Below are 57,671 nucleotides of genomic sequence, written 5' to 3' on the forward strand. Positions count from 1 at the left end.
CTTGATCTGCCGCAGGGAGAGGGCCTCGGCGCCCGCGGTGGCCAGGGCGCCGGTGCCGTAGGGCGCATACCCCTCGGGGAGCAGCCGACTGCGCACCACCGAGTTGATCATCTGGTGCGCGCCGCCGGTGTACGCCATCAGCGCGGTCGCGTGCGCGGGCTTGAACTTCTCGGTGACGGCCGCGGTGGAGGCGCCCCCGTTGTCGGCCTTCCACTTGGCGATGCGTGGGGTGGGCGCGGTGTCGCCCTGCGCGAAGGCGTTGTACTTGCCCGCCGCGTTGCCCGCCGCGGCCTGGCCGGGCTCCATGAAGCCGCTCGCCGCGGGGTCGACCGCCCGCGGCTTGTTGGCCTCGGCGAGGTACATCAGCTCGTGCGGGAACTGGCCGTCGCGGCAGACGTTCTGCCGCAGCTCCTCCTCCGTGAAGGGCGCGATGTGCTGGTACATCAGTGCGGCGCCCTTGCCGGCCTTGGCCGCGGACTCGCCCGGCCCCTTGACCCCGGCCGCCCAGGAACCGCGCAGGATCTCGTAGAGCGAGTGGTCCCAGGACGGCAGCATCCAGCCCATCACGGCCATCCGGTAGTCGAAGACGTCCACCCCGGACACCTTGATCCACTGGAAGGTCTTGAGCATTCGGGTGGTGGTGCCGGACATGCCCGCGACGACCGGGATGCCGCGCGCGGCGTTCGCCTTGGGCCAGGACTCGTTCTGCTGGATCTCCCAGTAGGCGGTGCCCTCGTTCCAGGGCAGCTTGTCGTCCATGCCGGGTTTGCCCACGAAGTCCAGTTCACGTGTGCTGAGCGGGGCGCCGCGGTCCGCGTAGTCGCGGGGGGTCTTGCGGTGGGCTTCCTTGTCGGCCTCGCTGCGCTCCGTCCGCGGCCCCTGGCTGTTGATCATTTCGAGGGTGTCGCCGGCGAAGGTCTCCGGTTCCGACTGCCACAACAGGTTGCCGAGCGCGTACGGGTCCTTCTCGTAGTTGTAGCCCTTGCCCTTCAGGCTCGCCGTCGCGTACAGGGCCGTACGGGAGTAGCTGTTGAGGAAGGCGGAGTGTTTCTTCAGCTCCTCCTGGTCCATACCGAGGGTGGAGGCGAGCTGCGGCTTGGGCCCGATGATCCCGTTGAGGATGTCCTTGAGGGAGAGCTCCGCCCCCTTGTTGTAGTAGGCGGCGTTGTAGACGGCCGTGATCAGCTCGCGGACGTTGCCGTCGCGGGCGAAGAACTCGTTGATCTGGGCGGTGGTCAAGCCCTCGCCCACCTGTCCGGCGCTCGTCTTGTCGTCCTTGAAGAACGACTTGTTGGCGAGAGCCACGTCCTTGTGCTCCGTGCGGGCGTAGGCGATGAGCAGCTGCTTGAGCCGGGACACGGTCTTACGGGCCGCGGCGAGCGCCCTCGGATGCCCGAAGGAGTACGCGCCCAGCCGCTTCTCGAACTCCTCGGCCGCATCCTGCCAGCCTGTCTTCGCGTAGTACTGGGCGTGGTCGAAGGGCGCTTCGCCGCCGTGCATGCGCTGGACGGCGATCTCCCCGCCCGCGGTGTGCAGGGGAGCGGCCTCCGTCCGTTGCAGGGGGGCCTCGTCGGTGGGGGCGGCTTCGGTCCGCTGTACGGGCGTCTCCTCGGTGGGAGCGCCCGCCGTCCGCTGCACGGAAGCCGCCTCGGTGGGCGCGGGGCCTGCCAGCACACGGCGGGCGTTCTCCTCCGCCGCGCGTTCGAAGCGGTCGGAGGGGTCCGAGACGCTGAGCCCCGAGCCGTTGTCGGTACCCGCGACCGGTCCCTGGCGCTGCTGGATGACGTGCGTCAGTTCATGGGCCAGGGTGTGCCGGTCCGTACCGCCGGCGCCGAGGACGACATGGCTGCCGGAGGTGTAGGCGCGGGCTCCCACTTCGGCCGCCGAGCGCTGGGCGGTCGGCCCGGTGTGCAGCCGTACGTCGGAGAAGTCGGCGCCCAGCCGTGCCTCCATCTCCGTGCGGACCGCCCCGTCCAGCGGCTGCCCGGCGGCACGCAGCACGTCCGGCACGGACGAACGCTGCACGGGCGCGGAGTCCGCGGAGCCGTGGTGGCCGCAGGAGGGCCCGTGCGCGTGGCGCTGTACGGGAGTGGCGTCGTGGTGGCCGCAGGAAGGTCCGTGCGTGTGGCGCTGGGCCTGCCGCTGCTGTTCCAGCGCCTGGACGACGGCGGCGTTGCCGGCCGTGCGCTGCAACGCCAGCAACTGCCCGACGGACGGCGTGCCACCGGACCCGACCGGTCCGGCGAGTCCTGGCGGCCCGCCGAGTCCGACCGGCCCTACCAGTCCGACCGGCCCGACCAGTCCGACCAGTCCGACCGGTCCTACGGGCCCGGAGGACACGGTCGGTCCGGAGGACATGGCCGGACCGACGGCATCCGTCGAACGCGCGGCAGCGGGCGCAGTCCGGGCGGGACGAGCGGCGGTGTCCTGCTGGTCCTGTGAACGCATGCTCCGATCATCGGCCATCTCCCGTCAGTCGGTGGGGAGTTAACCAATCCGCGACAAGGCCGAAGCAATCGGTGGGGCGGGCGGGCGAGGGAGACAACGGGGGCGGGAGAGGCGGGAGAGGCGGGAGCAGGGGAACGCGGCGGTGTCCGGATCACGCGCGCGAGGAGGCCGGCTGTCCGGTCACGCACGCGAGGAGGCCGGCTGCCCGGTCACGCACGCGAGGAGGTCAGCTGTCCGGTCACGCGCGCGAGGACGTGAGATGCGCGAAGACGACGACGTTCCCCTGATAGCCGGTCGACTTCGTATAGCCCCCGCCGCACGTGATCACCCGCAGCTCCGGCCTGCTCGCCGCCCCGTACACCTTCTCGTCGGGAAAGTCGCGTGCCTGGTAGACCTCGACGGCGTCCACGGTGAACACCGCGACGCTTCCGTCGCGCCGGTCCACCTCGATGGCACTGCCCTTGCGCAGGGCGCCCAGGTCGTAGAAGACGGCGGGGCCGTCGGCGTTGTCGACATGGCCGGCGACGATCGCGGTGCCCGTCTCGCCGGGAGTGGTGCCGGCCTCGTACCAGCCGGCCAGGTTCTTCTTCTCGGCGGGCGGGACGTCGAGGCTGCCCGACGGGGTGAGTGCGAGGCCCGTCAGCGGGGCGTCCACATGGATCGCGGGGATGCGGACGCGGTCGGGCGGGGAGGGCGGCAGCGCCGGGGCGGACCGGCCCCGTACGTCCGGGCCGGCCGAGTGGGCCTGGGCCGCGGACGGCTGCGGCGGGGCGTGTGTCTCGGCGCCGCTGTGCAGCAGCCACGCGCCGCCGCCGAGAGCGATCACGGTGACGGCCGCTATGGCGGTGTTGCCGACCCTGCGCATCCCAGGACCCTTCTGCGTGACTCTTCGCGCGGACTCTTTCCGTAAATTTCCTGGTCAGGGGAACCCCGTTCCCCCTCCGGGCCGCGAGGGGCGTCGGACCCGGAGGGGGAGGGGACATGCGGTACCGGCGGACGGACAGCGGAGGGTGTCCGTCAGATCCCGTCGCCTCTCGCCCGGCGATGCAGGAGCCAGGTACCGCCCGCGGCGGCGACGGCGAGAGCCGCCACACCGGCCGCGGTCTGTACGGGGTCGGGGCCCAGTGCGCCGCCGACCCCCGTCTTCACACTTCCTCGCGGATGCACCGGCTGCCGGTCGGAGGTCAGCACGACCACCAGGTCCCCGGTGACGCGCCGCCCGCCCGCGGCGCACTCCGCGACGATCTCGTACGTTCCCGGCTGCGCGCTCGGCGGCACCCGGAACTGTCCGATCGCCTCGCCCTCGTGCGCGCTGGGCGCCAGCGGAAAGCGGCCGGCGCCCACCGCCCCGGCGTCGCCCGTCGCCGCTCCGCCGTTGCCGCACGCCGCCGTGTTCACCGAGACCTGCCCGCCCGGCACCGCGGTGGACGGATACACCTCCAGACTCCCGGCGCGGGTACCGGAACCGGCGCTGGCGCTGGCGCCGGCACTGACACGGGCACCGGCACCGGCATCGGCGCCGGCGCCCTGAGCGGGTGCGGCGAACCCGGCCGTGCTGATGACGGTGAGCGCGGTACCGGTCAGCACATGCGCGGCACGACGTGCGGTACGACGGGCGGTGCGTCGCATCGGTGCTCCTTCGAGCTCTTCGAGTCTCCCTGCCCTTCCGAGGTAAGTCGCAGCACGGCGAGCCCGCTTCCTGAGGGAGCGTCAGGAATGGGGTGAATGGGTGTCAGATGCACGCGCGGTCGGGTGGCCCGACGAGGGTTTCACCAGGTCACCGGCGTGCGGAGGGCCCGTCACGGAAAAGCGCGCACGGGGCGGGTGAACGGGTGACCGCCGCCGGTGGGTGGCCGCGCCGGTACAGTCCGACGGCTGCCGCGGGGCCGGGTGAGGTCCCCGCCGGGCCGCCGGGTGAGGTCGCCGCCGCAGGGCCGGGTGAGGTCACCGCCGCGGGGCCGGGTGAGGTCACCGCCGGGTGAGCCAGTCCCCGCTCTCGATCAGCTTGCCCCGGGCCCGCAGACGGTCGGCGACGGCGGGCGCGGCGACGTACACCCAGGCACGTACGACAGGGCCCGCACCCCGAAGGACCGCTCCCTCCCCATCTCCACGTCCATCTCCACGTCCATCTCCACGCCCATCGCCACCCCTTGCCACCGTCGTCACTGGTGGCACAGTCACCTCGCGCTCGACCCGCTCGTACAGGTTGCGCGGGTCGCCCGGCACGTACTCCTCGAGCCGGTCGAGCTCGGCGAGCAGTCGCGCGTAGGCCCGGGGGAGGGGCGTGACGAGTTCGCCGGCGACCGTCCCGCCCGGCTCCTCCACCGCGTAGGGATAGCCGGGTCCCTGGTAGAGCACCGCCCCGGCCAGCCGGGCCGGTTCCTCGCGGAGGGTGCGACCGCGCAGGTGGAGGTCGTGGTTGACCTCGCCGGGGCGGAGGGTGCCGTAGACGAAGAAGGGGAGTTCCGGGGCGCTCACGGAAACGATTCTCTCCCCTCACCGCCCCCTCACCGGTCCATCGCGCATGCGCTATGGACATGACATGTCATGGCCTCTTAAATGCCAGGACGACATCAGCGCCACCTCCACAGGCCACCCACAGGCCACCCCCACACGCGCCCCCACGGCGCCTTCTCGAGGAGACCGAAGACACTGATGAGTCGGATACGGCAGCACGTCCGAGGTTCCCGTCTCGCCACCGCCGGTATCGCCGCCACCACGGCCACGCTCCTGGCCGCCGTGCTCTCCCCGGTCGCCGACGCGGCGGACAGGCCGACCCGGGCGACGGCGCTCGACAACGCGGCGGCGGTACTCGCCGACTACGCGGCGACCCTCGGCCTCACCTCCGTGCAGGGCACCTCCGTCCGTGACGTGGTCGTCGACAAGGACGGCACGCAGCACGTCCGCTACGACCGTACGTACCGCCAACTTCCGGTACTTGGCGGTGACTTCGTCGTCCATCTGGCACCCGACGGCGCGTACCGCAGCGCGAACCGGGCGACGAGGGCGACGATCTCGCTGACGAGCATCACCCCGAAGGTGTCCGCCCCCAAGGCCGCGGACGTCGCCGTGAACGCCCTGCGCGCCGCCCACCTCGGCGAGACGCTGAAGCAGGTGAAGGCCAAGCCGCAGCTGGTCGTCGACGCGCTGCACGGCGCTCCGAAACTGGCCTGGCGGACCGATGTCGTCGCCCTGGACACGCTCGGCAACCCGGTCGCCCGCGCGGTGCTGACCGACGCGCGCACCGGCGCCCAGATCGACGCCTGGGACACCATCGAGACCGCCACGGGCGACGGCAAGTCCCTGTACGGCGGCACGGTCCCGCTGGAGACGACCCTCTCGGGATCGACGTACCAGCTCAAGGACCCGACCCGCGGCAACACGTACACCGGCGACGCGGCCAACAAGACCGACCTGTGCATCTTCGGCATCTGCATCAGCCGCGCCCCCGCGACCCTCTTCACGGACACCGACAACCACTGGGGCACCGGCGCCACGGCGGACCGCTCCACGGCCGCCGTCGACGCCCAGTACGGCACCGACGTGACCTGGGACTACTACAAGAACGTGCACGGCCGCAACGGCATCGGCAACGACGGCAAGGGCTCCTACAACCGCGTCCACTACGGCAACAGCTACAACAACGCCTTCTGGGACGACAGTTGCTTCTGCATGACCTACGGCGACGGTGACGGCACCCAGCTGGGCCCGCTGGTCGCCCTGGACGTGGCCGGCCACGAGATGTCCCACGGCGTGACCTCGAAGACGGCCAAGCTGACCTACTCGGGCGAGTCGGGCGGCCTGAACGAGGCGACCTCCGACATCTTCGGCAGCCTGGTCGAGTTCTACGCCGGGAACTCCTCCGACACCGGTGACTACCTCATCGGCGAGAAGATCGTCCGCTCCGGCTTCGGCCGGGACGCCCTGCGCTACATGGACAAGCCGAGCAAGGACGGCAACTCCGCCGACTACTGGAGCAGTTCGGTCGGCAACCTCGACGTCCACTACTCGTCCGGCGTCGCCAACCACTTCGCCTACCTCCTCGCGGAGGGCAGCGGCACGAAGACCGTCAACGGCGTCACCTACAACTCCCCGACGTACAACGGCTCGACGCTCACCGGCATCGGACGCGACAAGCTCGGCGCGATCTGGTACCGCGCCCTGACCGTCTACATGACGTCCTCGACGAACTACGCGGCGGCAAGAACAGCCACCCTGAACGCGGCCCGCGACCTCTACGGCACCGGCACCACGGAGTACAACGCGGTGGCAGCGGCCTGGACCGCGGTCAACGTGAACTGACCCGCTCCCAACGACACGACGCGGCCGCCCCGAACCCGAAACCTCGGGACCGGGGCGGCCGTCGCCGGTTCACGACCGCCCACCCCGGAGCGTCGTAACCGAACGCACCACTTCTGCACGGCCAAGGCTCCTCAGAAGGACCGGTAGATTCCCTCCGGATCGTCGTGCGCCCAGGCGCCGTACTCCTCGAAGCCCAGGTTGCCGATGCTCAGGTTCGCGTGAACGTCGTGGACCCCCGCGGGGACGATGCGGAACTCGCGACCGAACTCGGTCAGCTGCTCGTAGTCCTCATCGTCCGCACACTCCTCCCGCGTCAGCGTCGTGACCGCCAGCAACGCGTGACTTTCGGACTGCATGGACACGTGGTCGGCGAGGAAGACAACGGGCAGGTTCTCGTCGGCGCAGACCGCCGTCAGCACTTCGTCGACGGTCGCCCCTGCCCAGACCGGATCGTTGACGAACTGGACCCGAGCCTCGTGCTGTTCGCCTCCCCACGGCTCCATCAGCGCGGCCGACACGCGCTGCCACAACTGTTCGTCGTGGTAGTCGGTCCTGACGACCAGGGCATCGAACTCGTCACGGACGGTGACGGGGGGCAGTGCTCGCATGGACCTTTCCTCTCGGTGCCGACGGGTGAGCCGTGCGAGAACTGTTTCATGGACGCCGTGTATGTCCGTTCCTGCGTACAGGGCAATGCCCCCACACGGTCGCTCACCGTGCCGTGCCTGGCGCGCCGGCGTCGACAATGACCCCGTGGACGAAGAGACCGTGCGTGATCAGGCCGACCTGATTTGCCTCGTGCTTCAGCATCTTCACGCCCCGCTCGTCGGGGCGTCGTACGTGCGCGGGGTGCTGCCCGCCCCCGGTGGCGCGGATGCCGTGCGGGTCGCCGTCGGGCCCGTAAGTGCTGGGGACACAGGGGAGTTGACCCTCTACGAGATTCCGCTCCTCGTCGGTGAGGACTGTGTGACGGCGTATGACGTCATCGGGATGCTGCGCACGCTGTGCGGGGAGGGCGGTCCGCCGGCCGGGGGCGGCACGGTGATGGGGATGCCGCTCGTTCCCGTGGACCCGGCGGTCGTGCCGCGCGCCGACGAGACGGCCGTCGATCGGGGGCTGCGGTTGGTGCGGACCCTGGTCCGGGCCACGTGCTTCGACGAGGACCACTCGACGGACCCCCGCCTGCACGGCTTTCTCTTCCTGGACCAGGACCGGGTGCGGCTGTACTTCCGGGCCGACGGCCTCTCGGGGGTGACCGCCGCCGACGTCCGGACGACGGGGGCGCTCACGGCGCTGATCTCGGCGCTTCCCTCGCTGGTTCGGGGAGAGGTGGAGCAGATGGTGGCGGACGACGGGGATCCGCACTGCGCACGGGTGCTCGATGTTACTCACTGGTGAGGAACTCGCTTCCCCGTGGCTGGATCACCCGTTACGCTCCCCCAGCGCGCATCCGGCGCGAGCAGGGGGTACCGGGGGTAATGGGGGACATGGCCGAGATAGTTGCCGCGCCCGAGAAGGGCCCGAACGCATGGGCTCAAGCCATCGCGGCGCTGGTGGTGGTCGGGGCGCTCGGGGGCGGGCTGTACGTGATCCAGAAGAGCGACGCCGCGGCCGCCGACAAACCGGCGGTCTGCCGCCTCGACGACGAGGACAAGAAGGCCGCCGAGAAAGCGCACGCGGCGCAGCGCATCTCCGGGACGGAGCTGTGCGCCGCGCTGAACCGCGCGGACCTGCCGGCACTTCTCGGCACTCCGCAGGAGCACGCGCTGACGGCCTACGGCAGTGACGGCTCGGTCAAGATGGCGAGCGGCACGGAGATCCCCAGCCCCGAGGGGACCGTCCAACTGGACACGTACACCGTGAAGCTCTCGCGGTCCTACGACGACCTCCCGATCGCGGGGATGGAGGGCCTGCTGAACGAAGCGGAGTCGAAGACGGTCCTGGGCCACCCCGCGGTGCTCTACTCGAGCCAGACGATCGCCTTCAGCTTCGACCTCGGCGGCGGCAAGTCCGACACCGGCCCCGGTGGCATCGCCCGCGCTCTGGTCGTCGCCCCGGACAAAGGACGGCGGCGGCTCCTACGAACTCGCCATCTGGCGCCAGGACAACGTGCGACCGGACGACGCCGCCCTGCTGAGCATCGCTCAGAAGGTCCTGCCCGCGATCCCGGGCTGGGCGGCAGCCGGCTGACGACGGTCGCCGGCCGGCTCAAGGCGGCCGGCGGCCGGCTCAAGGCGGCCGGCGGCCGGTTACCCGGCGATCTCCACCCGCACCGCGCACACCTTGAACTCCGGCATGCGCGAGGTCGGGTCCAGTGCCGGGTTGGTCAGCGTGTTGGCGCGGCCCTCGCCCGGCCAGTGGAACGGCATGAAGACGGTGTCGGGGCGGATCCCGGTGGTGATCCGGGCCGGGGCCACCGCGCGTCCGCGTCGCGACACCACGGCCAGCGGGTCGCCCTCGGACGCTCCGAGCCGCGCCGCCAGCCGGGGGTGCAGCTCCACGAACGGGCCGGGCGCGGCGGCGTTCAGCTCGTCCACGCGGCGGGTCTGGGCGCCGGACTGGTACTGCGACACGACCCGCCCGGTGGTGAGCAGGACGGGGTAGTCGTCGTCCGGTTCCTCGGCGTTGGGCCGGTGCGAGACCGGCACGAAGCGCGCCCGTCCGTCCTCCGTGGCGAACCGGTCGAGAAAGAGCCGAGGCGTACCGGCCGCCGCCAGCCGGTGCCCCAGCCGGCCTCCCTCGCTTGTCGAGGCGCCCGCATCGCCCTCGGCCGCCGCACGATCCCCAGCCCCCGCCTCGCCGTCCGTCTCCGGCTCCTTCTCCGTCTCCTTCTCCGGCTCCGCCGGGCAGGGCCAGAAGACCCCGGCCCCGCTCTCCTCCATCAGGCGCGCGTAGGTGATGCCGGAGTAGTCCGCGACACCGCCCGCGCTGGCTCGGCGGAGTTCCTCGAAGACCTCTTCGGGGTCGGTCGGGAAGCCCTTCTCGACGCCGAGTCGAGCCGCCAGCTCGTGCAGGACCTCCAGGTCGCTCCGTACGCCCTCCGGGGCGGTGATCGCCTGGCGGCGCAGCAGGACCCGGCCCTCCAGGCTGGTCGTCGTCCCCGTCTCCTCCGCCCACTGGGTGACCGGCAGGACGACGTCCGCGAGGGCCGCCGTCTCGGACAGGACGACATCGCAGACGGCGAGGAACTCGAGGGACTTGATGCGCTCCTCGATGTGCGCGGCGTGCGGCGCCGAGACCACCGGGTTCGACCCCATCAGCAGCAGCGACCGGACGTCGGACCCCAGCGCGTCCAGCAGCTCGTACGCGCTGCGACCGGGGCCGGGCAGCGAGTCCGGGTCGACGCCCCACACCTCGGCGACGTGCCGTCGGGCCGCCGGGTCGTCCAGCTTGCGGTAACCGGGCAGCTGGTCGGCCTTCTGGCCGTGCTCGCGCCCGCCCTGCCCGTTGCCCTGCCCGGTCAGACAGCCGTAGCCGCTGAGCGGCCGCCCGGCCCGCCCCGTCGCGAGGCAGAGGTTGATCCACGCGCCGACCGTGTCGGTGCCCTTGGACTGCTGCTCGGGCCCGCGCGCGGTGAGCACCATCGCGGCCTCGGGTTCGCAGAACAGCCGTACGGTCTCCCGGAGTTGTGGAACGGACACCCCCGTGATCCGCTCCACGTACTCCGGCCAGTGCGCCATGGCGGCCGCCCGCGCGTCCTCCCAGCCGGTGGTCCGTTCCCGTACGTACTCCTCGTCGACCCGCCCCTCGGCGACGATCAGGTGCAGCAGACCCAGCGCCAGCGCGAGATCCGTTCCCGGCCGGGGCGCGAGGTGCAGGTCGGCCTGCTCGGCGGTCTTCGTGCGGCGCGGGTCGATCACGATCAGCGTGCCGCCGTTCTCGCGCAGCTCGTTGAAGAACCGCAGAGCGGGCGGCATGGTCTCCGCGAGGTTGGATCCGACCAGGATCACGCACCCCGTCCGCGGGATGTCCTCCAGCGGGAAGGGGAGTCCCCGGTCGAGCCCGAACGCCTTGATGCCGGCCGCCGCCGCGGACGACATGCAGAACCGGCCGTTGTAGTCGATCTGCGAGGTACCGAGCACGACCCGCGCGAACTTGCCGAGCGTGTACGCCTTCTCGTTCGTCAGTCCGCCCCCGCCGAACACGCCGAGCGCGTCGGCCCCGTGCTCGGAGCGCACCCTGCCGAGCTCCCCGGCGATCCGGTCCAGTGCCTCCTCCCAGGTGGCCGGCACGAGCGAATCGCCGGACCGCACCAACGGGGAGGTCAGCCGTACCCGGGAGGAGAGCACCGCGGGCGCCGTACGGCCCTTGCCGCACAGCGCGCCCCGGTTCACCGGGAAGTCCGGGCGCTCGACCACCTCGACGCCCCCCGTGGGCAGGGGCGACAGGGCCATCCCGCACTGCAGGGCGCAGTACGGGCAGTGGGTGGGCGTCGAAGTGGTCGGCATACGCTCCAGCGTGCTTCGGCCGTGTTACGCGCCGTGCGGTCTCCTGTTACGGCGGTGTGGTGGTGCCCTCCTCGCCGGACCGGACCCACCGTGAGGCGCCCGCCGGAGCGGGACCGCCGCCCGCGTCACGCCCCGCTGCCTCACCCACCGCCCCACCCGCCACCTCACCGCCCGCCGGCGAGGGCCCTCGTCACTCCCGGTTCCTTCGGTCCGAGGAACCTGGGGTCCGGCTCGAACACCGCGTCCAGGGCCGCCTTGCCGGCCGCGAGGATCTCCCGGGTGCCCCCGTAGTACCAGGTCACGTCGTGTTTGGCGGCGACCCCGACGCCGTACGAGTCCACCCCCGCCGCCTCGCACAGGGCGACGGCCCGCCGGATGTGGAAGTCCTGGCTGATCAGCACGGCCTTGTCGACGCCGAAGATCTTCTTGGCGCGGACGCAGGAGTCCCAGGTGTCGAAACCGGCGTAGTCGCTGACGATCCGCGCGCCGGGCACCCCGTGCCGGGTCAGATAGGTGCGCATGGCGTCGGGCTCGTCGTAGTCCTCGCGACTGTTGTCCCCCGTCACGAGCACGACCTCGATACGGCCCTCCCGGTACAGCTTCGCCGCCGCGTCCAGCCGGTGCGCGAGATACGGCGAGGGCTCGCCGTCCCACAGACCGGCGCCGAACACGACGGCGACCTCGGTGCGCGGCGCGTCGGCGGTCGTGCCGAGCCGGTCGGCCGTGGACACGTACAGCCAGGTGGCCGGCAGCAGCGCGAGCACGCACCCGGCCATCACGGCCTGCACCAGCCGTCGCCGGCCGGCACGGGTGCGCGGCAGCCGCGGTCGACGGATGTCCATACGGTGATCCCCCAGGTCAGGTCGAACGGGCGAGCGGGTCGCAAGCCCCTTCGGCCCGGGAAGACGCAGCCGGCGGTGATCCGGTTCGCTCCCGCGCCACGAGCCACATCTCACACCGCCCCCGGGCCCGGCGTGAACGACCGGAAAACACTCGTGACGGTCAGGCAACGGGGGTGCAACCTCGTGCCGTCAGGATCTGTTCATGAAGGCGTCGCCCGCTCAGTACGACGAGTCCGAAGTCCACGACGAGTCCGAAGTCCACCTCGACAGTACGGCGCACATCATGAACCGGATCAGCTCCCAGCTCGCCAGCCAGCTCAGCCTCGTCCAGCTCGACGGCCGCCGGCGTCCCGGCCCGCCCGCGCTGGTCGTCGTCGCCCACGGCAGCCGCGACCCGCGCGCGCTGAGCACCGTCCGTACGCTCCTGGACCGCGTCCGCGAGCAGCGCCCCGGTCTGCCGGTGCACCTCGGTCACATCGAGCTCAACGAGCCGCTGCTGACGGACACCCTCGCCGACCTCGACGCCCAGGGCACGACGGACGCCGTCCTGGTCCCGCTGCTCCTGGCCCGCGGCTACCACGTCAAGCGGGACATCCCCGAGATGGCCGCGAAGGCGCGGGTGCACACGCGCGTGGCCGCACCGCTCGGCCCGCACCCGTTCCTCGTGGAGACCCTGTACACGCGCCTGGTCGAGGCGGGCTGGCGCACGGACCTGACGCAGGAGGAACGCCGGACGAGTGCGGTCGTCCTCGCGGCGGCGGGCTCCCGAGACCCCGACTCGGCCGTCGACACCCGCCGTACGGCCCGTCTCCTGGCGCGCCGACTGGGCGTCCCGGTGGTCCCCGCGTACGCCTCCACGGCGACCCCGACCGTCCCCACGGCGCTGCGGGCCCTGGCGGCGCGAGGCCGTGACCGGGTGGCGGTCGCCTCCTACTTCACGGCCCCCGGCCGCTTCGCGACCGAGTGCGCGCAGGCGGCCCCCTGGATCGCGTCCGCCCCGCTGGGCACCCACCCGGCGATGGCGAGCCTGCTCCTGCACCGCTACGACCAGGCCTGGGCGACCCCGGCGAACACGGCCCCCGAACTGGCGTCGGCCTGAGACCCCCGGGCGCCCGGACCCGCCGACGCGCCGGACGGACCCGCCGACGCGCCGGACGGACCCGCCGACGTGCCGGACCCGACAGCCGGGCAGGCGCCCGGTACCACCCGATTGTCACCCCCGCCGCTTACTGTCGAGACATGGAAGGCACCGCACACCTCGACACCGCCTATGACCCGACGTCAGTCGCCCGCTGGGCCCCCGAGCCGGACAAACGCCCCGGCCGGACCGCCTTCCAACGAGACCGTGCCCGCGTCCTGCACTCCTCCGCGCTGAGAAGGCTCTCCGGCAAGACCCAGGTGGTCACCCCGGGCACCCGCACCGACGCCTGGGACGCCACCCCGCGCACCCGCCTCACCCACTCCCTGGAGTGCGCCCAGGTGGGCCGCGAGCTGGGCGCCGCCCTCGGCTGCGATCCCGACCTGGTCGAGGCGGCCTGTCTCTCCCACGACCTCGGGCACCCCCCGTTCGGGCACAACGGCGAACAGGCACTGAACGAGTTCGCGCGCGACTGCGGCGGCTTCGAGGGCAACGCCCAGTCGCTGAGGCTCCTCACCCGCATCGAACCCAAACGCTTCACCGCCGAGGGCTCCGTGGGCCTGAACCTCACCCGGGCCACCCTCGACGCCGCCACCAAGTACCCCTGGCCCCGGGACGCCCATCCCGTAGACCCGGCGTCCGGCAAGTTCGGTGTCTACGAGGACGACAGGCCCGTCTTCGACTGGGTCCGCGAAACGGCCCCCGGTACGCGTACGTGCTTCGAGGCGCAGGTCATGGACTGGGCCGACGACGTGGCGTACTCGGTGCACGACGTGGAGGACGGCCTGCACGCGGGGCACATCGACCCCAACTGCCTGCACGCCGAACCGGAGCGCCGGGAGATCTTCCGGGTCGCCGTCGGCCGCTACGTCCCCGCGGGCACCGATCCGGCCGAGCTCGCCGCCGCCCTCGACCGCCTCCAGGACCAGGACTGGTGGCCGCACGGCTACGACGGCACGGCGGCCGCCCAGGCCCGGCTGAAGGACGCCACCAGCCAGCTCATCGGCCGCTTCTGCCTGGCCGCCGAGGGCGCCACCCGCGCGCGATGGGGGTACCACCCAGGCCGTCCAGGCACTGGGGGAGGCACCGGGCGACTCACCCGCTACGGCGCCGAGCTCGTCGTACCCGAAGAGGCGCGCCTGGAGTGCGCGGTCCTCAAGGCGGTCGCCGACCGGTACGTCATGCAGCGCGCCGAACAGGAAGTCCTGCGCGCCGACCAGCGCATCGTCATCAGCGAGCTCGCCGAGGCGCTCACCGCCCGCGCCCCCGACGGCCTCGACCCCCAGTTCCGCGCCCTGTTCGACCAGGCGTCCGACGACCGCGCCCGCAAGCGGGTCGTCGTCGACCAGATCGCGTCCCTCACCGACGCCTCGGCCCGCTCGCTGCACAGCCGTCTGACGGAGCGGACGAGATCCTGACAAGTGCGGACCGGGTGCGCCCGAACGGGCCCGGAACGTGACCCGACGTGCCCTGATCGGGCACGTCCCCCTTCCCCCATCACGCTGCGTGCGGGACGCTCGCATGTGGCGGCACGCTCAGTGTTCTCTGGGGGACCACCCCCCAGAAACCCGGTAGGAGGCATCACGTGGTCGACGCGGATCAGACATTTGTCATCGTCGGAGGAGGCCTGGCCGGCGCCAAGGCGGCCGAGACGCTGAGGGCGGAGGGCTTCACCGGCCGCGTGATACTGATCTGCGACGAACGCGACCACCCCTACGAGCGGCCGCCGCTCTCCAAGGGCTTCCTGCTCGGCAAGGAGACGCGGGAGAGCGTCTTCGTGCACGAGCCCGCCTGGTACGCGCAGAACGACATCGAGCTGCACCTCGGCCAGACCGTCGACGCGATCGACCGCACCGCGAAGACGGTCCGCTTCGGTGACGACGGCACGCTCGTCCACTACGACAAGCTGCTCCTCGTCACCGGCGCGGAACCGCGCCGGCTGGACATCCCCGGCACCGACCTCGCGGGCGTGCACCATCTGCGCCGGCTCGCGCACGCCGAGCGCCTCAAGGGTGTCCTGGCCGCACTCGGCCGTGACAACGGCCACATCGTGATCGCGGGCGGCGGCTGGATCGGCCTGGAGATCGCGGCGGCAGCCCGCGAGTACGGGGCCGAGGTCACCGTCGTCGAACCGGAGCCCACCCCGCTGCACGGCGTCCTCGGCCCGGAGCTCGGCTCCGTCTTCGCCGACCTGCATCGCGAGCACGGCGTCCGCTTCCACTTCGGCGCCCGGCTCACCGAGATCGTCGGCCAGGACGGCATGGTCCTCGCCGTCCGCACCGACGACGGCGAGGAACACCCGGCGCACGACGTCCTCGCGGCGATCGGCGCGGCCCCCCGCACGAGCCTCGCGGAGGCGGCCGGCCTCACCCTCGCCGACCGCGCGCACGGCGGCGGGATCGCGGTCGACGCCCGGCTGCGCACCTCCGACCCCGACATCTACGCGGCCGGCGACGTCGCGTCCTTCCCGCACGGACTCTTCGACACCCGGCTGCGCGTCGAGCACTGGGCCAACGCCCTGAACGGCGGCCCGGCGGCCGCCCGCGCGATGCTCGGCCAGGACGTCACCTACGACCGCGTGCCCTACTTCTTCTCCGACCAGTACGACCTGGGCATGGAGTACAGCGGCTGGGCCCCGCCGGGGACGTACGACGAGGTGGTGATCCGCGGTGACGCGGGCAAGCGGGAGTTCGTCGCGTTCTGGCTCAAGGAGGGCCGCCTCCTCGCCGGGATGAACGTGAACGTGTGGGACGTCACAGAGCCGATCCAGAAGCTGATCCGCTCGCGCGAGCGGATCGACACGGAGGCCCTGGCGGACCCCCGGGTGCCGCTGGACGGCCTCGGCGCCTAGGCCGGGTTCCGGTCGTCCGCGGGGCCGTCGTCCGATGGCCGCGGGGCGTGTGCGGCCGCTCGCGCCCCGCGGGCGAGCCGCACATGTCACGGCCCCGCGCACCCCAAGGGCACCACGGCCCGCCGGAGATGTCGGCGCGCCCCCGTAGAATCACCTCGTGGCAGGACGGATCAACGACGAGGACGTGAAGGCGGTACGGGACGCGGTCCCGATCGACGCCGTGGTGTCCGAGTACCTCCAGCTGCGCAACGCGGGCGGCGGCAACCTCAAGGGCCTCTGCCCCTTCCACGACGAGAAGTCGCCGTCCTTCCAGGTCAGCCCGAGCAAGGGACTCTTCCACTGCTTCGGCTGCCAGGAGGGCGGCGACACCATCACGTTCGTGATGAAGGTCGACCACCTCACCTTCTCCGAGGTGGTCGAGCGGCTCGCCGCCCAGGCCGGCATCACCCTGCGCTACGAGGAGGGCGGCTACAACCCGGCCCACCAGCGCGGTGAACGCATCCGGCTGGTGGAGGCGCACAAGGTCGCCGCCGAGTGGTACGCGGAACAGCTCGCCACCGGATCCGAGGCCGACACCGGCCGGATCTTCCTCGCCGAGCGTGGCTTCGACCAGGCCGCGGCCGTGCACTTCGGCGTCGGCTACAGCCCCCAGGGCTGGGACCACCTCACCCGCTATCTGCGCGGCAAGGGCTTCACCGACAAGGAGCTGATCCTCTCCGGGCTCTCCCAGGAGGGGCGCCGCGGGCCCATCGACCGCTTCCGGGGCCGGCTGATGTGGCCCATCCGCGACATCGGCGGAGAGGTCGTCGGCTTCGGCGCGCGCAAGCTCTACGAGGCCGACAACGGACCCAAGTACCTCAACACGCCCGACACGGCGATCTACAAGAAGTCCCAGGTCCTCTACGGCATCGACCTCGCGAAGAAGGACATCGCCAAGTCCAGCCGCGCGGTCGTCGTCGAGGGGTACACCGACGTCATGGCCTGCCACCTGGCCGGTGTCACCACCGCCATCGCGACCTGCGGCACGGCCTTCGGCGGCGACCACATCAAGATCCTCCGCCGGCTCCTCATGGACAACGGCAGCGCCCGCGTCATCTTCACCTTCGACGGCGACGCCGCCGGGCAGAAGGCGGCCCTGCGCGCCTTCGAGGACGACCAGAAGTTCGCCGCCGAGACGTACATCGCCATCGCGCCGGACAACATGGACCCCTGTGACCTGCGCCTGGCGAAGGGCGACGAGGCGGTCGCCGACCTGGTCGAACCCCGCACGCCGCTCTTCGAGTTCGCGCTGCGCCAGATCGTCGTCCGCTACGACCTGGACACCCCCGCGGGCCGCGCCGCGGCCCTGGACGAGGCCGCGCCCATCGTCGCCCGCATCAAGAACAGCGGCGCCCAGCACGAGGTCGCCGTCCAGCTGGCCGGCATGCTCGGCATCCTGGACACCCAGTTCGTCGTCAAGAGGGTTGCCCAGCTGGCCCGTTGGGCCCGTGACCGGGGCGGCAAGGGCCCGGCGCCGGCCCGTGGCCCCCAGTCGTACGAGTCCGCCTCCCGGCCCGCCGCGGGCGGGCCCGCCCTCAATCTCCGCAACGCCGTCTACGCCACCGAACGCGAGCTGCTGAAGCTCGCCCTCCAGCGCCCCGAACTGGTCTCCCCGGCCTTCGACGCCTACGGGATCGACGAGTTCACCGCCGCGCCCTACGCCGCCGTACGCCAGGCGATCCAGGACGCGGGCGGCGCCGAGTTCGGCGTCAAGGACGGGCAGGAGTACCTCGTCCGGGTCCGGGAGGCCGCGCCCGACGACGCGGTCCGCGCGATGGTGACGGAGCTCGCGGTCGAGGCGATCATGCGCCGCACGGTCGACGAGAACTACGCGGGGGAGCAGTTGGTGACGGTCCGCCGCAGGGCCGTGACCCGCAGGCTCACCGATCTCCAGGGCACGCTGACCCGTCTCGGCCACACGGACCCGGCCCAGTCGGCCGCCGTCCAGAACGAGATGATGATCCTGACCAGGTACGACAGGGCGTTGCAGCACGAGGGCCCGTCCGCTCTCTGAGCCGCCGCCCGCGGCACGGTAATCACGCGGTCACGGACCGGACTCAAAAAGTCGTCGCACGCCCCTCGTGGCGGCTGTGTGTCGTACTCCACACTGGGGGCGGTGCCTGAGTCCTCGGAGCGCGGCCGATCCCGGACGGACGCGGCGTGGCCGCCGACTCCGCCCCCGAAGTACCGCTGCTGCTCACCTCAGCAGCGATCATCCTGGAGGTCGCCCCCGTGCAGACCCAGACCCTGACCCAGACCGTCAGCACTGCCGAGAGTACGGCCGGTACCACCGGTGCCGGCACGGCCGACGGCACGGAACCGGACGCCGAGACCGACGTCCTGGCCGCCGTCCCGCCGCAGAACCGTGCCGCGCACCACCCCGAGACCCACCCCGAGACCCACCCCGAGACCCACCCCGAGACCCATCCGGAGACGCATCCGGAGACGCAGGCCGAGACCGAGTCCGAGCCGCCCGCCGAGGCTCTGGAGGACGTTCCCGAGGACGCCCCCGAACCCGTCCCGCCACCCCGCACCCGCACCACCGACAGCGGCAGCCCCTCCTCGGACCTGTTCCGGCAGTACCTGCGGGAGATCGGCCGCATCCCGCTGCTCACCGCGGCCGAGGAGGTCGAGCTGGCCCGGTGCGTGGAGGCCGGCCTGTTCGCCGAGGAGAAGCTGAGCGGCGCGACCGACCTGGACAGTCAACTGGCCCTCGACCTCGACCGGCTGGTCGTCCTGGGCCGGATGGCCAAGCGGCGGCTGATCGAGGCCAACCTGCGGCTCGTGGTCTCCGTCGCCAAGCGGTACGTCGGGCGCGGGCTCACCATGCTCGACCTCGTCCAGGAGGGCAACCTCGGCCTGATCCGGGCGGTCGAGAAGTTCGACTACGCCCGCGGCTACAAGTTCTCCACGTACGCCACCTGGTGGATCCGCCAGGCCATGTCCCGTGCGCTGGCCGACCAGGCCCGCACCATCCGCGTCCCGGTCCATGTCGTCGAGCTCATCAACCGGGTCGTCCGCGTCCAGCGCCGGATGCTCCAGGAGCGCGGCTACGAGCCGACCGCGGAAGAGGTCGCCGCCCAGCTCGACCTCCTGCCGGAACGCGTCGGCGAGGTCCTGCGGCTGGCCCAGGAGCCGGTCTCGCTGCACGCCCCGGTGGGCGAGGAGGACGACGTGGCCCTCGGCGACCTCATCGAGGACGGCGACGCGGCCAGCCCCGTCGAGTCGGCGGCCTTCCTGCTGCTGCGCGAGCACCTGGAGGCCGTGCTCTCCACCCTCGGCGAACGCGAGCGGAAGGTCGTCCAGCTGCGCTACGGACTGGCGGACGGCCGGCCGCGCACGCTGGAGGAGATCGGCCGCATCTTCGGCGTGACACGTGAGCGGATCCGGCAGATCGAGTCCAAGACCCTCAACAAACTCCGCGACCACGCCTTCGCGGACCAGCTGAGGGGCTACCTCGACTGAGCGGGGCCGCTCGCCGGCACCCGGTGCGAGCGGCCCCCGCCGGTCCCGCAGACGCCCCGGAGACGCCCCTGGGACGCCTCCGGGACGGGACCGTCAGTCGACCTCGGCCAGTGCCTGCGCGAACTGTGCCTTGTACAGCCGTGCGTAGGCCCCGTCCGCCGCCAGCAGGTCGGTGTGCGCACCCTGCTCGACGATCGAGCCGTTCTCCATCACCAGGATCGTGTCGGCGTCCCGGATGGTCGACAGCCGGTGCGCGATGACGAACGACGTACGCCCGTGCGCCAGCTTCGCCATCGCCTTCTGGATCAGCACCTCGGTGCGGGTGTCGACGGAGCTGGTCGCCTCGTCGAGCACCAGGATCGTCGGATCGGACAGGAACGCCCGCGCGATGGTGATCAGCTGCTTCTCACCGGCGGAGACCCCGCTGCCCTCGTCGTCGATCACCGTGTCGTAGCCGTCGGGAAGGGTGCGGACGAACCGGTCGGCGTGCGCGGCCCGCGCCGCCTCCTCGATCTCGCCACGGGTGACCTCACCCGACGCCCCGTACGCGATGTTCTCCGCGATGGTGCCGCCGAACAGCCAGGTGTCCTGGAGCACCATGCCGATCCCGGCGCGCAGTTCGTCGCGGGACATCTTCGCTATGTCGACACCGTCGAGGGTGATGCGTCCGCCGGAGACGTCGTAGAACCGCATGAGCAGGTTCACCAGTGTCGTCTTGCCGGCGCCCGTCGGGCCGACGATGGCGACCGTGTGGCCGGGTTCCACCGTCAGCGACAGGTCCTCGATCAGCGGCTTCTCCGGGTCGTACCGGAAGGACACGCGCTCCAGCGCCACCCGCCCGCGCAGCTCCGCGGGCCGCTCGGCCGCCGCCGGGTCCGCCTCCTGCTCCTCCGCGTCCAGGAGTTCGAAGACCCGCTCGGCCGAGGCGACGCCGGACTGCACCAGGTTCGCCATCGACGCGAGCTGCGTCAGCGGCATCGAGAACTGGCGCGAGTACTGGATGAACGCCTGCACATCACCGATGGACAGGGAACCCGACGCGACGCGCAGCCCGCCGACCACCGCGACCAGCACGTAGTTGATGTTCGACACGAACATCATCAGCGGCTGCATGACCCCGCTGTTGAACTGCGCCTTGAACCCGGCCTCGTACAGCGCGTCGTTCTGCTCGGCGAACTGCTGTGCCGACTCCTCCTGGCGGCCGAACACCTTCACCAGCGTGTGACCGGTGTACATCTCCTCGATGTGGGCGTTGAGCTTGCCGGTGGTGCGCCACTGCTGCACGAAGTGCGGCTGCGACCGCTTGCCCACGCGGGTGGCGACGACGAACGACAGCGGCACGGTCACCAGCGCGACCAGCGCCAGGATCCACGACACCCAGAACATCATCGCCAGCACGCCGATGACGGTCAGCAGCGAGTTGATCAGCTGGCCCATCGACTGCTGGAGCGTCTGCCCGATGTTGTCGATGTCGTTGGTGGCGCGGGACAGCACCTCGCCGCGCTGACGCTTGTCGAAGTACGACAGCGGCAGCCGGGACAGCTTCGTCTGCACGTCCTCGCGCATCCGGAACATGGTGCGGTTGACGGACCTGTTGACCAGCCGCGTCGCCACCGCCATCAGCAGGCCGGCGACCAGGAACACCCCGAGCGCGAGCAGCAGGATCTCGCCGACCGAGTCGAAGTCGATGCCCTTGCCGGGGGTGAAGTCGGTGCTCCTGAGCATGTCGGCGACGCTGCCCTCGCCGCGTTCCCGCATCGAGTCGAGGACCTGTTCCTTGCTCGCCCCGGCCGGCATCTGCCGTCCGACGATGCCCGCGAAGACCAGGTCGGTGGCCTTGCCGAGGATCTTCGGCCCGACCACGCTGAGGCCGACGCTCAGCGTCACACAGGCCAGCATCGCGTAGAGGGTGAACCGCTCCGGCTTGAACTGGGCGAGCAGCCGCCTGCCGGACACCTTGAAGTCCAGCGAGTGGCTGTCGGGACCGGTGCCGGCCATCATGCGTCCCATGGGCCCGGCCATCAGGCGGCCTCCGCTTCCGTGAGCTGGGAGAGCACGATCTCCCGGTAGGTCTCGTTGGCCGCCATCAGCTCGCGGTGGGTACCCGTGCCGACGACCAGACCCTCGTCGAGGACGATGATCCGGTCGGCGTCGCGGATGGTGGCCACCCGCTGAGCGACGATCACCACGGTCGCCTCGGCGGTCTCCCGCCCGAGCGCCGCCCGCAGTGCCGCGTCGGTGGCGTAGTCGAGTGCGGAGAAGGAGTCGTCGAAGAGGTAGATCTCCGGCCGCTGCACGAGCGTCCGGGCGATCGCGAGCCGCTGCCGCTGACCGCCGGAGACATTCGTCCCGCCCTGCGCGATGGGGGAGTCGAGCCCGTTCTCCAGCCCCTCCACGAAGCCCTTGGCCTGCGCCACCTCCAGCGCGTGCCACAGCTCCTCGTCCGTCGCGTCCGGATTGCCGTAGCGCAGATTGGTCGCCACCGTGCCCGCGAACAGGTACGGCCTCTGCGGCACGAGTCCGACGGTCTTCGCCAGCAGCACCGGGTCGACCTCGGCGACGGCCACGCCGTCGACGAGCACCTCGCCCTCGGTGGCGTCGAACAGCCGGGGCACCAGCCCGAGCAGCGTGGACTTGCCGCTGCCGGTCGAGCCGATCACGGCCGTCGTCTCGCCCGGCCGCGCCACGAGCTCGATGGACTTCAGGACGGGCTCCTCGGCGCCGGGATAGCGGAATCCGGCCCCCCGGATCTCCAGGTGCCCGTGCCGGCGCAGCTCGGTGACGGGAGCCACCGGCGGCACCACGGACGACGAGGTGTCCAGCACCTCCTGGATGCGCTCGGCGCACACCTCCGCGCGCGGCACCATCATGAACATGAAGGTGGCCATCATCACGGACATGACGATCTGCATGAGGTAGGCGAGGAAGGCGGTCAGATCGCCGATCTGCATCCCCCCGCTGTCGATCCGATGGGCACCGAACCACACCACGGCGATCGACGACAGGTTCACCGTGGTCATGACCACCGGGAACATCAGCGCGAGCAGGTTGCCGCTCTTCAGCGAGACGTCGGTGAGGTCGGCGTTGGCCTTGCGGAACCGCTGCTGTTCGAACTCGTCCCGGACGAAGGCGCGGATCACCCGGTTGCCGGTGATCTGCTCACGCAGCACCCGGTTCACGGTGTCCAGCTTCACCTGCATCGACCGGAACAGCGGCCGCAGCCGGCGCACGATCAGCGTCACGCAGATGCCCAGCACCGGCACCACGGCGACGAGCACCGCGGACAGCGGCACGTCCAGGCCGAGCGCCAGCACGACCCCGCCCACGCACATGATGGGCGCCGACACCATCAGCGTGAACGTCATCAGGGCCAGCATCTGGATCTGCTGGACGTCGTTGGTCGTCCGGGTGATCAGCGAGGGGGCGCCGAACTGGCCGACCTCGCGGGCGGAGAAGGACTGCACCCGGTCGAAGACGGCCCCCCGCACGTCCCGGCCGAGCGCGGAAGCGGTTCTGGCGCCGTAGTACACGGCGCCGATGTTGCACACCACCTGCGCCAGCGAGATGCCGATCATCACGCCGCCGAAGGACAGGATGTATCCGGTGTCACCCTCGACGACGCCGTTGTCGATGATGTGCGCGTTCAGTGTGGGCAGGTAGAGGGTGGCGCAGGTCTGGAGGAACTGGAGCCCTACGAGCAGGGCGATGGGTTTCTTGTAGGGCCTGAGATAGGTCCGTAGTAGTCGTATGAGCACGCTACGTCTCTCGGAGTCGGCGGGAAGGGGCATTGGTTGCCCCTGGCCCCTATCGTTGAACGCTCCACCGGCGTTACCTCAACTGATTAAGCTGAGAGCAGTGCTTTTACGGCCGTCTGTGTGAGCCGGATGCGCACCTGTACACCCGATGCGCCTCACGCACTCGATGCTCCCCACGCACCCGATGCGCCCTGTACGCCGCGTGCGCCTCTGTCCGCGGAACGCTGCGCTCCCGTCCGCGGAACCCTCGGACCTATCCGCGGAACGCTCCCGGATGCGTCTGCTCCCGCACCGACACGTACTGCTGCCGCACCGCCTGTCCGACGGCCAGCTCCTCGCCCGGGTCGAGGACCTGCGCGGCCGCCCCCTGCCAGGCCGGCGGGGTCCGCGGGTCGAGGGTGCCCTGCGACGCTCCGAGCGCCCACGCGGCCTGCCGGGCGGCTCCGATCGCCGCGTAGTCCGCCGGCTGCGGCACGACGACCTGCGCGCCGAACAGCGCGGGTGCCGCCGCCTGCACGGCCGACAGCTCGGCCGCCGCCCCGAGCAGGAAGATGCGCCGCACCTCCACGCCCCGGCCGCGGAGCACGTCGAGCGCGTCCGCGAGCCCGCACAGCATGCCCTCGAAGGCGGCCCGCGCGAAGTGTTCCGGCTTCATCGACTCGCGGCGCAGGCCCGCCAGCGTCCCGGCCGTGTGCGGCAGGTTCGGAGTCCGCTCACCCTCCAGGTAGGGCAGCATGACCAGCCCGTGCGACCCCGGCGTCGACTTCATCGCCAGGTCCGACAGCGCCTCCAGATCGGCCGCCCCGATCAGCTCGGCGGCCCCGCGCAGGGTCCGTACGGCGTTCAGGGTGGTGACGACCGGCAGGTGCATGCCCGTCGCGTCGGCGAGCGAGGTGATCATCCCGCTCTGGTCGACGAGCGCCTCGTGGTGCACGGCCATCACGGACCCGGAGGCGCCGAGGGAGACGACCGCGTCCCCGTGTCCGATTCCGAGCCCCAGGGCCGCGGCCATGGTCTCGCCGGTCCCGGCGGAGATCAGCAGCCCCTCCGGCGTCGTACCAGCCGCTTCGGACGGCCCGATCACCTCGGGAAGCATGGCCTGGTGGCCGAGCGCCAGCTCGACGAGATCTGGCCGATAACCGCCGGTGGCGGCGGACCAGTACCCGGTCCCGGAGGCTCCGCCGCGATCGGTGGTCCTGCGTACCGGCCGCCCGAGGAGCTGCCACACCAGCCAGTCGTGGGCCTGGAGCAGTACGGCGGTCCGGGCGGCGGCGTCCGGTTCGTTCTTCGCCAGCCAGCGCAGCTTGGTCACCGGCTGGGCGGCCTGCGGGACGCATCCCACCGCCTGCGCCCATGCCTCACGCCCGCCGACCGCGTCGATCAGGTCGGCCGCCGCGACCTGCGCCCGCTTGTCCCCGCCGACCATCGCCGGCCGCACGGTGTTGCCCTGCGCGTCCAGCGGCACGACGGCGTTCTGCTGCGAGGACACGCCGATGGCCTGGACCCCCTCGAGCAGCCCACCGCCCGCGGCCTCGCCCAGGGACAGCAGCCAGGCCTGCGGATCGACATCGGAGGGCCGCCCTCCCGCACTCTCGGCGCCTTCCATCGGATGCGGCGCATACCCCTGCCGGAGCACGGCTCCGGTGTCCGCGTCGCAGACGACGATACGAGTGAAATCGGGTGAACTGTCCAACCCGGCGACTATCCCCATGGCGAAAATTCTGCCGCACGCGCCGCTCGGGTGCGGCCGCGGAGACCGCAGGGGTGCCCCACTCCTGCCCGACGCGGGGCGTTGTGGCTGGTCGAGCCCCCGCGGCGGAGCCGTATATGTCACATCCCCGCGGCCCCCGGGCGACCCTCCCGGCGCATCGAGGAGCCGCTAGGTGTTGCTGGTGCCCCAGTCGTCCCCACCCGCGCCGTTGCTGTTGCGGTCGCGCAGGGACCGCACCCGGCCCACCACCGATTCGGGCATCCGGTCGCCGACCTTGTCGCTGACCGCGTGGTACGCCTTGCCCGCGTACTGGCGGCCCTGGTGGGCGGCGGTCTCGGCGGTGTTGCGCACGGCGGGGTTCTGGGCGACCTGCCGCGCGGACTTCTTCAACTGCTCGTAGCGCTCGCGCCCGGCACGCGTGCCCAGTACGTAACCCGCAGCCAGCCCGACGACGAACGTGAGCTTGTAGCGCATGACGGCCATCCTCTCCTTGCGTAGTCCCTGGCACGACATGGGCGCCGGGGGGAACCGATTGGCGGAGCACCCCCCTGCTTGCGCTAATGTATGTGTCGCAGCGAGCGAGCGCTTCCTGGCGAATACCCAGGTAGGTACGTTCGATGCAAACGAGGCATTCCCCTGTAGCTCAATTGGCAGAGCAGCCGGCTGTTAACCGGCAGGTTACTGGTTCGAGTCCAGTCGGGGGAGCTCGGTCCCCTGTAGCTCAATTGGCAGAGCAGCCGGCTGTTAACCGGCAGGTTACTGGTTCGAGTCCAGTCGGGGGAGCATCGTGAACGAGGACCCCGTGGGGGTCCTTTTTCATGTCGGCGGGAACCGTGCAGGCCAGGGGTGTTGTCCCCATGGTCGTGCAAGGTCCACCAGCCGAAGCGTGAGATCGTATGAGCGGCTATGCTGCGGCAGACGGCGCGCACACATGTACGCGACACGCCGCTATGGGGCGGTAGCTCAGCCGGTTAGAGCAGCGGACTCATAATCCGTCGGCCGTGGGTTCGAGTCCCACCCGCCCCACCTTTCACGTGATCTGACCTGCGGAAACGTTCCTCGTGAAGTGTCGGGGCGTCAGTTTCCGTCCGGCGGACAGAATCTCGCGGTGAACGGCCGATCTCGTGCCTGGTTCGCCCGGTACTCGCTCGGGCTGACGCCGTGTTCCCTCTTGAACGCGGCGCTGAGGGCGAAGGCGTTGGCGAAGCCGACGCGGTGCGCCACCGTGGCGAGCGTGGCGTCGGGTTCACCCAGCAGGTCGGCGGCGAGGGCGAGGCGCCGTTCCCGTAGATAGGTCATCGGGGGCTGTCCGACGAGGGCGGTGAAGCGCCGGGCCAGGTTCGCCCGGGACACGTCGGTCTTCGCCGCCAGGGACGGCAGTGTCCAGGGGTGCGCGGGGTCGGCGTGCAGCGCGCGCAGGGCGGGGCCGACGACGGGGTCGCTGTGGGCCCGGTACCAGGTGGGGACCTGGGCACCGGGGCGGGTGAACCAGGCGCGCAGGGCGGTGATGAGCATCAGGTCCAGGGTCCGGTCCAGCAGGATCTGCTGCCCGGGCTCCTCGCGGGTGATCTCCTCGAAGGTCGTCCGGCCGACCGGGCAGGTGCCCACGTCCGCCTCGACGACGGCCAGGGGCGGCAGGGCGGCGAGCAGTCGGCTCGGGGTGGCGCGGTCCACGGTGCACAGGCCGCTCAGGAGGAGCGTGCGGTCCACCCCCGCCGGGCCCCAGGCGGCGGCGTCCGGGGTGCGCGCGCCGGTCGTCTCCTCGCCCTGCTTGGTCGTGCAGCGGCCCCCGGGACGGATCACCACGTCCGGTTCGGTGGCCGGGTCGTCCGCTATGACGTACGGAGCGCCGCCACACAGCACGGCGACGTCGCCGGGGCCGATCCTGACCGGGGCGCCGCCCTGGGGAGTGATCCAGGCGGAGCCGTGCAGGAGGACCGCGAGGGCCAGGGGGGAGCGGTCTTCGAAGCGCGCTGCCCAGCTGCCGGTCAGGGAGGACTGGTGGAAGATCGCGCCACTGGTCCGTACCCCGTTCAGGAGGTCCGTCAGCGGATCCGTGCTGGTCAGCCCCATGGGATCCATGCCGGTCAGCGTAGACGAACGGACATGGAGCTGAGTCTGCGTGGCATGGCTGGGGCGGACGGTGGCTGGTTCCGTTGCATCCATGAGCGACGAGATGATTCTGGTGACGGGCGCTACGGGCAAGACGGGCCGCCGGGGGGTGCGGCTGCTGGAGGAGCGGGGTGCGGTGGTCCGCGCGGCGTCGCGGTCCGGCACGCCGTCCTTCGACTGGACGGACGGTGCCACTTGGGAGCCGGCGCTGCGAGGCGTGACGGGGATGTACCTGGTGCACCCCGACCTCGGCACACCGCAGGCCGCCGAGGCCGTCGCCGCGTTCGCGCGGCAGGCCGCGGCCGCCGGAGTCCGGCACGCGGTGCTGCTGTCCACGCCTTCCGACGCCTGGGGCCCTGCCCAGGACCAGGTCCTGGCCACGGAGCGGGCGCTGGAGCACGCGGGCCTGGAGTGGACCGTCCTGCGAGTGCGGTGGTTCTTCCAGAACTTCAGCGAGGACTTCCTGTACGACCCGGTCCTGAGCGGCGAGGTGCGGCTGCCGGCCGGCGACGGCAAGGAGGCGTTCGTCGACGCCGAGGACATCGCCGAGGTGGCGGCCGCCGCCCTCACGGAGGCCGGGCACGCCGGGTGGCACTACGAGCTCAGCGGCCCCCGGCTGCTGACCTTCCGGGACGCGGTCGAGGAGATCGCCCGGGCCACCGGCCGTGACATCGGCTACGTGGCCCTGAGCCCGGAGGCGTACGCGGACGAGCAGCGCGCCCAGGGGGTACCCGAGGAATGGGTACAACTGTCGGTCGGCCTGTACGAGCACGTCCGCTCCGGCGGCCTCGCCTCGCTCGGCGACGGAGTCCAGCGGGCGCTGGGCCGAGCCCCCCGGGACTTCTCCGCCTACGCCGAGAGCGCCGCGGCCGCGGGCGCCTGGAACGCCTGACGTCCCCCTGGTCCGTTCCGGCCTCGACCGGTCCGTTCCGGCGTCGACCCGCGGTGAGGCCTCGGGGTCTGCTCGGGCTGGTGCGACGCGGGGATGTGCGTGGTGTCAGGCCGGCTTCACCGTCTTCATCGTGAAGTGGGACGTGACGTTCTTGATCCGCGGGATGGTCATGACGTGCCGGCTGAGGAAGGTCTCGTAGGCGGCCAGGTCGGTGACGGCGACGCGTACGAAATAGTCCGGGCTGCCGAACAGCCGCCTCAGCTCGATGACTTCCCCGGCCTGCGCCAGGATCTGTTCGAAGCGCTCCACCGTCTCCGCGTCCTGAGCCTCCAGGCTGAGGTCGATGAGCACCTCGAAGGAGCGGCCCACGGCCGTGGGGTCGACGACGGCCCGGTAGCCGCGGATGACGCCGTCGGCCTCCAGACGCTGGACGCGCCGCAGACACGGCCCGGTCGTGAGGCCGACCCGCTGCGCCGGCTCGACACTGGTCAGCCGTCCGTGGCCTCGCCCTGTTCACCGCGCTGCTGCTCTTCGTCGGCCTGCTCCTCATGCGCCACGCGCTCACCGCGGCCCGCCCCGGCGCCCGCCCCCGCCGAGGAGGCCGCCGATGCCTAGCACCTCGTATCTCATCGCCGTCCATCTGGCCCTCGGCCGTCGCACGATCCTGAGCGTGGGCATCGGTACCGCCCTCTACGTCGTCCTGCTCAATACCCTGTGATCAGCCCCGCGATCGGCATGAGGAGAAACGTCCGTTGAACACCGGCACCACGGTCCCCGGCAGCTACTACGAGCGCATCGACGAGCGCCGCTACAAGGCGACGGTCCACGCGGGCGGGGCCTGGGACCCGGACGAGCAGCACTTCAGCCCGCTCGGCGGCCTCATCGTCCACGCCATCGACCGGCATCTGGCCGCGCGGCCGGACACCGGCCTGGTCCTGGCCCGGATCAGCTACGACATCCTGGGCCGACTCGCCCTCGACGAGTGCGAGATCCGGGTGGAGACCATCCGCCCCGGCCGCACCATCGAACTGCTCGAAGCCGTGGTGCTCATAGCCGACCGCCCGGTGGTCCGGGCCCGTGCCTGGCTGCTCGCCGGCCTCGACACCTCCGGCGTCGCGGGTGGCCCCGACGACCGGCTCACCGCTCCCGAGTCGCTCAGCCCGTGGCCGATGGAGTCGGTGTGGCCCGGCGGGTACATCGCCTCACTGGACGTCCGTCCGCTCGCACCGCCCCGGCCGGGACGGACGACCGCCTGGCTCTCCACCCGCCTCGACCTCGTCGCCGGCGAGCGCAGCAGCCCCCTCGCGTCGTACGTCGCGCTCGTCGACACCGCCAACGGCATCGCCGTACGACAGCCGCCCACCGCCTGGATGTTCCCCAATGTCGACCTGACCGTCCACCTCCACCGCCGGCCGGAAGGGCGCTGGACCGGCCTGGACACCACGGTCACGTTCGGTCCCACCGGCCAGGGCCTCACCAGCACCGTCCTGCGACGACATCAACGGCCCGGTCGGACACGCACAACAGATCCTCACGGTCCGCCCTGTGCCCGGCCACTGACCAGGGGCGGGCCGCGACCCCCGAGACGCCGGTCTCAGACGGCCGGACGGGCTTCCCGCACCCGCAGCCGGTGCGCGAGCCGGCCGAGCAGCACGGCGTTGAACAGCCCGGCCAGGGCCGTACCCACGGCGAAGACCAGCGGGCTCAGCCAGGTGAGCGAGGAGTACTCCGCGGGGGTCGACAACAGGAAGGCGAGCAGGCTGACGGGTGCCGTGGCCATGAGGGGCCAGATCCCGGCGAATCCCGGGTCGGGCAGCACGTACGCGGCGAGGAGGAAGAAGCCCAGCGCCGCCGCGACCACGACGAGATAGCCGCGCGCGAGCCAGTTGTCCACCGCGGGCGCCAGCAGGGCCCGGACTCTCCCCGGCCGGGGGCGCTCAGCGGGGGCCGGGACAGGGGGGAGGGGCGCGCGGCTGCCGGACGGTCGGGCGGCCGTGGGCTTCGCGACGAGGGCGCCGAGCACGGCGGCGTTCACGAGGGCGCACAGCAGGAGCCATCCGACCCAGAAGCCGGTGGCGAGCACCTCGACCGTCCCGCCGCCCTCGGTGCCGGGACCGAACGGGAGGACCACCCCCAGGAAGGAGAGGGGCGCGGTGAGCAGCAGGGGGCCTGCGGCGAAGCCGCTCTCCGGGAAGAGGAACATGACCGCGACGGAAGCGGCGACGACCGTCAGATAGCCCCGGGCCTGCCAGTTGTCCGTGGCGAGCGCGAGAAGGCGGCGCGGGTGCGGGAGGCCGCGAGAGCGCGAGGCGTCGGTCATCGTGGATCCTTCGGTTCGGTCCGGGTCGGTGGTCTCCACGATGGATCAGGTCACGCGTTCGGGGCTGAGTACGGGTACTCAACCTCGCCTGGGGGATTCGGACGCCGCGGACGCGGCCGGCTCGGTGGACGCCGTGCTCACAGTCCGGCGAGCAGTCCACTGACCGTACGCCCGGTGTCAGGCGTCGGTGGGCCCCGCGCTCTCGCGGAGGACCAGGGCCGTGCCGGCGAACGTCGGAGCGGGGGGCCGGTAGTCGTTCTCCAGCCGGCCGCGCAGGAGGGCGAAGGCGTCGCGGCCGAGGCCCTGGAAGTCCATCCGGACGGTGGTGAGGGACGGGGTGACGAACTCCGCGTGCGGGGCGTCGTCGAAGCCGATGACGCTGACGTCTCCCGGCACCGACCGCCCGGCGTGGTGCAGGGCGCGCAGCACGCCCAGCGCCAGGTCGTCGTTGCCGCACAGGATCGCCGTGACCTCCGGGTCGCGGGCGAGTTCCTGTCCCTCGTCGTAGCCGACCCGCGCGTCCCAGCCCTTGCCGCCGTGGGGTTCGGGCGGGGTGATGCCGGCCGCTTCCAGGGCGGCCCGCCAGCCCTGCGCACGCGGCCCTTCCGAGCGCCGGGTGCCCACCGACGTCGGGATCGCGACGTAGTGGACGGTCCGGTGCCCGAGCTCCAGCAGGTGCGCGGTGGCGGCGCGGGCCGCTTCACGGTCGTCGGCCCAGACGGCCGGACGGGGAGGGGTCCGGCCGGGTGAGGGCGCTTCGACGACCGCGGCGCACGGCACGTTCTCCGGGACCCGGTCCAGAGCCGAAGCGGCGAGCCGGTCGAAGCCGATGACCATCAGTCCGCCGCCGTCGGCCGCCGCCGAGGAGATGGTGCGGTCCAGGTCGTCCTCGGGCGTCAGCAGCTTCACACCCAGCGAGTAGCCCGCGGCGCGGGCCGCTTCCTCCAGGCCCTGGAGGGTGGCCGCATAGCCGTAGAGGGTGGTGTTCGACGTCAGTACGGTGACCGACCGGGTGACTCCGCTGGCCAGCGCGAACGCGGTGGCGTTGCGTCGGAATCCCAGTGTCTCGACGGCCGCCTCGACCCGCTTGCGGGTCTCCTCGCGGACGTTCGGGTGGCTGTTGATGACCCTCGAGACGGTCTGGTACGAGACGCCGGCGGCCTGGGCGACGTCCCGGATGCTGGCCGCCTTACGCGGTTCCGGTCCGGGATCCGAGGGGCTGCCGAGGCTTGTGTGACCGGTCACATCCATGTCACGATTGTGATCGGTCACAATGTCGACCGTCAACAGGAACCCCTGATCTGCCTGATCTGCCCGGCGATCGTAGCAGCGCACCTTGCGCGCCGACGGGCGCGGAGCCGCCGGGCGGGGCCGGCGGACGGGACCGGCGGACGACGGGGAGGGGCCGGTGGACGATCCGGGCGGGATCCGCGCGGCATTGCGCCTCGCGCATCGCGGTCCGTCGGACGCTCGCACCGCGCGACGAGTCGGACGCTCGCACCGCGCGACGAGTCGGACGCTCGCACCGCGCGACGAGTCGGACGCTCGCACCCCGCGACGAGTCGGACGCTCGCACCGCGACGCATCGCGCACCCCGCAACGCATCGCGCACCGCACCGCATCGCGCACCGCAATGAACCGCGCACCGCACCCCGCACCCCGCACCCCAACGAACCGCGCACCGCACGCATCGCGCACCGTACGCATCGGAGACCGCGTACCGCGGCGTACGCGAGAGACCGCACACGGCAGAAGGGGAAACCGCGTTGACCATCGCCGACGAAGCAGCCGAGAGGTCACTTGTCTGGTCGCACGAGGCTCTTGGGCTGCACGCCGTCGTGGATTCCACCGGGTCGGTCAGGCTGGGTGTGCCGGGGCGGGACCGGGCCTGCCTGCTTCCCCTGGTCGAGGTCACGGCCACGGGGCACGGCCGGACCTGGTCGGGGGAGCGCTTCATCGACACCGCCATCGGCGACCGGCTGACCTACCGGGACCACGAGACGGTCGACGAGGGGGGCTGGCAGCGCACGACGATCCGGCTGGCGGATCCGGCGACCGGCCTCGCCGCCGACATCACCCTGCGGACCTGCCCCGGCGCCGGCTTCCTCCGCTCACAGGTGCGCCTGGTCAACGAGGGCCGCGCCCCGCTCCGGCTGGAGAGTGTGTCGACCCTGGCCGTCGGCGGCATCGTGGACGGCTCGGGCGCGCCGGACGGCCTGACCCTCCACTGGGCGGACAACGACTGGCTCGCCGAGTGCCGTTGGCGGCACAGCGCGTTCCGCGACCACGTCGTCCCCCTGAGCCGGGCCGCCCACGGCCACGAAGGGCGCGGCTGCTTCGAGCGTTACTCGCAGGGCAGTTGGTCCACGGGACGGCACCTGCCGATGGCCGCGCTCACCGACGACCGGACGGGCCGGGCCTGGCTCTGGCAGATCGAGTCCAGCGCGGGCTGGCGTTACGAGACCGGTGAACGGGAGGGCGCCGCCTACCTCGCTCTCTTCGGGCCCGACGACGCCCACCACCAGTGGCGCGAGACCCTGGCGCCCGGCGAGGAGTTCAGCACCGTCCCCGCCGTCCTGGTCCGGTCCGAGACCGGTGGACTGGACGCCGCGTTCGGTGAACTCACCGCCTACCGGCGCCGGATCCGCCGTCGTCACCCGGACCACACGACGCTCCCGGTGATCTACAACGACTACATGAACACCCTGATGGGCGACCCGACCACCGAAAGGCTCCTGCCGCTCGTCGAAGCGGCGGGAGCCGCCGGTGCCGAGGTCTTCGTCGTCGACGCCGGCTGGTACGACGACGACGCCCAGGGCTGGTGGGACGCCGTCGGCGCCTGGGACGCCTCGGACAGGCGCTTTCCGGGCGGCATCCAGCAGGTGCTGGACGCCGTCAGAGCGCACGGGATGACCCCGGGACTGTGGCTGGAGCCCGAAGTGGTCGGTGTGCGCAGCCCGTTGGCCGACACCCTGCCGCCCGAGGCGTTCTTCCGCCGGGGCGGGATCCGCGTCACCGAACACGGCCGTCACCACCTGGACCTGCGCCACCCGGCGGCCCGCGCCCACCTCGACCGGGTCGTCGACCGGCTCGTGGGGGAGTGGGGGGTGGGTTATCTGAAGCTCGACTACAACATCAACATCGGCCCCGGCACCGAGAACGGCGGCGAGAGCGCCGGCGCCGGACTGCTCGGGCACCACCGCGCGCACCTCGACTGGCTCGGCTCCCTCCTCGACCGGCACCCCGGACTCGTCCTGGAGAACTGCGCGTCGGGCGGACTGCGCATGGACTACGCCCAACTCGCCGTCGTCCAGATCCAGTCCACCAGCGACCAGCAGGACCCGCTGCGCTACCCGCCCATCGCCGCCGCGGCCGCCACCGCGGCGACCCCCGAGCAAGCCGCCGTATGGGCCTACCCCCAGCCGCACTTCGGCCTCGACGAGATCGCCTTCACCCTCACCGGCGCGCTGCCGGGCCGCATCCACCTGTCCGGGTTCCTCGACCGCATGAGCCCGGAGCAGTTCGACCTCGTCCGCTCGGGTCTTTCCGCCTACAAGGCGCTGCGCGCGGAGATCCCCGACAGCCTGCCGTTCTGGCCGCTCGGGCTGCCCTCCTGGGAGGACACCTGGCTGGCCTACGGCTGGCGCGGTCCCACCGCCAGCTGGCTCGCACTGTGGCGACGACAGCCCGCCGTCGGGGGACGAGGGAGCATCCCGAGCCGTCGCCAACGGCCCCCGGCCGACGACAGCACCCGCACGCTCACGGTCTCCCACCTGCGCGGCAGCCAGGTCCGCCCCACGCCGCTCTATCCCGTCACCGCCGACGCGAACGCGACCTGGGACGCCGCCGACGGGCAGCTCACCGTCTCCCTGCCCCGCCCCGGCACTGCCGTGCTGCTCCGCCTCGACACGGCGTCACCCCCGCCGCACGGCACGCCGCCGCACCCCTGACCGGCGGGTCACACGCGTCATCGTCGTCCCGCGCGGGCCAGCGCGTCCTCGGCCTGCCCGGCGAGGGCGCCGACGAGATCGGCCGCGGAGGGCAGGTCGTCGATGAGGGCGATGCCCTCTCCGGCCCACAGCGGCAGAGCGGGCAGCTCGCCCCGTGCCACGCCGTCCTGATAGGCCTGCCTGGCTTCGGGGTCGGCGGCCAGTTCCGCCTCCCGGCCCCGCCATCGGTCGAGAAAGGGGTGGCCGAGCGTACGGGCGGTGTACCGCGACGGCCACCGCGAACCCCGGGCGGTGTCGAGCACGCTGCTGCGCTCGGTCTCCTCGCCGCTTCCCCGGACGATGGCCCTGGCCGTCGAGGGGGCGACCAGGGCCTCGGTCGTGGCCTGGAAGCGGGTGCCGAGGAGCGCCCCGGCGGCGCCCAGGGCAAGCGCGGCGGCCACCCCGCGGCCATCGGCGATCCCGCCGGCCGCGAGCACCGGCACCGGTGCCGCCAGGTCCACCACGACCGGCACGAACGGCAGGGTGGACCGGCCGTGCCGGGCGCCGTGCCCCCCGCTCTCGGTTCCCTGCGCCACGATGACGTCGGCGCCCAGGTCCACCGCCCGCCCGGCCTCCGCCAGATCGGTGACCTGGATGATCAGCGCCGCACCGGCCCGGCGGACGCGTTCGGCGTACGGGCTCGGATCCCCGAACGACAGCATCACCGCCCTGGGGCCGTGCTCCAGCGCGTGCTCCACCGCCGCGACGTCGATCTGCCAGGTCAGAAACCCGATCCCCCACGGCCCTGTGGTGCCTTCGGCGACGAGGGGCAGCTCGCGGGCCAGCCAGTCCCGGTCGCCGTCGCCGCTGCCCAGCAGTCCGAGCCCGCCGCCGCGGGAGACGGCCGCCGTCAGCGCGCCACCGGCCGAGCCGCCCATCGGCGCCGACGCGATCGGATGCCGCACACCGAACAACTCCGTGAAGGCCGTCGACAACGTCATGCCGCCATCATCGCCCTCGCCGGGGCGCAGGGTCATCGGTTCCGTGCGGCACGGTGCGAAGGGCTGCGACTCGGGCGTCCGGCACTGTCGGAGCGAGGCGCTAGGGTCCACCTGGTCGCGTCACCTCCCGTTGGTGACAACGTTGTTGACTGTCTATCAGGAGCGATACGCAATGAGCTTGCAGGCCACCTTCGCCGACTTCTCCGTCGACCCCGCCCGGCTGTCCAACGCCGTGGTCAGGCATGACCGGGCCGAGTTCGGCGGATCCCACCTGACGCTGGGCGCGGGCGCAACGGTGACGCTGGACTTCGAGGTGGCGGACCCGGAGGACATCCCCGAGGCGACGCTCACCGTCACGGCCCTCGTCTCCAGGCTCGGCTCCGCACCGGGCCACGCCCCGATCGACGTACTCATCCAGGGCGAGGCGCTGGCCGAAAACCTCACCGTGCCCGGCGGCGGAGACCTTCCGCAGGACAACGTGTTCGCGGTGCCGGCCGGCATGCTGAAGCCGGGGACCAACACCCTGGAGATACGCGCTTCGGCCGAGGCGCGCAGCACGCTCCGGCTCTACCGGATCACCCTGGACTCCATCGACGAACGGGGTGCCTCGGAGCGCGCGCTGGCGGCGCTGGCCGCCCGGAACTCGGTGTTCGCCTACCGGACGGAACTCCGCGCCGCCCACGACTCCTCGGCGACGTCCTGGCAGGAGGCCCCTCGGCTGGTGTTCCACCTCGACCGGGACGAGCACTCGCTGCCCGCGCAGCTCGGCTGGCGAGGGGAGGACGGGACCGAATCGGCCATCAGCTTCCAGTCGAACATGTCCGACTTCCACGGCTGCCACCGCACCGCCGACGGTACGGCCTACGAGTACCGCGGCCGCCTCACCGGCGGCTGGTCCTTCCCCGAGGGGCTCGAGGAGACATCGGCGGCCGGGCTGCACCGCTTCCGCACGGAGGAGGGACACGGCGGTGGCTGGCACAGCTCGCACGAACTGCGGGTGCTGGTGGACGACGGCGTGGCCCCCGTGGAGCGGGTGACCTGGCGTGACCAGCGAGGCAACTCCGGCGTGGTCATGCTCCAGACCGTGCCGGGCGAAGCCGCCACCGACGCCCGGGTGGCCGACGTCGAGGCGAGCGACGAGTTCGAGGAAGTGGGGGAGACGGCGGACAACCTGTTGAACGGCTCCCGGTCCAAGTGGCTGGCGCACGACGACGCCCCCCAGCTCCACTTCACCCTCGCCCACTCCGCGGTCGTCACCTCCTACACGCTGATGTCGGCGAACGACAGCCCCGATCGCGATCCGCGCGACTGGACCCTCGAGGGCTCGTACGACGGCCGTACCTGGACGCGCTTGGACTCCCGCGCCGGGGAAACCTTCAACAGCCGCTTCGAGACCCGGGAGTTCCGCCTCCGCGCCCCCGCCTCGGGCTACCGCCACTACCGTCTCGACATCACCCGCAACTCCGGCGCGATCGAGACCCAGCTCGCCCGGGTCCGCTTCGTCGAAGGCGCCGTCGGCCGGGCGTTCACCGGTTACTACCAGCGTCACAACGAGGGCCCGATCGGCTATCGCGGTACGCCGGTCCCCACGCCCGCACCGGCATCCGCGCCCCTCGCCATCCCGGCGCCCCTGCTGGCCGCGGACCTGGAGGCGGCCGTCCAGTCCCTGACCGACACCGCCCAGACCCTGGCCGCCCTGGCGTCCCGCCTCCGCGACAGCTGAGCGAGGCGGCCGCAGCGGCGGTCCGGCGGTCAGTCGCGCGTCGCGTAGACGATGAGGTTGTTCACCGGGTGCCCCTCGGCGTCGAAGTCGCCGTCGCAGGTGATCAGCCGCAGGGCGCGGTCCGCCGTCGGGCCGTAGACCTTCTCGGTGGGGAAGGAGCCCTTGCTGACGCTCTCGGTAGCCGTGACGGAGAAGTGCGCCGCATCTCCTCGTGCGTCGGTGACGGTGATGTCCGCGCCCTTGGTGATCTTGTTGAGGTCGTGGAAGACGGCCTTGCCGAACCGGGTGTCGTTGTGGCCGATGATGACGGCGGCACCGGGCTCACCGGGCACGGCGCCGCCGGTGTACCAGCCTGCGGTCATGCCCTTGTCGGCCGGCGGGACCTCGACGGTGCCGTCCGTGTTGAGGCCGAGCTCCATCAGGGAACCGGTGATCCCGAGCGAGGGGATGGTCACCTCGGCAGGGGCCGGCGGCTGTCCGGCCCGAGGCGCGCCGCCGGACGAGGGCGTGCCCGCGGCGGCGGAGGGAGACGAGGTGGCCGCGGCGGTGGTCGTCCCGGGGGCGGACGAGCAGCCGGTGAGCACGGCCAGCGCCACGGGTACGACGAGGACGACGCGGACGAGCCGGGCAGCGGCCGGGGCCGGCCGGGTGGCGTTGCGGCGTACCGGACGGTGTACGGGGGACATGACGGGCTCCAAGCGGGGTGGGTGCGTGCGCGGCGACACGCGGACGCACGCGGGGGTGCGAACGCGTCCGCGGGGATGAGCGGGGCTGAGCGGAGGTACGCGGCGATACGCGGGCGCCGACGGAGTTGAGCGGGGGCCGACGGAGGTGAGCGGGGGCCGTGGCGGTACGCCGCGGTGCGTGCGGACATACGGCGATGCGCGATGGCGCCGCCCGTGCAGGGCGGCGCCATGGTGTGACGGTCGGGTCGGGTCGGTGCGGGGTCAGGCGTCGGTGCGGCCGGCGGCGCGGCGGCGTACGACGAAGGTGCCCGCGCCCGCGAGCAGCAGGGCGCCCGCGGCCGAACCGACGAGAGCCGTGGTGCCGGAGCCGCTGTCGTCGGCGGTGGCCTCGCCCGCGTCGACGCCGCCCCGCGGCAGTTGCTTGGCGTCCTCGCCCCTCTTGGCCGCCGCAGCCGCTTCCTCCTTCGCCTTGGCCGCCTTGTCGGCTTCGGCCTTCCGCTCGGCCACGGCCGAGTCCGTGCCCGTGGTCGGCGCGGACGCCGCAGGGGTGGGGTCGTCCGCGAAGGCCGCGGTGGCGGGGGCGAGCAGCGCGCTGCCCGCGAGGGCGGTCAGTACGGCGAGACGCAGGATGGGACGGCGGGACATGTGTGACTCCAATTCCAGCCCGGCCTCGGTGGCCTCGGGCGTGACCGAAGACTTGCCGTCACTTGTGAAGAAGCTGTCAGAGCGTTGTGGTCATCGCATCAGCGTCATCGCATCGCATCAGCGTCATCGCCTCAGGGCCGCCGTCTCAGGGCCGCCGTCTCAGGGCCGGACGGCCGTTTCCTCGTCGTCGGCCTTCGGCCGCTCGGCGTCCTCGTCGGTCATGGCCGGCAACCGCAGGGTGAAGACCGAGCCCTGTCCCTCGGTGCTCGTCACGCTCACCGTGCCCCCGTGCGCCTCGGCGAGCTTGAGCACGATCGCCAGCCCGAGGCCGCTGCCGCCGGTGCTGCGGTTGCGGGACTTCTCCGCCCGCCAGAAGCGGTCGAACACATGCGGGACGTCGCCCGCCGGGATGCCGCTGCCGGTGTCGGACACCTCCACGGCCACCTCGTCCCCGCCCTTCGTGACGTACGGACGCAGCGTCACCCGGCCACCGGGCGGGGTGTGGCGTACCGCGTTGGAGAGCAGGTTGCTGACGGCCTGGCGCAGCCGGACCGGGTCTGCCTCGACAGGCGGGGGAGGGGAGCCGGGCGCCGTGGCGACCTCCAGGGTCACGCCCGCGGTCTCGGCCGGCGCCTGGTGAGCCGCGGCGACCTGGCCGAGCAGGTCGTCGACGAACACCGGCTCCAGGTGCAGCCGCAGCGCGCCCGCTTCGGCCGCCCCCAGGTCCTGCAGATCGTTGATGAGGTGCTGGAGCTGCACCGCCTCGTCGAGGAGCGAGGAGACGAACGCCGGGTCGGGCTCGGCCAGTCCGTCGTGCGCCGCCTCCAGCCAGCCACGGATGTTGCTCAGCGGGGTACGCAGTTCGTGGGCGACGTCGCTGACCATCACCTTGCGCTGTTCCTCGAGCCGGGTCCGGTGCGCGGCCATGTCGTTGAAGGCCAGCGCCAGCCGTCCGATCTCGTTGTCCGGGCCGACCGGCACCGGCGCCGAGTCCAGGCCGTCCCGCATCCGCTGGGCGGCGCCGGTGAGCGCGTGCAGCGGGCGTACCAGCCGGGTTCCGGCGATCACCGAGGCGCCGACGGTGAGGGCGAGGACGAGGGCCGTGACCCCGGCGATGCGCGCGGTGTTGGCCGGGGAGAGGTCGAAACCGGGCACGCTGACGGCGCCGGGGCCGTCGATGAACAGCAGGGCGGGCGCGGCGACATAGGCCGTGAGCTGTTCCCGGCGGGCGCTGCCGACGCAGGCGGCCACCGCCCGGTCGTACCCGCTGCCCCGGGCCTGCGCCGCGCCGTCGGTGGTGCCCGCGGCGGCCGCCTTGTCCTCGGCCATGCGCCGCTCGATCGCCTCTTCCTTGGTGATGCCGGTCTCGGGCACGGGGACGGGCGCCGACGAGCCGACATCCGTGCCCTCCTGCCCGTATCCCCGGTCCCAGGACAGATCCAGGTTCAGTTTCACGCCCGTACGGCCCTGCCGCTTCAGGCAGGCGTCGGCGAGCTGTTCCAGCGCGCGCAGGGCCTTCTCCTCGGTCGCGGTGGTCGCGGCGCCGTCGACGGACAGGCACTTCAGCTCTCTGTCGCGGTCGGTGCCGTCGCTCACGAACCGGACCCAGGGCCGCCCGCTGGGGCTGTCGACGACATCCGCCGCGATCCCCATCCCCGCGAGGCACTCGGCGCTGCGGGCGGTGGCCCTGCGCAGGACCGTTCGTTCCTTCGCGGGCAGCAGGAACGGCCCGACGGCTCGTGGGTCGACGCGGTCCGTGCCGACCGGCACGGCGTCGGGCACCAGCACGGTGTCGACCGACAGCGGGTCGACGACCGCCGAAGCCTGCGTCGGCAGCTCGGCGACGGGCGCGGTGCCGGCGGCGGAGTCGAGGAGCGGCTGCCGGTCCTCGGTGGTCAGCACGATCCGGCGCCCGGACTCCCGCGCCAGGTCCCGTACGGTGCCGTCGACGCCCGCCCAGTCGGGATGCCCGGCCGCGTAACCCAGCAGGGTGTCGTAGATCCGCGCGTCGGTGCTGAGGTTGCGCCCCTGCTCCTGACGGATCGCGACGGAGGTCGTCTGCACGGCGAGCCAGGCGGTGGCGGCGACCGAACAGGAGGCCACCAGCGCCGACACGGTGAGCAGTCGGCCGAGCAGGCTCTTGCGGAGCGGCAGCCGTGTCCGCCCCGCCGGCCCCGTCCGCCCCGCCCGCTCGTCACGACGACGCACGGCGTGCTCCCTTGGCGGGGTCGGTCAGCTTGTAGCCGACGCCGAAGACGGTGAGCAGCCGGACCGGCCGGCGCGGGGCCCGCTCGATCTTCTTGCGCAGATGCATGACGTGCACATCGACGGTGCGGCCGCTGATGTACTTGTCGAAGCCGTGCAGCTCCGCCAGGAGCCGCTGCCTGGTGAACACCCGGTCGGGCTCCGCCGCCATCGCGGCGAGGATGCGGAACTCGCCGGGCGTGCACACGACCGGTGCCCCGCCGACCGACACCTCGTGCCGGACCGGATCGACCCTGAGCGTGCCGACCGTCAGCGCGTCGTCGGCCTCGGCCCGGGCAGGGGCGGGCGCGGTGCCGGGACCGGTGCCGGGATCGGCGGCGGGGGAGGGGGCCGAGGGGCGGCGGTTGCGGCGCAGCAGGGTGCGGACCCGGGCCACCAGCTCACGGGGGCTGAACGGCTTGGTCATGTAGTCGTCGGCGCCGAGATCCAGCCCGAGCAGGAGATCGTCCTCCGTGCTGCGGGCCGTCAGCATCAGCACCGGTATCTCCCGGTCCTCCGCGCGCAGGATCCGCACCACGTCGAGGCCGTCGGCCCGGGGCATCATCACATCGAGGACGAGCAGGTCGGGCTCCCGGTGCCGGACCTCCTCGAGAGCCGCACGGCCGTCCTCGACGACCGTGACCGCGTGGCCCTCGTGCTCGAGGTAGCGACGCACCAGTTCTGCCTGCTTCGCGTCGTCTTCGGCGACCATGATGTTTGCGCACACGCCGAGGATCGTAGCGAGCGCCCGAACCGGCACCTCGGTAAGTCGACTCGCGGCAGCGGGAGTTCGACCTCCGTGCCGGTCAGCGCAGGGCGGTGGTCCACTCCAGTTGGCGGGTGACCTCCTCGTCGGGACGGGCCGGGGGCGGGCTCCCCGGGGTGCGGGGCGGCGGGGTGTGGACGCCGCGGGAGATGTTGCCGCTGACGGTCGTGTTGTGTTCCACGCGGGGGCGGCGGAGCGCCTCGTAGTGGGTGAGCGCGGACTCGGTGTCCGGGGCGTCGCGCAGGCACTTGGCGAGGATCACCGCGTCCTCCAGGGCCATGGACGCGCCCTGCCCGGTGGCGGGGGAGGCCGCGTGGGCCGCGTCGCCGACGAGCAGGGTCCGGCCGGAGCGCCAGGGCGTGCCGCCCGGCATCTCGGTCGCGTTGGTGACCAGGACGGGAGCCGTGGTGGCCGCGACGATGTCCGCGGCGGGCGTGGCGTCCTCGCGCAGCAACGCAACGAGCAGGTCCCGCCATTGGGTGGGCGTGGCGTGCGCGATCTCGTCGGCGGACAGCGGGGCGTCGGCGCCGACCCGGGCGAACCAGTACGTCTCCCCGTCCGGCGACGTCGTGTGGCCGAAGGCGGCCGAGCTGCCGCGGATCATCGTGATGCACGCGGTCTCCGCCGACCCGGCGGCCGGCGCGCCCGTGGTGTAGCCGTAGAAGACACGCTGTCCCGCGTACCGGGGCTGTGCGGCGGGGGCGGTGGCCCGGCGGACCGTGGAGTTCAGGCCGTCGGCGCCGAGCAGCAGGTCGCCCGTCGCCGAGCTGCCGTCGGTGAAGCGCGCGGTGACGCCTTCGGAGCCGCTCTCCACGGACGCGAGCCGGGCACCGTGCACGACCGCGATGCCGCGGCGGGCGGCCTCCGTCTGGAGAGCCGCGTTGAGTTCGCCGCGGCGCAGGCACCGGTACCGCAGCCGGGGGTCCGCGGCCTCACCGAGCGGAGCGCGGGCCACCTCGCCGCCCTCGGCGTCCAGCAGCCGCATGGTGGTGAGCGGGAAACCGATCGCGGTGACCGCGGAGGTCGCGTCGAGCTGCGCGAGGGCCCGCAGGCCGTTGCTCGCGAGGGTGAGGAACGCGCCGATGTCCTCGGCGGAGTCGGGATGCGCCTCGTACACGGCGACCTCCTGCCCCGCCTTGGCCAGCGCCAGAGCCGCCGCCGTGCCGGCGATCCCGCCGCCGATGACCAGTACGCGCGCCATGCCTCACCCCGCTGTTCCGCTCATGGACGCACGGTCCCGTCGTCGTACGCCACCCACGGGAGAACGCCCGGACGGCGGCCCGGAGTTCCGGCCGGGCACCGCACGACCGGTCCGGGCCGCCCTTTCACCCGTTCAGCGTCCGAAAGCCGTCAGCACGGCTTCCAGCTGGCGCAGCGGCTCGGGGCCGACGATGCGCAGGACGACGGTGTCGGCGCCGGAGTCCTTCAGGGCCTGGATGTCGGCGACGGCCTGCGCCGGGGTGCCCGAGACGGTGAACACCTCGTCCTGCGGGCGGCCCAGCCAGGCGCCGTGCCCCTCGGTGTGCGGGTGCAGGATCCGCGCGACCTGCTCGGGGTCGTCGCCCACACAGGCGAAGGACAGCACGGTCAGCGTGTGGTCGGGACCGGCCCCGCCCTTGGCGGTGAGGGCCCGGGTGTTCTCCAGATCCTGCGGTCCGTGCCCCTCGGCGATCAGGGTGCCGTCCGCGACCCGGCCGGACAGTTCGAGGGAACGCGGACGGACCACGCCCGCCACCACCGGCGGCACCTGGACCGGAGGATGCACCAACCGCACGCCGTCCAGCCGTACTTCACGCCCCTCCAGTTCGACGCGCTCACCACGCAGCAGCGCGCGCACGGAGGTGATCGTCTCCTCCAGGAGAGCCAGCGGCGACCGGGGAGCGACGCCGACCGACTCCATCCACTCCCGCACCCCGTGCCCGATCCCGGCGACCAGCCGCCCGGGGAACACCCTTGCCAGCGTGGCCAGTTCCATCGCCAGCAACGCCGGACTGCGCAGCGGCGCCGGTGCGATCCCGATGCCCACCCGCAGCCGCTCGGTCGCCCCCAGCGCCACGGCCGCCGCCGACACCCCGCCGTTCCAGCCGAGGTCCTCGACCACCCACAGGTCGTCCACCCCGAGCGCCTCGGCCCGCCGCGCGAACCCGGGCAACTCCTCGGGAGCCCAGTCGCGGTCGTACATGACACCGACCCGTACGTTCGTCACGTTCGTCATGCCCGGAACCTATGGGGTGGGCGGCGGGTGGATCAACGGCGTATCCCGGCCGGGGCCGCCCCCGGAGTCCGGGGCCGCCGCTCTCTCGTTCGGGGCATTGTCAGTGGTGGCAGGCAGGATGTGAGGCATGACAACACCCGGTGCAGTGATTGTGGACGCCGTCGCCTACGCGCAGGCGATCGAGGACGCGGTGAAGGCGTCGGCCGCCTACTACGCGGGTGGCACTTCGGTGCTGGACGACGACGCCTACGACAGGCTGGTGCGCGCCATCGCGGCGTGGGAGGACGAGAATCCGGAGCAGGTGCTGCCCGACTCGCCGACCGGCAAGGTCGCCGGCGGGGCGGTCGAGGGCGATGTCCCGCACACGAGAGCGATGCTGAGCCTGGACAACGTCTTCTCCGCGGAGGAGTTCACCGCGTGGACCGCCTCGCTCACCCGGCGCGTCGGCCACGACATCACCGCGTTCGGCGTCGAGCCGAAGCTGGACGGTCTGGCGATCGCGGCCCGCTACACCCGCGGCCGCCTGACGCGGCTCATCACCCGGGGCGACGGGACGGCCGGGGAGGACGTCTCGCACGCGATCGGCACCGTCGAGGGCCTGCCGGCCGAACTGACGGAGCCGGTCACCGTCGAGGTACGCGGCGAGGTCCTGATGACGACCGCCCAGTTCGAGCACGCCAACGAGGTGCGCACCGCGCACGGCGGCGCGCCGTTCGCCAACCCGCGCAACGCCGCGGCGGGCACCCTGCGCGCCAGGGAACGCGCGTACACCGTCCCGATGACCTTCTTCGGCTACGGACTGCTGCCGCTGGACGACACCGAACCGGCGCTGGCCGCGCTGCTGGAGGAGAGCGCGCACAGCGACCTCATGACGCGGGCCGGCGACTACGGCGTGAACACCACCGCGACCACGGCCGTGCCCGGCGTCACCGCGAGCACCGTCGAAGAGGTCCTGGCCCGGGTGGCCGAGATCGCCGGGCTGCGCGCCTCGCTGCCGTTCGGGATCGACGGGATCGTCGTCAAGGCCGACCTCGCCGCCGACCAGCGGGCCGCCGGCTCGGGTTCACGCGCCCCGCGCTGGGCGACCGCCTACAAGCTGCCCGCCGTCGAGAAGATCACCCGGCTGCTGGCGGTGGAGTGGAACGTGGGCCGCACCGGCATCATCGCCCCGCGCGCCGTCCTGGAGCCGGTCGAGATCGACGGCTCCACCATCACCTACGCCACCCTCCACAACCCGGCCGACATCACCCGCCGAGACCTGCGCCTCGGCGACCACGTCATGGTCCACCGGGCCGGGGACGTCATCCCCCGCATCGAGGCGCCGGTCGCCCATCTGCGCACCGGCGACGAACAGCCCATCGTCTTCCCCGAGGCGTGCCCGCGCTGCGGATCGGGCATCGACACCAGCGAGCAGCGCTGGCGCTGCGTCAACGGCCGCGACTGCCACCTCGTCGCCTCCCTCTCCTACGCCGCCGGACGCGACCAGCTCGACATCGAGGGCCTCGGCCACACCCGGGTCGTCCAGCTCGTCGAAGCCGGACTGGTCACCGACCTCGCCGGCCTGTTCGCCCTCACCCGCGACCAGCTCCTCGGCCTGGAACGGATGGGGGAGACCAGCACCGACAACCTCCTCGCCGCGCTCGCCACGGCCAAGAACCAGCCGCTGTCCCGCGTGCTGTGCGCCCTCGGGGTCCGCGGCACCGGCCGCTCCATGTCCCGCCGGATCGCACGCCACTTCGCCACCATGGACCTGCTGCGCGCCGCCGACGCCGAAGCGATCCAGCAGGTCGAGGGCATCGGCACCGAGAAGGCCCCGTCCATCGTCGCCGAGCTCGCCGAACTCGCCCCGCTCATCGACAGACTCGTCGCCGCCGGGGTGAACATGACCGAGCCCGGCGCCACCCCGCCCGCACCGGCGACGCCCGACACGGCCGACGGCGAGAGCGGGGGCGAGAGCGGGGGCGAAGGCACGCAGGCCGTCGCTGCTGCCGGGCCGCTGGCCGGGATGACCGTGGTCGTCACCGGCGCGATGACCGGGGCGCTGGAGAAGCTCAGCCGCAACCAGATGAACGAACTCATCGAGCGCGCCGGGGGCCGCTCCTCGTCCAGCGTCTCCAAGAAGACCAGCCTGGTCGTCGCAGGCGAGGGCGCCGGATCCAAGCGGACCAAGGCCGAGACCCTCGGCCTGCGGCTCGCCGCGCCCGACGAGTTCGCCGCCCTCGTCGCCGACTACGTCGACGCGGGCCCCGGCGGGGAGCCGACGGTGTAGACGGGCAAGCCGCCACCGGGCCGGCCGTCAGGTCGGCCGCCCCGGTGACGACGATCGGTCGGTCCCGGCCGTGCTCCCCTCGGGTGTGACGGGCGGGGCGCGGTGGGGGCCGCTGCCGGGCAACCGGTCAGGAGAAGGGGCTCACGTCCGGACGCTCGGGCGCCTCAGCCCTTGACGGGCTTGCCCCGGCCCCATGCCCAGGCGAGGCGGTCGGCGCCCGACTGGTTGGTGGTGGCCAGCCAGGGGCGGGCGGTGGTGCCGGTGAGGGTCTGCAGCGAGTACGTGTCGTCGGTGCGCAGACCCGGCCAGTACACGGAGCCCATCTTCAGCTCGCGGAAGGTGTCGGTGACGGCCTGGACGTAGTTGACGAAGTTGTTGTCCGGCGTCTTCACGTTGTAGTTCAGCCCGGTGGTCATCGGGGCCCCGAACTCGTCCGCGACGGTCCGGTTCGCGCAGTCGCCGATGCGCACCTTCAGGTCGGCCACCCACTGGTCGTAGGTCGCGTAGTCCTTCCAGAACCCGTAGTGGTGCAGGGAGAGGTACGTGCCCTTCAGCCGCGGGTCGGCGCAGACCGTGGTGACGTGGTCGTTGTAGCCGGCGCCGCTGACGAACACCCGGTTGCGCGGGACCTTCGCGTACGTCGACAGCCACTTGGCCGCGATGTCGGCCCACTCGGTGTCGGTGTAGCCGTGCGGCTCGTTCATCGGCTCGAAGTAGACGCGGCTGTCGTTCTTGTACGCCTTGACGACGGTGTCCCACATCGGCCAGTACGTGGCCGTGTCGTCGATGAAGCCGTCCTTCTGGGCGCCCGTGCCCTCCCAGTAGGACACGATGACCTTGAAGCCCTGGTCCGAGGCCGCGTCGATGACCCCGCGGTAGGACTTCCAGTAGGCGCCGTTGACCGTGTACGGGTTGATGGGCAGCCGCACGGTGTTGGCGCCGAGGTTCGCGCGGAACGCCGCGATGATCCGGGTCGCCTTCGCGTAGGTCTGCCGGTAGGTGTCCGTGGTCGACAGACCGGACAGCTGGAGGAGGTCGTCGGCGAAGTTGTCGCGCGGGTCGGCCCAGTTCACGCCCTTGAACTGGGTCGTGTCGGTGGTCGGCGCGGCGCCGGAGGAGGCGGCGGCCGGGCTGCCGGCCAGGGTCGTGCCGGTGACGGCGGCGACGGCGACCGCGACGAGGGCGGCGCGCAGGCGGGGGGTGCGGGAGGCTCTGGTGGGGGTCTTGCGCATGACGTGCCCTTTCAGGAGAGGCGGCTCGGCGCTGGGGGACGCGCGGGCTGGGCGGCGGCCGCCACGCGATGTTTGCGTAAACATCAACGCCTTGGGGTGGCTGATGTTTACGTAAACATGGCGGCGCCGGAATCGTGGCACCCGGCGATGTGATCGTCAAGGTTTCCGGCGCGTAACGTCCGGGGCTCCGGTGGCGGGTGTGCCGGGGTGGGGTGCGGCGCGGTGGGGTGGGGCGGGGTGGGGCGGGAGGGGTGCGGTGGGAGAGGTGCGGTGGAGTGGGGCGGGAGGGGTGCGGCCGCCCGGCCGACGGTGCGGTGGGATGCCCGGCGGGCCGGTCCCCTGGACGAGTCCGACGGTCCGGCCCCGTGAACGAGCCCGGTGGGTCCGGTCCCGCGGTCCCGCCTTGCCGCAGTCCCGCAGTCCCGCCCTCCCGCAGTCCCGAAGTGCCGCAGTCCCGCAGTCCCGCATTTCGTTGGTTTCGTGGTTCGGTCGAGCCGGTTCTCGACAGTGCGAAACGCGTCATGAATGCACGTGCTTTTCCGGCGTGGCGCCGGTCGTCGACCGTTGATTTCCGGTGGGCTTTCGGGAGAGAAAGCCATTGTTGCCCACTTGGCGGAAAAGCAGCGTCCGGACGGTTCCGTTTGTGAAGTCTGTTGAAGTCTGTTGGCTCCGGTGCGGGCTTCGTGGAAGCATTCAGGAAGATCAATTGCTCGTACCGAGAAGGGAAACAGCTGTGCCTTTCAAGCCGTCCCGTCCGGCCGTCGTCGCGGCGTCCACGCTGTCCGTCCTGTTGCTGACAACGGTCGGTGTGCATGCGGAAGAGCCTGCTCAGGCAGGTGCGGCGCCCGACCTCTCGGTCTCCAGAGTGATGCGGCACCTGGACGCGCTCCAGCGGATCTCCGACGCGAACAGCGGAAACCGCGCCCATGGCACGGCCGGCTATCAGGCCTCCGTCGATTATGTGAAGAAAAAGCTGGACGCCGCCGGATTCGCCACCTCGCTCCAGGAATTCGAGTTCGGTGGAAAGAAGAGCTGGAATCTGATCGCCGACTGGCCCCGGGGCGGTCAGACCGGAAAAGTCCTCATGGTCGGGGCGCACCTCGACTCGGTGGAGACAAGTCCCGGAATCAACGACAACGGCTCCAGCGTCGCCGCGATCCTGGAGACCGCGCTGACGGTTTCCGCGAAGAACGTCACCCCTTCCCAGCACCTCCGGTTCGGCTTCTGGGGAACGGAGGAGGAGACCTACATCGGGTCCACGCACTACGTGAACACCTTGCCGGCGGCCGAACTGTCGAAGATCACCGCCTATCTGAACTTCGACATGATCGGCTCACCGAACCCCGGCTACTTCGTCTATGACCAGAGCCCGGAGGTCGCCCGGCACTTCGACCGGTACTTCGCCGCCAAGGGCATCCCCACCGAGCCCGCGACCGCCCTCAACGGCCGCAGCGACCACGAGCCGTTTCTGGCCAAGGGCGTCCCGGTGGGCGGAATCTTCACCGGATCCGCCGAGATCAAGACCCCGGAGCAGGCCGCGAAGTGGGGCGGCACCGCCGGTGAGGCCATGGACAAGTGCTACCACCAGGCCTGCGACACCCCCGCCAACATCGACAGGCGGGCCCTGGACGTCAACAGCGACGCCGTCGCCGCGATGGTGTGGAAGCTGGGCGTGCGCGGCTAGGACCGTGCGGCCGCGAGCGGGGCGGGACATCCGGCGCCTGCCGGGTGTCCCGCCCCGCTCGGCTCGCCGGGTGTCCCGCCCGCTCGGCTCTCAGGTCCGTCGGCGGTCCCGGGGGCGGGCGGCCAGCCGGGCCAGCCGTTCCCGGTCGACCTTGCCGGTGGGGCCGACCGGCAGGGCCGGCAGGACGAGCACATGCTCCGGAAGCATGTAGCTGGGCAGGTTCTGCGCGAGGTGGCGGCGGACGAACCCGCCGCCCGGCGAGGGCTCCGATCCCCCCACCGCCACGGCCGCCACGATCTGCGGGCCGTCGTCGCCCCGCAGCGTGGTGACCGCGCAGTCCACCGCACCCGGCACCTGGCGCAGGGCGGCCAGCACCTCGCCCAGTTCGATCCGGTAGCCGCGGACCTTGACCTGGTCGTCCCGGCGGCCCCGGAACTCCAGGTTGCCGTCGGCCATCCAGCGCGCCCGGTCGCCCGTGGCGTACATGGACTCGTCCGCCAGGCCGCTCACCGTGTCGGCCGTGAACTTCGCGGCCGTCAGCTCCGGATCGCCGACATACCCGTCGGCCACCACCACACCCGCGATGTGGAGATCGCCCTCGACGCCGATCGGACACGGTTTGCGGTCGCCGTCCAGGACGTAGTAGCGGGCGTTCTGGATCGGCTTGCCGTACGGGACGCTCGTCCAGGCCGGGTCGATCTCGCCGACGTCGAAGTGGTTGGACCAGATCGTCGCCTCGGTCGCGCCGCCCAGCGCCACGACGTGGGCCCGCGGGAAGCGGGCCCGGACCCGGCCGGGCAGGGCCAGCGGTACCCAGTCGCCGCTGAGGAAGACCAGCCGCAGGCTGGGCACCGGCCCGCCGTCCGCCGTCGCACCCGTCGTGCCCGTCCCGTCCGTCGCGCCTGTCGCGCTCGTCCCATCCGCCCCGTCCGCCCCGTCCGGCCCGTCGGCGAAGGACATCACCATGCCGAGCGCGGCGGGCGCCGAGTCCCAGAAGGTGATCGGCTCGCGCAGCATGATGTCCAGCAGCCGCTCGCCGTCGGACAGTTCGGCGGCGGGGACCACGCGCAGACTGGCGCCCGCCGCGAGCACGCCGAGCAGGTCGTAGACCGACAGGTCGAAGGTGAGCGCGGTGACCCACAGCAGGCAGTCGTCCGGACCCACCGCGTAGGTCTCGTTCACCCACTGGATGACGTTGACGGCACTGCGGTGGCGCACCGACACGCCCTTCGGTACGCCGGTGGAGCCCGAGGTGAAGATGACGTACGCGGTGTCGTCGGCGCCGGGGCCGGCCGGCAGCGGCAGGGCGCGGGCCTCCTCGACGTCGCTCCAGGCGCTGATCACCGGCGCGTACGGGGTGGCCGTGTCGTGCGGCGCGAGGCGCAGGACGACGTCGTACCGGTCCCGCAGGACCGGCGGCCAGCCGTCCCCACCGCGTCGGTGGATCTCCGCCCGTACCGGCAGACCGAGTTGGGCGGAGAGGCGCCCGAACCACTCGGCGGGCACCCGCAGATGACCGGAGTCGGGTCCCTCGCCCGGCTCCGCGAGGTCGGCGAGGTCCGCGAGCACCACCGCCCCGCCCGGCGCCAGGGCGCCCACGGCGTCCCGCAGCACGGACCGCAGGTACTCGAACCCGGGGAAGAACTGGGCGACACTCGCGAGCAGGACGACGTCCGCGCTCGCCGGTGCCACCACCCGGCCGAGGTCGGCGGCCGCGGCCCGCACGAACCGTGCTCCTTCGCCGGCCTCCCGCCCCGCCCGCTCCAGCGCGACGGCCGACACGTCGACGCCCGTGTAACCGGCCACCCGGTCCCGCAGCGCACCCGCGATCAGACCGGCACCGCAGCCCACCTCGACGACCCTGGGCCGCTCCACCGTCGGAGCCGCCGACAGCACCAGGTCGCGCACGTGCGAGACATAGGTGTCGATCTGCGCGGCGGAGATCCCGTCGCCGGGGTTCTGGTTGAAGCCCGAGGCCCGGGCCAGGTCCTCGTCCTCGGCGACGGTGTCCCACAGCAGGCCCACCGTCTCCGTGTCCAACGGGTCCGGGGCCGCGGCCCGCAGATCCGTGCAGACCAGCCGCACGCCGGAGCCCGCGAGCTGCCCGGCCTCCTCCGCGCGGCGCGCCAGGGCGTGGCCGGTGACGAGCCAGCCGATGCCCGACTGACGTAGCGGCGCCGCGATCCGGGTGGCCGGCCAGCGCGCGTCCAGTGGCACGTAGGCGGCGCCGGTGCGCAGCACACCGACGACCGCCAGCACGCTGTCCCACGAGTTCTCGTGCAGGATGCCGACGAACGCGCCCCGGCCCACCCCGTGACCGGCGAGGAACCGGGCGAGCAGGCCCGAGTCGGCCCACAGCTGCGCGTACGTCCTGACCTCCCCCTCGCCGAGGCGGACGGCGGGAGCGTCGGGGGACTCCCGGACGCGCCGCTCGATCAGGTCGATCATGCTGACCTGGTCCTCGAACGGCCGCGCCGTGTCGTTCCACTCGGCCGGCGGCGGTTCCCAGGACTCCGTGGGCTGCTCCGCCGACTGTCCCGCCGGTTGCTCCACCGGCTGATCTGCCCTCTGCTCTGCCATCTGCTCTGCCCTCCTTCGGCGGTTCACGGATGCGTGGGCGGGGTCAGATCACTCGGCCGTACTTGGGGTTGTCGCGGTGGATGACCCGCTCCCGGATACGCAGTTCACCCTCCTCGCGCACCATCTGGTCCTCGACGCTGGACGAGGAGAAGAAGTGCACCTCGTCCTGCGTGTTCGTCTGGGTCACCAGCGAGTAGTAGGTGACGCGCAGACCGTCGCCCTCGGTCTGCTCGATCAGGAAGTGGTCGAACCAGTGCCGGGTGACGAGCCCCTCGTACATCGGGAGCATGCTCTTCATCTTGGTGCGCATCGCCTCGCGGCCCTCCACCTTCTCGCCGCGGTGCGGGTGGGCGACCGAGCCGTCCTCGGTGAAGGTGGCGGTGAAACGCTCGATGTCCAGGTCGTCCAGGACGCGCATCTGGCGGGCGTAGAAGTTCTTGACCTCGATGTAGAGGTCGGCGGTGACGGACATGCGTGCTCCTCGGTAAGGGAAACGGAAACTGATGAGTGGTCAGTGGGTCGGCGTCAGTGGCCCGGTGTCAGTGGGCCGGGGCTTCCTCGAGGACGAGGAAGGCGTTGGTGCCGCCCACGCCGGCCGACATCAGGCCGGCCGTGCGTGGGCGGCCGTTCGTGGGCCAGGGGCGGCCCTCGGGGAGGATGCCGAAGCGTTCGCCGCGCCCGGTGAACTCCTCGATGGGGACCTCGGTGTTCGGGGTCGCGGGCAGGAAGCCGCGGTCGATCGCGAGGCACGTCTTGATCAGGGCCGCCATGCCGGCGGCGGTGTCGCAGTGGCCGACGGAGGCCTTCACCGAGCCGACCGCCACCGGCGGCCCGTCGGTGCCGAGGGCCTCGATCAGGGCGGTCGCCTCGATCTGGTCGTTGAGGGGGATGCCGACGCCGTGCGTCTCGACGTAGTCGACATCGGCCCCGGTCAGCCCCGCCGCCTCCAGCGCCCGGCGCACCGCGCGGACCTTGCCGTCGACACCGGGGATGACGAAACCGGGCTTGGCCCGCCCGTCGTTGGTGACGGCGCCGCCCCGGATGACGGCGTAGACCGGATCGCCGTCGCGCAGGGCGTCGTCCAGTCTGCGCAGCAGGACGGCCCCGGAGCCGTCGCCGGGCACCACGCCGTTGTGACGGCGGTCGAAGGGACGCACGATGCCCTCGGTGGAGTAGATGCTGCGCGGGGTCCGCAGGTAGGAGCCGTCGGCGTCCTCCTGGATCGCCACCGCCCCGGCCAGCGCGTAGTCGCAGGCGTGCGAGCGCAGGCTCTGGCAGGCGAGCTGGACGGCCACCGTGGAGGTGGCGCACGCCGAGTCCAGCATCAACGACTCGCCCCACAGGTCCTGCAGATAGGAGAAGTAGGGCCCGGCGAACGTCGGGTCGACCTGCACCACGTCGTCGAAGGCGGCCCGCGGCACATGCTTGGTGCGGGCGCAGCCGGCGTAGACGGCGGTCCGGTCGGCGATCGCCGACAGCCTGACCCCGGCGTCCTCCGCCGCCTGCCACAGCGACTCCTGCAGGATGCCGTGCTGCGGGTCCAGCCCCTCGACGCCGACGAGCGTGTGGTCGTAGGTGTCCCGGTGCGGGGCGGTCCCCCACGAGTGGACCCGCAGCCGGTCCTCGCCCAGGTCCTCCACGACCGGGACCGGCTCCCGCCGGAAGCAGTCCCGGCCCGCGACGAGGTTGTCCCAGAACGCCCCTACGTCGGGCGCCCGGGCGAAGCGGCCGCCGACGCCGATGACGGCCACCGGGGCCGAGTGCTTGGCCAGTTCCGACATGCCTGTCCTCCCGTCAGCCGAAAGTGAGCGCGATCTTGACGACGTCGTCCTGCCGGTTGTGCGCGAGGTCGAAGGCGTCGGCGATGTTCTTGATGTCGAAGGTGTGGGTGATGTGGTCGTCGACCCGGATCGAGCCGTCCCCGATCAGTTCCAGCGCGGTCCGGAAGGAGGGGAGCCCGGGTTCCAGCTGGGCCCCGCCGACCGCGGTGATCAACTGCGCCTGGCGGACGAAGAGATGGGCGTACGGGATGCGCATGTCGTAGTCCTCGGGCATGCCGAAGAAGCCCAGCCGGCCGTGCTGGCCGACCATCCGCATCGCGTGCTCGCGCGCTCCGTCGGTGCCGGCCGCCTCCACGACCAGGTCGGCGCCCTTGCCGCCGGTCGCCTCCATGACGACCTCCTCGGCGCTCTGCCCGGGCACGTGCACGGTCGCGTCCGCGCCGAGGGAACGGGCCACCGCCAGCCGCCCCGGCTCCAGGTCGACCGCGACGACCTTCTCGAACCCGCGGTGCTTGAGCAGCTGCTGGAACAGCAGCCCCGCCGAGCCCACGCCGACGACGGCGGCCGTCGACCCCTGCGGCACGGGCTCCGGCCAGAACCGCTTCAGCGCGAAGACGACGGTCCCGAGCTGCTGAGCCATCAGCTGGACGGTCGGCGCCCCGGTGCCCTTCACCGGCAGCAGGAACCGGTCGGCGATCGTCTGGTAGCGCGCGAACGACGCCATGTAGGCGTGGTTGGGCACGGTGAGCACCAGGTCGCCCGGCGAGAAGCGGGCCGACCGGCTCTCGACGACCTCCCCCACGCCCTCGTGCCCCGGGTAGCCCGCCGGGCAGGGGTAGGGGTGGTCGCGCATGTCCCGGAAGAAGGGGGACTCGGCGCGCACCCGGTGCACATCGCTGCCGCAGATGGCGGCCACGGTGTTGCGGACGAGGACCTCGCCCTCGGCCGGCTCCCGGAAGGCGACCTCCGCCACCTCCAGGCGCCCGGGTTCGACGAGAACGGCGGCTTCGCCACGTACGTGCGGCATGCGGACCTTCCTTCAGGAATGTACGGAGAGCGGGGACGCGGAAGACGCCCAGGACAGGGGGTGGCCGGGCAGACGCAGACGACGGGCCGGGCCGGCCGGTGTCAGCCGCGCCTCGGCGCCCTGGCACCACAGGGCCGCGAGGGCCGTCAGCAGGCCCCGCTCGTCGGGGTCCTCGGCCGCGAGGTCGAGGACGGCCACCTCGCCGAGCCGGTCACAGACCGTCCGGAGCAGCTTGGCCGGCTCGGCCTCGGCCGACAGGTGCTGTTCCTGCGGGGCGGGCCCGTCGGGGAACAGCGGACCCAGCGCGGTGGACCACAGCAGGGCGGGGCGGCGGGGTACGGGGATGCGCGCGCCGGCCCCGTCGGTGGCCGGCCGTACGCCTTCCTCGCCCTCCTCGGCCGTGAGCGCGCCGCTCACCACCGCGGCCGCGAAACGGCCCGTTCCCACGCCGTACACCGCCGCCGGGGTCACGCCCCGTTCGGCGAACCGGCCGGCCAGGCGCAGCTGGCGGGTGAGCGGTTCGGCGGCCCGGCCGGTGCCGTCCGGCGGGCTGTCCGCGAAGGCGAACACCACGGCCGGGGGCGCACCGGGGGCGGCGGGTGTCGCGGTGTGCGGGGCGCGCAGGGCACGCACCGCCTCGGCCGGGTCGGACGCCACGACGGCACACCGGTGACCGAAGTGCCGACGGCCCACCTCCAGCGTGTGGGCCACGTCCGCCAGTGCCAGGTCCGGGTTCGCCTCCAGATGGGCGGCCAGCCGCTCACGGGCGACGAGCAGGGCCTCGGCGGTGGCCGCGGAGAGGGCGACGATCCGCGGACCGGGAGCCGACACCGGCGCCGTGCCGGCCGGCCTCGACGGCGCGCCGGCGAGGGGCCGTCGGGACACGACGGCGGCCGGGGCCGCCGTCCCGCCCACGGGCCGGTGGGCCGTGGCGATCAGACGGGCCTGCTCGCGGACCGTGACATGGCGCAGCAGGTCGATGACCGGGATGTCGGCTCCGGTCGCCAGCCGCAGCTGCTCCCGCAGTTTCACCAGCAGCAGCGAATGGCCGCCGGCGTCGAAGAAGTTGCGGTCGGGCCCGAAGCCGTCGTGCTCCAGCACCGCCCGCCAGGCGGCCCGCACGCCCTCCGTCACGGAGGTCGCGGATGCCACCGAAGGCGGCTCCGGTGCGAGGGCCGCCGTGGGGGCCGGAGCGGGGTCGGGCCGGGCGGACCCGGTCGCCTGCTCCGGGTCCGGCAGCCGGCGCCGGTCGATCTTGCCGGTCGGGGTGAGCGGCAGCTCCCCGACCAGCAGCAGGTGGCTGGGTACGGCGAAGGCGGGCAGCCGCAGCCTGGCGTGCCGGCCGAGCTCGTCGGCGTCCGTGCCGGGCGCGGCCACCGCGTAGGCGACGATCTCCTTCTCGCCGCGCCGGTTGACGCGCGTCGTGACGAAGACCGACCCGACGGCCGGGTGCGCGTCCAACACCGCCTCCACCTCGCCGAGTTCGACGCGCTGGCTGCGGATCTTGACCTGGTTGTCGTTGCGGCCGATGAACTCCAGCAGGCCGTCGGGGCGCCAGCGCACCCGGTCACCGGTCCGGTAGAGGCGGGTCGGGCCGTCGGTGACGAACCGGTCCGCCGTCATCCCGGGCGCGTTCAGATAGCCGTCGGCCAATCCCGCGCCCCCGAGCAGCAGTTCGCCCGGAACCCCGCGCGGCACCGGACGGGTGCCGCCTTCCTGCACGACCCGTACCTCGGTGCCGGGCACCGGTCGGCCGATGGGGACCGTCCTGGCGTTCGGCGCGAGGTCGGTGATCGGGAACCAGGTCGAGGTGAAGGAGTTCTCGGTGGGGCCGTAGCTGTGCAGCAGGACGCCCGGCCGGGACCAGCGCAGCGCACGGCGCATGTGCCGCACGGAGATCAGCTCGCCGCCGAAGTACACCCGCCGCAGCGACTGGAGCAGGTCCGGGGCGTCCTCGATGATCCGGTTGAGCAGCGGTGTCGTCACGAGCAGCGTGGTCACCCCGCGCTCGCGGACCACCGTCCGCATCTCACGGGGGCTGAGCACCAGGTGCTTGTCGAGGACGACCAGCTGGGCGCCGTGCGTGAGGGCGCCCCAGATCTCGTAGCTGGCGCCGTCGAAGTTGAGCGGGCACAGCTGCGCGACGACGTCCGTCTCGTCCAGCGGGAGGAAGTCGGGCCGTACGAAGAGCCGGGCCAGCCCGCGGTGCGGCAGCACGACCCCCTTGGGCCGGCCGGTGGTGCCGGAGGTGTAGAGCACGCAGAGGGTCGCGGTGTCGTCGTACGCGAGCTCGGGGGCGGACCGGCCGCGGGCCCGCGCGAGCGCCTCGTCGACCGGCACGGCGGTGCCCTCCGGCACGTCGAGGGTCTGTCCGCAGTCCGGGTCGACGACGAGGACCGCGGGGCGGGCGTCGTCCACGATCAGCTGGAGCTGGGCCTGCGGATAGGCGGGGTCGAGGGGGAGGTAGGCGGCGCCGGCCAGGGCGGACGCCAGCCAGAACACCGGGGTCTCGACGCCGGGGGCGAGCAGCAGCGCCACGGTGTCGCCGGGCCCGACACCCCGGTCGCGCAGCCAGCCGGCCACCTCGCCGGCGCGGCCGGCGAGTTCGCCGTAGGCGAGGGTGCGCTCGCCGTGGCGTACGGCGATGGCGTCCGGGCGGTCGGCGGCGTGCCGCAGGACCAGCCCGGGGATGCTCGGCGCCGGTGACGCGACGGGCGCGCCGTGCGCGGCGACCTCGGACAGACCCGGGTCGCAGGCGGCGATCAGATCGCCGCAGGTGCTGTCCGGGGCGGCCACGGCGCGGGCCAGCAGCTCGCGCAGTTCCCCCGCGAACAGCTCGGCGGTGGCGGGGAGGTAGCGGGCGGTGTCGTAGTAGACGCACAGCCGGGTACCGGCCGAGCCCTCCAGCACGTTGACCGAGAACTCGTACTTCGTCGTCTCGTCCGGGTGGTCGAAGCGGCGGACGCTCACCTCTCCGGCCTGCCACTCGTCCTCGTAGGCGGGGGTGTACATGAACACCGTCCGCTCGACGCCCGGCCCGTCGGCCTGCGCGCTGCGGATCGCCCGCAGCCGCCGTACCGGGAGGTGGGCGTGTTCCATCGCGTCGAGCATCTGCTCGCGCAGCCGGGCCGCCACCTCCAGGAAGCGGTCGTCGAGGGACATCCGGTCACGCATCGGCAGCGCCCGGCTGAACAGGTCGACCCGCTCGGCGTCGGCGTATCGGCGGCCGGCGAAGACCATGCCGAAGGTGCCCTCGGACTCCCCGGCCCACGCGTGCAGCAGCACCGACCAGGCGGCGAGCAGCACGACGGCGGGGGAGCCGCGTTCGGCGGCGGCGAGCGCCTGGACACCCGCGTGCACCTCGGCGGGCAGGAGCACCTCCACCCGGCCGGAGGGACCGGGGAAACCGTCCTCCGGCACGAGGTCGTGCGGGGGCGCGAGGGAGGCGGGGGCGTTGCGCAGGACGGAGGTCCAGTACTTTTCGGCGTCGGCGTCGGCGTCGGCATCCATATCGGCGTCGGCATCGGCGGCGTCGCGATCGCCGTGGACGCCGGCCTCGGCACCAA

41 protein-coding genes, 3 tRNA genes and 3 pseudogenes (2 of these 47 running past the window's edge) are annotated in these 57,671 nt (G+C 72.4%); 18 read left to right on the plus strand and 29 right to left on the minus strand.

What is annotated here, in order from left to right:
- From OG933_RS29365 to OG933_RS29380, 4 genes are all read right to left on the minus strand, one after another.
- Positions 1–2,448 carry the 5' portion of a DUF4157 domain-containing protein gene (locus OG933_RS29365; protein WP_405629666.1) on the minus strand. The gene continues 636 nt to the left of window position 1, outside the view, so only the first 2,448 of its 3,084 coding nucleotides appear in the window; the start codon lies at positions 2,446–2,448; its stop codon lies beyond the left edge, outside the window.
- Positions 2,449–2,686: 238 nt separating this feature from the next.
- Positions 2,687–3,313 carry a class F sortase gene (locus tag OG933_RS29370; protein WP_405629669.1) on the minus strand — a complete coding sequence of 209 codons (627 nt, stop codon included), beginning with the start codon at positions 3,311–3,313 and terminating at the stop codon, positions 2,687–2,689.
- Positions 3,314–3,465: 152 nt separating this feature from the next.
- Positions 3,466–4,077 carry a hypothetical protein gene (locus OG933_RS29375; RefSeq protein ID WP_405629671.1) on the minus strand — a complete coding sequence of 204 codons (612 nt, stop codon included), beginning with the start codon at positions 4,075–4,077 and terminating at the stop codon, positions 3,466–3,468.
- 339 nt (positions 4,078–4,416) lie between these two features.
- Positions 4,417–4,926, minus strand: coding sequence for a gamma-glutamylcyclotransferase family protein (locus OG933_RS29380; protein WP_405629673.1), 510 nt, complete (start codon positions 4,924–4,926; stop codon positions 4,417–4,419).
- A gap of 177 nt (positions 4,927–5,103) precedes the next feature.
- Here OG933_RS29380 and OG933_RS29385 point away from each other — a divergent pair, with 177 nt between their 5' ends.
- The gene (locus OG933_RS29385; protein WP_405629676.1) at positions 5,104–6,750 is read left to right on the plus strand and encodes a M4 family metallopeptidase; all 1,647 of its coding nucleotides are present in this window, start codon (positions 5,104–5,106) and stop codon (positions 6,748–6,750) included.
- A gap of 131 nt (positions 6,751–6,881) precedes the next feature.
- On the opposite strand, the gene OG933_RS29390 is transcribed toward OG933_RS29385, so the two are convergent.
- Positions 6,882–7,358 carry a DUF6924 domain-containing protein gene (locus OG933_RS29390; protein WP_405629678.1) on the minus strand — a complete coding sequence of 159 codons (477 nt, stop codon included), beginning with the start codon at positions 7,356–7,358 and terminating at the stop codon, positions 6,882–6,884.
- A gap of 145 nt (positions 7,359–7,503) precedes the next feature.
- On the opposite strand from OG933_RS29390, the gene OG933_RS29395 reads away from it, so the two are divergent.
- The 3 genes and pseudogenes from OG933_RS29395 (at position 7,504) to OG933_RS29405 (ending at position 8,940) form a co-directional block, all read left to right on the plus strand.
- On the plus strand, positions 7,504–8,148 hold the full coding sequence (locus OG933_RS29395) for a hypothetical protein (RefSeq protein WP_405629681.1): 645 nt from the start codon (positions 7,504–7,506) through the stop codon (positions 8,146–8,148).
- Between the two features lie 89 nt (positions 8,149–8,237).
- Positions 8,238–8,612 (plus strand): annotated as a pseudogene (locus OG933_RS29400) (DUF6215 domain-containing protein); the annotation flags it as partial.
- Between the two features lie 163 nt (positions 8,613–8,775).
- Entirely contained in the window at positions 8,776–8,940 is a 165-nt protein-coding gene (locus OG933_RS29405; RefSeq protein ID WP_405629683.1) for a hypothetical protein, read from the plus strand.
- Between the two features lie 59 nt (positions 8,941–8,999).
- Here OG933_RS29405 and OG933_RS29410 read toward each other — a convergent pair whose 3' ends face one another.
- Together OG933_RS29410 and OG933_RS29415 are read right to left on the minus strand one after the other, a co-directional pair.
- On the minus strand, positions 9,000–11,198 hold the full coding sequence (locus tag OG933_RS29410; RefSeq protein WP_405629686.1) for a molybdopterin oxidoreductase family protein: 2,199 nt from the start codon (positions 11,196–11,198) through the stop codon (positions 9,000–9,002).
- Between the two features lie 164 nt (positions 11,199–11,362).
- Entirely contained in the window at positions 11,363–12,040 is a 678-nt protein-coding gene (locus tag OG933_RS29415; protein ID WP_362529416.1) for an ElyC/SanA/YdcF family protein, read from the minus strand.
- Positions 12,041–12,242: 202 nt separating this feature from the next.
- On the opposite strand from OG933_RS29415, the gene OG933_RS29420 reads away from it, so the two are divergent.
- The 5 genes from OG933_RS29420 (at position 12,243) to OG933_RS29440 (ending at position 19,533) form a co-directional block, all read left to right on the plus strand.
- The gene (locus OG933_RS29420; protein WP_405629689.1) at positions 12,243–13,139 is read left to right on the plus strand and encodes a sirohydrochlorin chelatase; all 897 of its coding nucleotides are present in this window, start codon (positions 12,243–12,245) and stop codon (positions 13,137–13,139) included.
- Positions 13,140–13,279: 140 nt separating this feature from the next.
- Complete coding sequence (locus OG933_RS29425; protein WP_405629690.1) at positions 13,280–14,596, plus strand: deoxyguanosinetriphosphate triphosphohydrolase; 1,317 nt, start codon at positions 13,280–13,282, stop codon at positions 14,594–14,596.
- A gap of 167 nt (positions 14,597–14,763) precedes the next feature.
- Positions 14,764–16,029, plus strand: a complete 1,266-nt coding sequence (locus tag OG933_RS29430) for an FAD-dependent oxidoreductase (protein WP_362264706.1) — start codon at positions 14,764–14,766, stop codon at positions 16,027–16,029.
- A gap of 157 nt (positions 16,030–16,186) precedes the next feature.
- Complete coding sequence (dnaG, locus tag OG933_RS29435; RefSeq protein WP_362529425.1) at positions 16,187–18,082, plus strand: DNA primase; 1,896 nt, start codon at positions 16,187–16,189, stop codon at positions 18,080–18,082.
- 146 nt (positions 18,083–18,228) lie between these two features.
- Complete coding sequence (locus OG933_RS29440; protein WP_405629691.1) at positions 18,229–19,533, plus strand: sigma-70 family RNA polymerase sigma factor; 1,305 nt, start codon at positions 18,229–18,231, stop codon at positions 19,531–19,533.
- A 93-nt stretch (positions 19,534–19,626) separates the two neighbouring features.
- Here OG933_RS29440 and OG933_RS29445 read toward each other — a convergent pair whose 3' ends face one another.
- The 4 genes from OG933_RS29445 to OG933_RS29460 form a co-directional block, all read right to left on the minus strand.
- Entirely contained in the window at positions 19,627–21,555 is a 1,929-nt protein-coding gene (locus OG933_RS29445; RefSeq protein WP_405629692.1) for an ABC transporter ATP-binding protein, read from the minus strand.
- Positions 21,555–23,288 (minus strand): ABC transporter ATP-binding protein, encoded by a 1,734-nt coding sequence (locus tag OG933_RS29450; RefSeq protein ID WP_362529433.1) that lies wholly within the window; start codon positions 23,286–23,288, stop codon positions 21,555–21,557. The genes OG933_RS29445 and OG933_RS29450 overlap by 1 nt, the downstream gene beginning before the upstream one ends.
- Positions 23,289–23,541: 253 nt before the next feature.
- The gene (locus tag OG933_RS29455; protein ID WP_362529435.1) at positions 23,542–24,999 is read right to left on the minus strand and encodes an FGGY family carbohydrate kinase; all 1,458 of its coding nucleotides are present in this window, start codon (positions 24,997–24,999) and stop codon (positions 23,542–23,544) included.
- Between the two features lie 168 nt (positions 25,000–25,167).
- Positions 25,168–25,473: a YtxH domain-containing protein gene (locus OG933_RS29460; protein ID WP_142264185.1), complete on the minus strand. Its 306-nt coding sequence runs from the start codon at positions 25,471–25,473 to the stop codon at positions 25,168–25,170.
- A 158-nt stretch (positions 25,474–25,631) separates the two neighbouring features.
- On the opposite strand from OG933_RS29460, the gene OG933_RS29465 reads away from it, so the two are divergent.
- The 3 genes from OG933_RS29465 to OG933_RS29475 all read left to right on the plus strand — a co-directional run bounded on the left by OG933_RS29465 (position 25,632) and on the right by OG933_RS29475 (position 26,025).
- Positions 25,632–25,704 (plus strand) — tRNA-Asn (locus OG933_RS29465).
- A 5-nt stretch (positions 25,705–25,709) separates the two neighbouring features.
- Positions 25,710–25,782, plus strand: a tRNA-Asn gene (locus tag OG933_RS29470).
- Positions 25,783–25,951: 169 nt separating this feature from the next.
- Positions 25,952–26,025, plus strand: a tRNA-Ile gene (locus OG933_RS29475).
- 51 nt (positions 26,026–26,076) lie between these two features.
- Here OG933_RS29475 and OG933_RS29480 read toward each other — a convergent pair.
- Positions 26,077–27,081 (minus strand): cupin domain-containing protein, encoded by a 1,005-nt coding sequence (locus OG933_RS29480; RefSeq protein ID WP_405629697.1) that lies wholly within the window; start codon positions 27,079–27,081, stop codon positions 26,077–26,079.
- A gap of 82 nt (positions 27,082–27,163) precedes the next feature.
- On the opposite strand from OG933_RS29480, the gene OG933_RS29485 reads away from it, so the two are divergent.
- Entirely contained in the window at positions 27,164–28,003 is an 840-nt protein-coding gene (locus OG933_RS29485; RefSeq protein WP_405629698.1) for an NAD(P)H-binding protein, read from the plus strand.
- 105 nt (positions 28,004–28,108) lie between these two features.
- Here the strand turns inward: OG933_RS29485 and OG933_RS29490 are convergent, their stop codons facing one another.
- Together OG933_RS29490 and OG933_RS29495 are read right to left on the minus strand one after the other, a co-directional pair.
- On the minus strand, positions 28,109–28,372 hold the full coding sequence (locus OG933_RS29490) for an Lrp/AsnC ligand binding domain-containing protein (RefSeq protein ID WP_405629701.1): 264 nt from the start codon (positions 28,370–28,372) through the stop codon (positions 28,109–28,111).
- A gap of 78 nt (positions 28,373–28,450) precedes the next feature.
- Positions 28,451–28,495: pseudogene (locus OG933_RS29495) on the minus strand (hypothetical protein); the annotation flags it as partial.
- Between the two features lie 260 nt (positions 28,496–28,755).
- Here OG933_RS29495 and OG933_RS29500 point away from each other — a divergent pair.
- Positions 28,756–29,563, plus strand: a pseudogene (locus OG933_RS29500) (thioesterase family protein).
- Between the two features lie 34 nt (positions 29,564–29,597).
- Here the strand turns inward: OG933_RS29500 and OG933_RS29505 are convergent.
- Positions 29,598–30,323, minus strand: coding sequence for an SCO4225 family membrane protein (locus OG933_RS29505; protein ID WP_405629703.1), 726 nt, complete (start codon positions 30,321–30,323; stop codon positions 29,598–29,600).
- 177 nt (positions 30,324–30,500) lie between these two features.
- Positions 30,501–31,574: a LacI family DNA-binding transcriptional regulator gene (locus OG933_RS29510; protein ID WP_362529449.1), complete on the minus strand. Its 1,074-nt coding sequence runs from the start codon at positions 31,572–31,574 to the stop codon at positions 30,501–30,503.
- Positions 31,575–32,089: 515 nt separating this feature from the next.
- Here OG933_RS29510 and OG933_RS29515 point away from each other — a divergent pair.
- Positions 32,090–34,273 (plus strand): alpha-galactosidase, encoded by a 2,184-nt coding sequence (locus OG933_RS29515; RefSeq protein WP_405629706.1) that lies wholly within the window; start codon positions 32,090–32,092, stop codon positions 34,271–34,273.
- Positions 34,274–34,290: 17 nt separating this feature from the next.
- On the opposite strand, the gene OG933_RS29520 is transcribed toward OG933_RS29515, so the two are convergent.
- Complete coding sequence (locus OG933_RS29520; protein ID WP_405629709.1) at positions 34,291–35,253, minus strand: NAD(P)H-dependent flavin oxidoreductase; 963 nt, start codon at positions 35,251–35,253, stop codon at positions 34,291–34,293.
- Positions 35,254–35,425: 172 nt separating this feature from the next.
- On the opposite strand from OG933_RS29520, the gene OG933_RS29525 reads away from it, so the two are divergent.
- Complete coding sequence (locus OG933_RS29525; RefSeq protein ID WP_405629711.1) at positions 35,426–36,976, plus strand: alpha-1,2-mannosidase; 1,551 nt, start codon at positions 35,426–35,428, stop codon at positions 36,974–36,976.
- Positions 36,977–37,005: 29 nt separating this feature from the next.
- On the opposite strand, the gene OG933_RS29530 is transcribed toward OG933_RS29525, so the two are convergent.
- From OG933_RS29530 to OG933_RS29555, 6 genes are all read right to left on the minus strand, one after another.
- Positions 37,006–37,662: a class F sortase gene (locus tag OG933_RS29530; protein ID WP_405629713.1), complete on the minus strand. Its 657-nt coding sequence runs from the start codon at positions 37,660–37,662 to the stop codon at positions 37,006–37,008.
- Between the two features lie 261 nt (positions 37,663–37,923).
- Entirely contained in the window at positions 37,924–38,307 is a 384-nt protein-coding gene (locus OG933_RS29535) for a sortase-dependent protein (protein WP_405629715.1), read from the minus strand.
- Positions 38,308–38,466: 159 nt separating this feature from the next.
- Positions 38,467–40,515, minus strand: a complete 2,049-nt coding sequence (locus OG933_RS29540; protein ID WP_405629717.1) for a sensor histidine kinase — start codon at positions 40,513–40,515, stop codon at positions 38,467–38,469.
- Complete coding sequence (locus tag OG933_RS29545) at positions 40,502–41,263, minus strand: response regulator transcription factor (protein ID WP_405633557.1); 762 nt, start codon at positions 41,261–41,263, stop codon at positions 40,502–40,504. The genes OG933_RS29540 and OG933_RS29545 overlap by 14 nt, the downstream gene beginning before the upstream one ends.
- Positions 41,264–41,357: 94 nt before the next feature.
- Positions 41,358–42,518, minus strand: coding sequence for an FAD-dependent oxidoreductase (locus OG933_RS29550; protein WP_405629720.1), 1,161 nt, complete (start codon positions 42,516–42,518; stop codon positions 41,358–41,360).
- A 132-nt stretch (positions 42,519–42,650) separates the two neighbouring features.
- Positions 42,651–43,523 (minus strand): LLM class flavin-dependent oxidoreductase, encoded by an 873-nt coding sequence (locus tag OG933_RS29555; protein WP_362529590.1) that lies wholly within the window; start codon positions 43,521–43,523, stop codon positions 42,651–42,653.
- 136 nt (positions 43,524–43,659) lie between these two features.
- Between OG933_RS29555 and ligA the strand changes: the two genes are divergently transcribed.
- Entirely contained in the window at positions 43,660–45,801 is a 2,142-nt protein-coding gene (ligA, locus tag OG933_RS29560) for an NAD-dependent DNA ligase LigA (protein ID WP_405629722.1), read from the plus strand.
- 164 nt (positions 45,802–45,965) lie between these two features.
- Here the strand turns inward: ligA and OG933_RS29565 are convergent, their stop codons facing one another.
- A complete protein-coding gene (locus OG933_RS29565; protein ID WP_362529468.1) occupies positions 45,966–47,033 on the minus strand; it encodes a cellulase family glycosylhydrolase in 1,068 nt (355 codons plus the stop codon).
- 733 nt (positions 47,034–47,766) lie between these two features.
- On the opposite strand from OG933_RS29565, the gene OG933_RS29570 reads away from it, so the two are divergent.
- The gene (locus OG933_RS29570; protein WP_405629724.1) at positions 47,767–48,717 is read left to right on the plus strand and encodes a M28 family metallopeptidase; all 951 of its coding nucleotides are present in this window, start codon (positions 47,767–47,769) and stop codon (positions 48,715–48,717) included.
- Positions 48,718–48,807: 90 nt separating this feature from the next.
- Here the strand turns inward: OG933_RS29570 and OG933_RS29575 are convergent, their stop codons facing one another.
- From OG933_RS29575 to OG933_RS29595, 5 genes are all read right to left on the minus strand, one after another.
- A complete protein-coding gene (locus OG933_RS29575; protein ID WP_405629726.1) occupies positions 48,808–51,297 on the minus strand; it encodes an AMP-binding protein in 2,490 nt (829 codons plus the stop codon).
- Between the two features lie 43 nt (positions 51,298–51,340).
- Positions 51,341–51,769, minus strand: coding sequence for a nuclear transport factor 2 family protein (locus OG933_RS29580; RefSeq protein WP_362529473.1), 429 nt, complete (start codon positions 51,767–51,769; stop codon positions 51,341–51,343).
- A gap of 67 nt (positions 51,770–51,836) precedes the next feature.
- Positions 51,837–53,078, minus strand: a complete 1,242-nt coding sequence (locus OG933_RS29585) for a polyketide synthase (protein ID WP_362264737.1) — start codon at positions 53,076–53,078, stop codon at positions 51,837–51,839.
- A gap of 13 nt (positions 53,079–53,091) precedes the next feature.
- A complete protein-coding gene (locus OG933_RS29590; protein WP_267020082.1) occupies positions 53,092–54,105 on the minus strand; it encodes a zinc-binding dehydrogenase in 1,014 nt (337 codons plus the stop codon).
- A 12-nt stretch (positions 54,106–54,117) separates the two neighbouring features.
- Positions 54,118–57,671 carry the 3' portion of a non-ribosomal peptide synthetase gene (locus OG933_RS29595; RefSeq protein ID WP_405629729.1) on the minus strand. It continues 574 nt past the right edge of the window, so the window shows 3,554 of its 4,128 coding nt (coding positions 575–4,128); its start codon lies off the right edge, out of view — the gene reads right to left on this strand; the stop codon is at positions 54,118–54,120.

The organism is Streptomyces sp. NBC_00016 (genome assembly GCF_045040885.1).
In the GTDB taxonomy this organism is placed as follows: Bacteria; Actinomycetota; Actinomycetes; order Streptomycetales; family Streptomycetaceae; genus Streptomyces; species Streptomyces coriariae.

Excerpts from the sequence above, each read along its gene's own strand:
- OG933_RS29370 (WP_405629669.1), bottom strand. The coding sequence starts at position 3,313 with ATGCGCAGGGTCGGCAACACCGCCATAGCGGCCGTCACCGTGATCGCT.
- OG933_RS29375 (WP_405629671.1), bottom strand. The coding sequence starts at position 4,077 with ATGCGACGCACCGCCCGTCGTACCGCACGTCGTGCCGCGCATGTGCTG.
- OG933_RS29385 (WP_405629676.1), top strand. The coding sequence starts at position 5,104 with ATGAGTCGGATACGGCAGCACGTCCGAGGTTCCCGTCTCGCCACCGCC.
- OG933_RS29390 (WP_405629678.1), bottom strand. The coding sequence starts at position 7,358 with ATGCGAGCACTGCCCCCCGTCACCGTCCGTGACGAGTTCGATGCCCTG.
- OG933_RS29410 (WP_405629686.1), bottom strand. The coding sequence starts at position 11,198 with ATGCCGACCACTTCGACGCCCACCCACTGCCCGTACTGCGCCCTGCAG.
- OG933_RS29415 (WP_362529416.1), bottom strand. The coding sequence starts at position 12,040 with ATGGACATCCGTCGACCGCGGCTGCCGCGCACCCGTGCCGGCCGGCGA.
- OG933_RS29420 (WP_405629689.1), top strand. The coding sequence starts at position 12,243 with ATGAAGGCGTCGCCCGCTCAGTACGACGAGTCCGAAGTCCACGACGAG.
- OG933_RS29425 (WP_405629690.1), top strand. The coding sequence starts at position 13,280 with ATGGAAGGCACCGCACACCTCGACACCGCCTATGACCCGACGTCAGTC.
- OG933_RS29445 (WP_405629692.1), bottom strand. The coding sequence starts at position 21,555 with ATGGCCGGGCCCATGGGACGCATGATGGCCGGCACCGGTCCCGACAGC.
- OG933_RS29455 (WP_362529435.1), bottom strand. The coding sequence starts at position 24,999 with ATGGGGATAGTCGCCGGGTTGGACAGTTCACCCGATTTCACTCGTATC.
- OG933_RS29460 (WP_142264185.1), bottom strand. The coding sequence starts at position 25,473 with ATGCGCTACAAGCTCACGTTCGTCGTCGGGCTGGCTGCGGGTTACGTA.
- OG933_RS29480 (WP_405629697.1), bottom strand. The coding sequence starts at position 27,081 with ATGGATCCCATGGGGCTGACCAGCACGGATCCGCTGACGGACCTCCTG.
- OG933_RS29485 (WP_405629698.1), top strand. The coding sequence starts at position 27,164 with ATGAGCGACGAGATGATTCTGGTGACGGGCGCTACGGGCAAGACGGGC.
- OG933_RS29505 (WP_405629703.1), bottom strand. The coding sequence starts at position 30,323 with ATGACCGACGCCTCGCGCTCTCGCGGCCTCCCGCACCCGCGCCGCCTT.
- OG933_RS29510 (WP_362529449.1), bottom strand. The coding sequence starts at position 31,574 with ATGGATGTGACCGGTCACACAAGCCTCGGCAGCCCCTCGGATCCCGGA.
- OG933_RS29520 (WP_405629709.1), bottom strand. The coding sequence starts at position 35,253 with ATGACGTTGTCGACGGCCTTCACGGAGTTGTTCGGTGTGCGGCATCCG.
- OG933_RS29525 (WP_405629711.1), top strand. The coding sequence starts at position 35,426 with ATGAGCTTGCAGGCCACCTTCGCCGACTTCTCCGTCGACCCCGCCCGG.
- OG933_RS29530 (WP_405629713.1), bottom strand. The coding sequence starts at position 37,662 with ATGTCCCCCGTACACCGTCCGGTACGCCGCAACGCCACCCGGCCGGCC.
- OG933_RS29535 (WP_405629715.1), bottom strand. The coding sequence starts at position 38,307 with ATGTCCCGCCGTCCCATCCTGCGTCTCGCCGTACTGACCGCCCTCGCG.
- OG933_RS29545 (WP_405633557.1), bottom strand. The coding sequence starts at position 41,263 with ATGGTCGCCGAAGACGACGCGAAGCAGGCAGAACTGGTGCGTCGCTAC.
- OG933_RS29550 (WP_405629720.1), bottom strand. The coding sequence starts at position 42,518 with ATGGCGCGCGTACTGGTCATCGGCGGCGGGATCGCCGGCACGGCGGCG.
- ligA (WP_405629722.1), top strand. The coding sequence starts at position 43,660 with ATGACAACACCCGGTGCAGTGATTGTGGACGCCGTCGCCTACGCGCAG.
- OG933_RS29565 (WP_362529468.1), bottom strand. The coding sequence starts at position 47,033 with ATGCGCAAGACCCCCACCAGAGCCTCCCGCACCCCCCGCCTGCGCGCC.
- OG933_RS29575 (WP_405629726.1), bottom strand. The coding sequence starts at position 51,297 with ATGGCAGAGCAGAGGGCAGATCAGCCGGTGGAGCAACCGGCGGGACAG.
- OG933_RS29580 (WP_362529473.1), bottom strand. The coding sequence starts at position 51,769 with ATGTCCGTCACCGCCGACCTCTACATCGAGGTCAAGAACTTCTACGCC.
- OG933_RS29585 (WP_362264737.1), bottom strand. The coding sequence starts at position 53,078 with ATGTCGGAACTGGCCAAGCACTCGGCCCCGGTGGCCGTCATCGGCGTC.
- OG933_RS29590 (WP_267020082.1), bottom strand. The coding sequence starts at position 54,105 with ATGCCGCACGTACGTGGCGAAGCCGCCGTTCTCGTCGAACCCGGGCGC.